Origin of the sequence: Streptomyces sp. NPDC002795, assembly GCF_042888725.1 — a bacterium.
Taxonomy (GTDB): Bacteria; Actinomycetota; Actinomycetes; order Streptomycetales; family Streptomycetaceae; genus Streptomyces.
On record NZ_JBIAQB010000002.1, the window covers coordinates 565683 to 620396 of the forward strand.

Annotated in this window: 61 protein-coding genes and 4 tRNA genes (2 of these 65 running past the window's edge); 24 read left to right on the forward strand and 41 right to left on the reverse strand. The window is 68.6% G+C overall.

Going from position 1 to position 54714, the window contains the following annotated elements; all coding sequences use genetic code 11:
• The 10 genes from rpoB to ACFYWS_RS07210 form a co-directional block, all read right to left on the reverse strand.
• On the reverse strand, positions 1–1740 hold the 5' portion of the coding sequence (rpoB, locus tag ACFYWS_RS07165) for a DNA-directed RNA polymerase subunit beta (RefSeq protein WP_389270567.1). It extends 1746 nt beyond the left edge of the window; 1740 of the gene's 3486 nt are visible here — the first part of the coding sequence; it begins with the start codon at positions 1738–1740; the stop codon falls past the left edge of the window.
• A gap of 582 nt (positions 1741–2322) precedes the next feature.
• On the reverse strand, positions 2323–2709 hold the full coding sequence (gene rplL / locus ACFYWS_RS07170; RefSeq protein ID WP_389270570.1) for a 50S ribosomal protein L7/L12: 387 nt from the start codon (positions 2707–2709) through the stop codon (positions 2323–2325).
• Between the two features lie 145 nt (positions 2710–2854).
• Positions 2855–3385, reverse strand: a complete 531-nt coding sequence (gene rplJ, locus ACFYWS_RS07175; protein ID WP_389270573.1) for a 50S ribosomal protein L10 — start codon at positions 3383–3385, stop codon at positions 2855–2857.
• Between the two features lie 266 nt (positions 3386–3651).
• Positions 3652–4602 carry a hypothetical protein gene (locus ACFYWS_RS07180; RefSeq protein WP_389270576.1) on the reverse strand — a complete coding sequence of 317 codons (951 nt, stop codon included), beginning with the start codon at positions 4600–4602 and terminating at the stop codon, positions 3652–3654.
• 74 nt (positions 4603–4676) lie between these two features.
• A complete protein-coding gene (locus ACFYWS_RS07185; RefSeq protein WP_389270579.1) occupies positions 4677–5366 on the reverse strand; it encodes a hypothetical protein in 690 nt (229 codons plus the stop codon).
• A gap of 138 nt (positions 5367–5504) precedes the next feature.
• Complete coding sequence (rplA, locus tag ACFYWS_RS07190) at positions 5505–6236, reverse strand: 50S ribosomal protein L1 (protein WP_389270582.1); 732 nt, start codon at positions 6234–6236, stop codon at positions 5505–5507.
• Positions 6237–6313: 77 nt separating this feature from the next.
• The gene (rplK, locus tag ACFYWS_RS07195) at positions 6314–6748 is read right to left on the reverse strand and encodes a 50S ribosomal protein L11 (protein WP_040252631.1); all 435 of its coding nucleotides are present in this window, start codon (positions 6746–6748) and stop codon (positions 6314–6316) included.
• 193 nt (positions 6749–6941) lie between these two features.
• Complete coding sequence (gene nusG / locus ACFYWS_RS07200) at positions 6942–7832, reverse strand: transcription termination/antitermination protein NusG (RefSeq protein WP_389270585.1); 891 nt, start codon at positions 7830–7832, stop codon at positions 6942–6944.
• A gap of 77 nt (positions 7833–7909) precedes the next feature.
• The gene (secE, locus tag ACFYWS_RS07205; protein ID WP_389270587.1) at positions 7910–8194 is read right to left on the reverse strand and encodes a preprotein translocase subunit SecE; all 285 of its coding nucleotides are present in this window, start codon (positions 8192–8194) and stop codon (positions 7910–7912) included.
• 107 nt (positions 8195–8301) lie between these two features.
• Positions 8302–8374: transfer RNA gene (locus ACFYWS_RS07210), tRNA-Trp, on the reverse strand.
• A 202-nt stretch (positions 8375–8576) separates the two neighbouring features.
• Between ACFYWS_RS07210 and ACFYWS_RS07215 the strand changes: the two genes are divergently transcribed.
• Together ACFYWS_RS07215 and ACFYWS_RS07220 are read left to right on the forward strand one after the other, a co-directional pair.
• A complete protein-coding gene (locus tag ACFYWS_RS07215; protein WP_389270590.1) occupies positions 8577–9824 on the forward strand; it encodes a pyridoxal phosphate-dependent aminotransferase in 1248 nt (415 codons plus the stop codon).
• 126 nt (positions 9825–9950) lie between these two features.
• Positions 9951–10973 carry an adenosine deaminase gene (locus tag ACFYWS_RS07220; RefSeq protein ID WP_389270593.1) on the forward strand — a complete coding sequence of 341 codons (1023 nt, stop codon included), beginning with the start codon at positions 9951–9953 and terminating at the stop codon, positions 10971–10973.
• Between the two features lie 19 nt (positions 10974–10992).
• On the opposite strand, the gene ACFYWS_RS07225 is transcribed toward ACFYWS_RS07220, so the two are convergent.
• Positions 10993–11598 (reverse strand): TetR/AcrR family transcriptional regulator, encoded by a 606-nt coding sequence (locus ACFYWS_RS07225; RefSeq protein ID WP_389270596.1) that lies wholly within the window; start codon positions 11596–11598, stop codon positions 10993–10995.
• Between the two features lie 107 nt (positions 11599–11705).
• Between ACFYWS_RS07225 and ACFYWS_RS07230 the strand changes: the two genes are divergently transcribed.
• Positions 11706–12338, forward strand: coding sequence for an NAD(P)-dependent oxidoreductase (locus tag ACFYWS_RS07230; protein ID WP_389270599.1), 633 nt, complete (start codon positions 11706–11708; stop codon positions 12336–12338).
• A gap of 14 nt (positions 12339–12352) precedes the next feature.
• Here ACFYWS_RS07230 and ACFYWS_RS07235 read toward each other — a convergent pair whose 3' ends face one another.
• The 9 genes from ACFYWS_RS07235 to ACFYWS_RS07275 all read right to left on the reverse strand — a co-directional run bounded on the left by ACFYWS_RS07235 (position 12353) and on the right by ACFYWS_RS07275 (position 17577).
• Positions 12353–13408 carry a UDP-N-acetylmuramate dehydrogenase gene (locus ACFYWS_RS07235; protein WP_389270602.1) on the reverse strand — a complete coding sequence of 352 codons (1056 nt, stop codon included), beginning with the start codon at positions 13406–13408 and terminating at the stop codon, positions 12353–12355.
• A gap of 62 nt (positions 13409–13470) precedes the next feature.
• On the reverse strand, positions 13471–13851 hold the full coding sequence (locus tag ACFYWS_RS07240; protein ID WP_389270605.1) for a DUF3291 domain-containing protein: 381 nt from the start codon (positions 13849–13851) through the stop codon (positions 13471–13473).
• 29 nt (positions 13852–13880) lie between these two features.
• Positions 13881–15323 (reverse strand): DHA2 family efflux MFS transporter permease subunit, encoded by a 1443-nt coding sequence (locus ACFYWS_RS07245; RefSeq protein ID WP_389270608.1) that lies wholly within the window; start codon positions 15321–15323, stop codon positions 13881–13883.
• A gap of 92 nt (positions 15324–15415) precedes the next feature.
• Positions 15416–16009 (reverse strand): TetR/AcrR family transcriptional regulator, encoded by a 594-nt coding sequence (locus tag ACFYWS_RS07250; protein WP_389270611.1) that lies wholly within the window; start codon positions 16007–16009, stop codon positions 15416–15418.
• 144 nt (positions 16010–16153) lie between these two features.
• A complete protein-coding gene (locus ACFYWS_RS07255) occupies positions 16154–16582 on the reverse strand; it encodes a MaoC family dehydratase (protein ID WP_389270614.1) in 429 nt (142 codons plus the stop codon).
• A 5-nt stretch (positions 16583–16587) separates the two neighbouring features.
• The gene (locus ACFYWS_RS07260) at positions 16588–17040 is read right to left on the reverse strand and encodes a MaoC family dehydratase N-terminal domain-containing protein (RefSeq protein ID WP_389270617.1); all 453 of its coding nucleotides are present in this window, start codon (positions 17038–17040) and stop codon (positions 16588–16590) included.
• Positions 17041–17138: 98 nt separating this feature from the next.
• Complete coding sequence (gene rpmG, locus ACFYWS_RS07265) at positions 17139–17303, reverse strand: 50S ribosomal protein L33 (protein ID WP_003948671.1); 165 nt, start codon at positions 17301–17303, stop codon at positions 17139–17141.
• Positions 17304–17397: 94 nt separating this feature from the next.
• Positions 17398–17470: transfer RNA gene (locus tag ACFYWS_RS07270), tRNA-Met, on the reverse strand.
• Between the two features lie 34 nt (positions 17471–17504).
• Positions 17505–17577, reverse strand: a tRNA-Thr gene (locus ACFYWS_RS07275).
• A 231-nt stretch (positions 17578–17808) separates the two neighbouring features.
• Between ACFYWS_RS07275 and ACFYWS_RS07280 the strand changes: the two genes are divergently transcribed.
• Together ACFYWS_RS07280 and ACFYWS_RS07285 are read left to right on the forward strand one after the other, a co-directional pair.
• Positions 17809–19059, forward strand: coding sequence for an amidohydrolase family protein (locus ACFYWS_RS07280; protein WP_389270620.1), 1251 nt, complete (start codon positions 17809–17811; stop codon positions 19057–19059).
• 70 nt (positions 19060–19129) lie between these two features.
• Positions 19130–19786 (forward strand): SDR family oxidoreductase, encoded by a 657-nt coding sequence (locus ACFYWS_RS07285; RefSeq protein WP_389270623.1) that lies wholly within the window; start codon positions 19130–19132, stop codon positions 19784–19786.
• 94 nt (positions 19787–19880) lie between these two features.
• Here the strand turns inward: ACFYWS_RS07285 and ACFYWS_RS07290 are convergent, their stop codons facing one another.
• The 3 genes from ACFYWS_RS07290 to ACFYWS_RS07300 form a co-directional block, all read right to left on the reverse strand.
• Positions 19881–20099, reverse strand: coding sequence for a hypothetical protein (locus ACFYWS_RS07290; protein ID WP_389270626.1), 219 nt, complete (start codon positions 20097–20099; stop codon positions 19881–19883).
• 90 nt (positions 20100–20189) lie between these two features.
• Positions 20190–20735 carry a DUF5825 family protein gene (locus tag ACFYWS_RS07295; protein ID WP_389270629.1) on the reverse strand — a complete coding sequence of 182 codons (546 nt, stop codon included), beginning with the start codon at positions 20733–20735 and terminating at the stop codon, positions 20190–20192.
• Positions 20732–22624, reverse strand: coding sequence for a RiPP maturation radical SAM C-methyltransferase (locus tag ACFYWS_RS07300; protein WP_389270631.1), 1893 nt, complete (start codon positions 22622–22624; stop codon positions 20732–20734). The genes ACFYWS_RS07295 and ACFYWS_RS07300 overlap by 4 nt, the downstream gene beginning before the upstream one ends.
• Positions 22625–22882: 258 nt before the next feature.
• Here ACFYWS_RS07300 and ACFYWS_RS07305 point away from each other — a divergent pair, with 258 nt between their 5' ends.
• From ACFYWS_RS07305 to ACFYWS_RS07315, 3 genes are all read left to right on the forward strand, one after another.
• Positions 22883–23323, forward strand: a complete 441-nt coding sequence (locus ACFYWS_RS07305) for a hypothetical protein (protein WP_389270633.1) — start codon at positions 22883–22885, stop codon at positions 23321–23323.
• 743 nt (positions 23324–24066) lie between these two features.
• Complete coding sequence (locus tag ACFYWS_RS07310) at positions 24067–25194, forward strand: hypothetical protein (RefSeq protein WP_389270636.1); 1128 nt, start codon at positions 24067–24069, stop codon at positions 25192–25194.
• A gap of 224 nt (positions 25195–25418) precedes the next feature.
• Entirely contained in the window at positions 25419–26801 is a 1383-nt protein-coding gene (locus tag ACFYWS_RS07315; protein ID WP_389270639.1) for a pentapeptide repeat-containing protein, read from the forward strand.
• Positions 26802–26826: 25 nt separating this feature from the next.
• Here the strand turns inward: ACFYWS_RS07315 and ACFYWS_RS07320 are convergent, their stop codons facing one another.
• From ACFYWS_RS07320 to ACFYWS_RS07330, 3 genes are all read right to left on the reverse strand, one after another.
• Positions 26827–27537: a creatininase family protein gene (locus ACFYWS_RS07320; protein WP_389270641.1), complete on the reverse strand. Its 711-nt coding sequence runs from the start codon at positions 27535–27537 to the stop codon at positions 26827–26829.
• Positions 27538–27555: 18 nt separating this feature from the next.
• On the reverse strand, positions 27556–28740 hold the full coding sequence (locus tag ACFYWS_RS07325) for a hypothetical protein (protein ID WP_389270645.1): 1185 nt from the start codon (positions 28738–28740) through the stop codon (positions 27556–27558).
• A 128-nt stretch (positions 28741–28868) separates the two neighbouring features.
• Positions 28869–29252 (reverse strand): GntR family transcriptional regulator, encoded by a 384-nt coding sequence (locus ACFYWS_RS07330; protein WP_389270648.1) that lies wholly within the window; start codon positions 29250–29252, stop codon positions 28869–28871.
• A gap of 472 nt (positions 29253–29724) precedes the next feature.
• Between ACFYWS_RS07330 and ACFYWS_RS07335 the strand changes: the two genes are divergently transcribed.
• The 13 genes from ACFYWS_RS07335 to ACFYWS_RS07395 all read left to right on the forward strand — a co-directional run bounded on the left by ACFYWS_RS07335 (position 29725) and on the right by ACFYWS_RS07395 (position 40098).
• Positions 29725–30075 carry a hypothetical protein gene (locus tag ACFYWS_RS07335; protein ID WP_389270651.1) on the forward strand — a complete coding sequence of 117 codons (351 nt, stop codon included), beginning with the start codon at positions 29725–29727 and terminating at the stop codon, positions 30073–30075.
• Positions 30072–30677: a hypothetical protein gene (locus ACFYWS_RS07340; RefSeq protein WP_389270654.1), complete on the forward strand. Its 606-nt coding sequence runs from the start codon at positions 30072–30074 to the stop codon at positions 30675–30677. Before ACFYWS_RS07335 ends, ACFYWS_RS07340 begins: the two co-directional genes overlap by 4 nt.
• An 11-nt stretch (positions 30678–30688) precedes the next feature.
• Positions 30689–31696, forward strand: coding sequence for a DUF2637 domain-containing protein (locus ACFYWS_RS07345; protein ID WP_389270657.1), 1008 nt, complete (start codon positions 30689–30691; stop codon positions 31694–31696).
• Positions 31696–32079: an RRQRL motif-containing zinc-binding protein gene (locus tag ACFYWS_RS07350; RefSeq protein ID WP_389271750.1), complete on the forward strand. Its 384-nt coding sequence runs from the start codon at positions 31696–31698 to the stop codon at positions 32077–32079. Before ACFYWS_RS07345 ends, ACFYWS_RS07350 begins: the two co-directional genes overlap by 1 nt.
• Before the next feature lie 83 nt (positions 32080–32162).
• Complete coding sequence (locus ACFYWS_RS07355; RefSeq protein WP_389270660.1) at positions 32163–34343, forward strand: cell division protein FtsK; 2181 nt, start codon at positions 32163–32165, stop codon at positions 34341–34343.
• 141 nt (positions 34344–34484) lie between these two features.
• Entirely contained in the window at positions 34485–34736 is a 252-nt protein-coding gene (locus ACFYWS_RS07360; RefSeq protein WP_389270663.1) for a hypothetical protein, read from the forward strand.
• A gap of 56 nt (positions 34737–34792) precedes the next feature.
• Positions 34793–34981: a hypothetical protein gene (locus ACFYWS_RS07365; protein WP_389270666.1), complete on the forward strand. Its 189-nt coding sequence runs from the start codon at positions 34793–34795 to the stop codon at positions 34979–34981.
• A 10-nt stretch (positions 34982–34991) separates the two neighbouring features.
• Positions 34992–35192, forward strand: a complete 201-nt coding sequence (locus ACFYWS_RS07370) for a hypothetical protein (RefSeq protein ID WP_389270670.1) — start codon at positions 34992–34994, stop codon at positions 35190–35192.
• The gene (locus ACFYWS_RS07375; RefSeq protein WP_389270673.1) at positions 35189–35458 is read left to right on the forward strand and encodes a hypothetical protein; all 270 of its coding nucleotides are present in this window, start codon (positions 35189–35191) and stop codon (positions 35456–35458) included. Before ACFYWS_RS07370 ends, ACFYWS_RS07375 begins: the two co-directional genes overlap by 4 nt.
• On the forward strand, positions 35455–35823 hold the full coding sequence (locus ACFYWS_RS07380) for a hypothetical protein (protein WP_389270676.1): 369 nt from the start codon (positions 35455–35457) through the stop codon (positions 35821–35823). Before ACFYWS_RS07375 ends, ACFYWS_RS07380 begins: the two co-directional genes overlap by 4 nt.
• A gap of 381 nt (positions 35824–36204) precedes the next feature.
• The gene (locus ACFYWS_RS07385; protein ID WP_389270679.1) at positions 36205–38193 is read left to right on the forward strand and encodes a DUF3987 domain-containing protein; all 1989 of its coding nucleotides are present in this window, start codon (positions 36205–36207) and stop codon (positions 38191–38193) included.
• A gap of 340 nt (positions 38194–38533) precedes the next feature.
• Positions 38534–38737, forward strand: a complete 204-nt coding sequence (locus ACFYWS_RS07390) for a helix-turn-helix transcriptional regulator (protein WP_389270682.1) — start codon at positions 38534–38536, stop codon at positions 38735–38737.
• Positions 38737–40098 (forward strand): tyrosine-type recombinase/integrase, encoded by a 1362-nt coding sequence (locus ACFYWS_RS07395; protein ID WP_389270684.1) that lies wholly within the window; start codon positions 38737–38739, stop codon positions 40096–40098. Before ACFYWS_RS07390 ends, ACFYWS_RS07395 begins: the two co-directional genes overlap by 1 nt.
• A 156-nt stretch (positions 40099–40254) precedes the next feature.
• Here the strand turns inward: ACFYWS_RS07395 and ACFYWS_RS07400 are convergent.
• A tRNA-Tyr gene (locus ACFYWS_RS07400) sits at positions 40255–40336 on the reverse strand.
• 224 nt (positions 40337–40560) lie between these two features.
• On the opposite strand from ACFYWS_RS07400, the gene ACFYWS_RS07405 reads away from it, so the two are divergent.
• A complete protein-coding gene (locus ACFYWS_RS07405; RefSeq protein ID WP_389270687.1) occupies positions 40561–41049 on the forward strand; it encodes a YajQ family cyclic di-GMP-binding protein in 489 nt (162 codons plus the stop codon).
• A gap of 100 nt (positions 41050–41149) precedes the next feature.
• On the opposite strand, the gene ACFYWS_RS07410 is transcribed toward ACFYWS_RS07405, so the two are convergent.
• On the reverse strand, positions 41150–41422 hold the full coding sequence (locus ACFYWS_RS07410; protein WP_389270690.1) for a GlsB/YeaQ/YmgE family stress response membrane protein: 273 nt from the start codon (positions 41420–41422) through the stop codon (positions 41150–41152).
• A 168-nt stretch (positions 41423–41590) separates the two neighbouring features.
• Here ACFYWS_RS07410 and ACFYWS_RS07415 point away from each other — a divergent pair, with 168 nt between their 5' ends.
• On the forward strand, positions 41591–42859 hold the full coding sequence (locus ACFYWS_RS07415; protein ID WP_389270693.1) for an APC family permease: 1269 nt from the start codon (positions 41591–41593) through the stop codon (positions 42857–42859).
• Here the strand turns inward: ACFYWS_RS07415 and ACFYWS_RS07420 are convergent.
• The 13 genes from ACFYWS_RS07420 to ACFYWS_RS07480 all read right to left on the reverse strand — a co-directional run bounded on the left by ACFYWS_RS07420 (position 42856) and on the right by ACFYWS_RS07480 (position 54470).
• Positions 42856–43248 carry a YccF domain-containing protein gene (locus ACFYWS_RS07420; protein WP_389270695.1) on the reverse strand — a complete coding sequence of 131 codons (393 nt, stop codon included), beginning with the start codon at positions 43246–43248 and terminating at the stop codon, positions 42856–42858. The two genes, ACFYWS_RS07415 and ACFYWS_RS07420, sit on opposite strands and share 4 nt — an antisense overlap.
• Positions 43245–44108 carry a zinc metalloprotease HtpX gene (gene htpX, locus ACFYWS_RS07425; protein ID WP_389270698.1) on the reverse strand — a complete coding sequence of 288 codons (864 nt, stop codon included), beginning with the start codon at positions 44106–44108 and terminating at the stop codon, positions 43245–43247. Before htpX ends, ACFYWS_RS07420 begins: the two co-directional genes overlap by 4 nt.
• Before the next feature lie 184 nt (positions 44109–44292).
• The gene (locus ACFYWS_RS07430) at positions 44293–44748 is read right to left on the reverse strand and encodes an MscL family protein (protein WP_389270701.1); all 456 of its coding nucleotides are present in this window, start codon (positions 44746–44748) and stop codon (positions 44293–44295) included.
• A gap of 84 nt (positions 44749–44832) precedes the next feature.
• Positions 44833–46368, reverse strand: a complete 1536-nt coding sequence (locus tag ACFYWS_RS07435; RefSeq protein WP_389270703.1) for an NADH-quinone oxidoreductase subunit N — start codon at positions 46366–46368, stop codon at positions 44833–44835.
• The gene (locus tag ACFYWS_RS07440) at positions 46365–47948 is read right to left on the reverse strand and encodes a NuoM family protein (RefSeq protein ID WP_389270706.1); all 1584 of its coding nucleotides are present in this window, start codon (positions 47946–47948) and stop codon (positions 46365–46367) included. The genes ACFYWS_RS07435 and ACFYWS_RS07440 overlap by 4 nt, the downstream gene beginning before the upstream one ends.
• A gap of 6 nt (positions 47949–47954) precedes the next feature.
• On the reverse strand, positions 47955–49991 hold the full coding sequence (locus ACFYWS_RS07445) for an NADH-quinone oxidoreductase subunit L (RefSeq protein ID WP_389270708.1): 2037 nt from the start codon (positions 49989–49991) through the stop codon (positions 47955–47957).
• A complete protein-coding gene (nuoK, locus tag ACFYWS_RS07450) occupies positions 49988–50395 on the reverse strand; it encodes an NADH-quinone oxidoreductase subunit NuoK (RefSeq protein ID WP_389270711.1) in 408 nt (135 codons plus the stop codon). Before nuoK ends, ACFYWS_RS07445 begins: the two co-directional genes overlap by 4 nt.
• Positions 50395–51021 carry an NADH-quinone oxidoreductase subunit J gene (locus tag ACFYWS_RS07455; protein ID WP_389270714.1) on the reverse strand — a complete coding sequence of 209 codons (627 nt, stop codon included), beginning with the start codon at positions 51019–51021 and terminating at the stop codon, positions 50395–50397. The genes nuoK and ACFYWS_RS07455 overlap by 1 nt, the downstream gene beginning before the upstream one ends.
• Positions 51018–51644, reverse strand: a complete 627-nt coding sequence (locus tag ACFYWS_RS07460) for a NuoI/complex I 23 kDa subunit family protein (RefSeq protein ID WP_389270717.1) — start codon at positions 51642–51644, stop codon at positions 51018–51020. The genes ACFYWS_RS07455 and ACFYWS_RS07460 overlap by 4 nt, the downstream gene beginning before the upstream one ends.
• A complete protein-coding gene (locus ACFYWS_RS07465) occupies positions 51645–52613 on the reverse strand; it encodes an NADH-quinone oxidoreductase subunit H (protein ID WP_389270720.1) in 969 nt (322 codons plus the stop codon).
• Entirely contained in the window at positions 52610–53455 is an 846-nt protein-coding gene (locus tag ACFYWS_RS07470) for an NADH-quinone oxidoreductase subunit C (protein ID WP_389270723.1), read from the reverse strand. Before ACFYWS_RS07470 ends, ACFYWS_RS07465 begins: the two co-directional genes overlap by 4 nt.
• Positions 53452–54081 carry an NADH-quinone oxidoreductase subunit B gene (locus ACFYWS_RS07475; protein WP_389270726.1) on the reverse strand — a complete coding sequence of 210 codons (630 nt, stop codon included), beginning with the start codon at positions 54079–54081 and terminating at the stop codon, positions 53452–53454. The genes ACFYWS_RS07470 and ACFYWS_RS07475 overlap by 4 nt, the downstream gene beginning before the upstream one ends.
• Entirely contained in the window at positions 54072–54470 is a 399-nt protein-coding gene (locus ACFYWS_RS07480) for an NADH-quinone oxidoreductase subunit A (RefSeq protein WP_389270729.1), read from the reverse strand. The genes ACFYWS_RS07475 and ACFYWS_RS07480 overlap by 10 nt, the downstream gene beginning before the upstream one ends.
• A 194-nt stretch (positions 54471–54664) precedes the next feature.
• On the opposite strand from ACFYWS_RS07480, the gene ACFYWS_RS07485 reads away from it, so the two are divergent.
• Positions 54665–54714: the beginning of a sensor histidine kinase gene (locus tag ACFYWS_RS07485; RefSeq protein ID WP_389270732.1), read on the forward strand. It continues 1144 nt past the right edge of the window; the window shows 50 of its 1194 coding nt (coding positions 1–50); its start codon is at positions 54665–54667; the stop codon falls past the right edge of the window.

Below are 54714 nucleotides of genomic sequence, written 5' to 3' on the forward strand. Positions count from 1 at the left end.
GATCATCGCGGTCGCGACCGACACCATCTGGCGCGGCGAGACGTCCATGTAGTCGACGTCGTCACCGGGGACGTAGTCGACCTCACCGCCACGACGGCGGACCAGGACGCGGGCCTCGGCGAAACGCATGTCCTCGGACAGCGGCGCGTTCGCCTGGGCGATCACGAAGCGGTCTTCCTCGTCGGCCGTCAGGTAGTCGACGTCATCGCCGACGACACCCTCGATGACCTTGCGGTACGGCGTCTCGATGAAACCGAACGGGTTGATCCGGCCGTACGAGGCGAGCGAGCCGATGAGACCGATGTTGGGACCTTCAGGGGTCTCGATCGGGCACATGCGGCCGTAGTGCGAGGGGTGCACGTCTCGGACCTCGAAGCCCGCCCGCTCACGGGACAGACCACCCGGGCCGAGGGCGTTCAGACGACGCTTGTGCGTCAGCCCCGACAGCGGGTTGTTCTGGTCCATGAACTGGGACAGCTGCGAGGTACCGAAGAACTCCTTGATCGACGCCACGACCGGGCGAATGTTGATCAGGGTCTGCGGCGTGATCGCCTCGACGTCCTGGGTCGTCATGCGCTCACGCACGACGCGCTCCATACGGGCGAGACCCGTACGGACCTGGTTCTGGATCAGCTCGCCGACGTTACGGATACGACGGTTGCCGAAGTGGTCGATGTCGTCGGTCTCGACGACGATCTCCCGGCCCGACTCGCCCACCGTCTCCGTCTCGCCCGCGTGAAGCTTCACGAGGTACTTGATGGAGGCGATGATGTCGTCGGTCGTGAGCACGCCGGCGTTCAGCGGCTCCTCGGCACCGAGCTTCTTGTTCACCTTGTAGCGGCCGACCTTCGCGAGGTCGTAGCGCTTCGGGTTGAAGTAGAGGTTCTCGAGCAGCGTCTGCGCGGCCTCACGCGTGGGCGGCTCGCCCGGACGCAGCTTGCGGTAGATGTCGAGCAGTGCGTCGTCCTGGCCCTGGGTGTGGTCCTTCTCCAGGGTGGCGCGCATCGACTCGTACTGGCCGAACTCCTCGAGGATCTGCTCGGTCGTCCAACCGAGAGCCTTCAGGAGAACGGTGACGGACTGCTTGCGCTTGCGGTCGATGCGCACACCGACCATGTCGCGCTTGTCGATCTCCATCTCCAGCCAGGCACCCCGGGACGGGATGATCTTGGCGGAGAAGATGTCCTTGTCGGACGTCTTGTCGATGGAGGAGTCGAAGTAGACACCCGGCGAGCGGACCAGCTGGGAGACAACGACACGCTCGGTGCCGTTGATGACGAAGGTGCCCTTGTTGGTCATGAGCGGGAAGTCGCCCATGAAGACCGTCTGGGACTTGATCTCGCCGGTCTCGTTATTGGTGAACTCGGCGGTGACGAAGAGCGGGGCCGCGTACGTGAAGTCGCGCTCCTTGCACTCGTCGATCGAGTTCTTCGGCGGCTCGAAGCGGTGGTCGCGGAAAGTCAGGGACATCGACCCGGAGAAGTCCTCGATCGGGGAGATCTCCTCGAAGATCTCCTCCAGACCGGACTTCGTGGGGACGTCGTGACCCGACTCCAGAGCCTCCTCGACCCGACTCTGCCAAGCGGTGTTGCCGAGAAGCCAGTCGAAGCTCTCGGTCTGAAGTGCGAGCAGGTTCGGAACCTCGAGAGGCTCCTTGATCTTTGCAAAGGAGATGCGCAGCGGGGCGGTGCTGGCGCCGTTGTTCGTATTCGCGATCGAGGCGTTGCGCGAGGCGGCCAAGAGGGGGTCCTTCCGAGGGCTCGGACTCACTACGCGCGTACCGGTCCCAAGCCATACAACGGGACAGAGCCCCTGATCTGGCATTTAGCCAGGTCAGAGCCGGTTCAATCCACAGTGCTGAGGCGAGGGCATGCCCCTGGTGACGGGCAGGGAGCAGCTAACAGGCAGCGCAAAGGGACAGTGTAGCCAGAAGGCCCACTGATGTCCAGTGCGGGTTTTTTGAGACCCTCGTTGTTCTCATCCGTTCACCGTCTGCGGCGTTCCCTGTGCGCTGAGCGCACATCCTTACTGCCCTCTTCGCCGTCGATCCATGCCTCGGATCCGGATCGTTGTGACGACGCGTCCTGAGAATTGCGCGCTGCGTGCTGTTCGTCAAGGCCCCCTCTTGGTCGAACAGGGGTGGCGCCAGGCACAACGAAGATCACCATACTCTGCACGCCCGACAGTGCAAGGCACCCTGGACCTGCGATCCGGACAACGCCGAAGGGCGACCACCCAGTTGGGTGATCGCCCTTCGGTACCTCGGCGTTACAGCTCCCGGGGGAGCAGTTTCACCGAAGAAGAGTCAGTCGACTCGCAAAGTCACTTGACCTCGACGGAAGCGCCGGCAGCCTCGAGCTGCTCCTTGGCCTTCGCGGCGGCGTCCTTGGCGACCTTCTCGAGGACCGGCTTCGGGGTGCCGTCGACGAGGTCCTTGGCCTCCTTGAGGCCCAGGGAGGTCAGCTCGCGCACGACCTTGATGACCTGGATCTTCTTCTCGCCGGCGCCGGTGAGGACGACGTCGAACTCGTCCTGCTCCTCGACGGCCTCGGCAGCGGCGCCACCAGCGGCACCGGCGACGACGACCGGGGCGGCAGCGGCAGCCTCGACGTCGAACTTGTCCTCGAAGGCCTTCACGAACTCAGAGAGCTCGATGAGGGTCATCTCCTCGAACTGCGCAAGCAGCTCGTCCTGGGTGAGCTTCGCCATGATGGCGGTCCTTCCACTAAATCGGCAGGTGCCGGGTGTACTGGGTGAGGCGGGCGTATGCCTAGCGGCATTACTCCGTAGACGTTCAGGCCCGCTGCGATCCCTGCCGCCGTCTCAGGCGGCGAGGATCAGAAAGCGAGCCGAGTTACTCGGCACCGCCCTGCTCGTCCTGCTTGGCACGGAGCGCGTCCACGGTGCGGACGAGCTTCGTCGGCAGCGCGTTGAAGACGGAGGCAGCCTGCGACTGCTTCGCCTTGAAGGCACCGGCCAGCTTGGACAGCAGAACCTCGCGGGACTCGAGGTCCGCAAGCTTCTTGATCTCGTCGGCGGACAGCACCTTGCCGTCAAGGACACCGCCCTTGATGACGAGATTCGGGTTCTCCTTGGCGAAGTCACGAAGACCCTTCGCCGACTCCACCGGGTCACCGGTGACGAAGGCAACTGCCGTCGGACCGTTGAACAGGTCGTCCAGCGCGTTGATCCCGGCCTCGTTGGCCGCGATCTTGGTCAGCGTGTTCTTCACCACGGCGTACTCGGAGTTCTCACCGAGCGAACGGCGCAGCTGCTTGAGCTGGGCCACGGTGAGACCCCGGTACTCGGTCAGCACGGCGGCGTTCGAGCTGCGGAACTTGTCCGTGAGCTCGGCTACCGCGGCAGCCTTGTCGGGCGTCGGCATAAAGCGTCAGCCTCCTTCCGGGTGATGAGGACCGCTCGCAAGGAGACTGAGGAATACGAAACGCCCCGGCGCAGGCGCACGGGGCGTGAACTCGACCATCACAGACGGATCCATGAGGGAGTACTTCCACGGTCACCTGCGCGGGTCGTCCGCAATTTCAGCGGATCCTTCGGCCACCGAACTCTCTTGCGAGCGGACGGCAACGACCAGCGGTCTTTGGCTTCTGTGGAAGGTTACGTGAAAGAGAGCGTGCCGAGCAAATCCGCTCAGACGCCGCTGTCAAGACCGGAGGAACCGGTGCCGCTCCCGGCGCCGGAGGCCCCGCCGAGCTCCTTGAGCATCTGCATCATGTCGAAGGTCTGGCTCGCGGGCGGCACGGAGGTCTTCACCGCGGCACCGTAGTCGGAGAACTTCTCCGACATCTGGATGGCGCCCTGCGAGCTGTCCATCGTGACGTCGAGCCGGACCGGCAGGTCGTCCTTGTTGATCCACAGCTCGGTGTCGTAGTTCTTGATACCGGCCTTCTTGACGTTCTTGAGCAGCTGGTCGCGCTCGGACTTGCTGAGGACCTTCAGCGAGTCGTTCTTCGCCAGCATCTCGTCGACCGTCAGCTTGCCCTTGTAGTGCTCGGTCTCGGTGCCGTCCACCGTGGCCGAGCCGAGGTGCTTCAGGTTCGGCGAGTCCAGCAGAACGGCGATCTGCTGGGCCGGGTCCTGGTTCATGCTGTCCAGGCTGCCGGTCATCTGGCTCGCCATTTTCTCATCGCCGGACTTCTTCGCCATCGCGGCGAGGTCCATCTTCATCCAGCGCTTGCCGTCCATGGACTTGGCGGCGTTGGCGCCCATATCCATGTACATCACGTTGTCCTGCATGAGCATGCGGATGTTCTTGGGCGCGTCCGGGCCGCCGGCCGAGAACGCGGAGCCCGACATCGTCATATCCATGACGGTCGGGTCCCAGCCCATGGTGCCGGACATCTTCATGTCGCCGCCGCCCTGGGCCGCCGCCGGCATCTTCATGGTCATGTCGACCTTGGCGGACTTGGCCTCGGAGGTCTTCTTGTACGCGGCCGTGACGGCCTGCGCGACCGACTGGGACCCCGTCCCGGAGGCATTCTTCTCCCCCTTGTCGTCCCCGCCTCCACAGGCGGCGACGGCCGAACACAGCAGCGCGGTGGCAGCGGCGGCGCCGACCACACGTCGTACGGAAACAGTCATCTTGAATCCCACCCCTTGGTGCGTCTTGATCTGTCCGCACGATAGCGGACAGCTCTGACAGTCCGCCCACAGCTTCATCCTGCGCCCGCGACGTCCGCGAAGTCGACGGTGTCGCGGGCGGCGGGGCGTTCGGCCGCGGCCGGGGCTCCGTAGTCGCGGTAGTGGACGGTCACCTTGAAATCGCCCACGTGCTGGGTGCCCCGCACCAGAAGATGCCGGGCGTCGAGCCATACGTCGATGTGCCGGCGGCCGGAGGTCCCCCGGTAGTGGGTGGCCGGTGCGCCGCGTACGGTCTCCCGCCCCACCCTGTGGACGTCCTCGGCCCCGATGAGGGCCTTGAGGGGCTCCGCCGGGGTGAGGTCGCTGCGGGTGTCGTACGGGCGACGGATCCAGTGCCGGCCGCCCTGGAGCTCGGCGAACCGGTCGCTCATGCGCGTGTACTGGGCGTCCGGAAGGAAGCGCGTCCGGGACGGGTCGCCACCCAACGCGCGCGTGGAGGCGGCCAGTTCGCCGCCTGTGACCTGTACGGTCAGGGTGCCCTCGATGCCGTCCGCCCAGCCGAGCGCGCCGGTGCTGCGCGAGGTGAGCCGCTTGCCGGTGGCCATCGTCGCGTCGACGCGCGCCGAGCCCGCCGCGGCGACCTGTTCCCGAGCCGTGCGCAGCGCCTCGCGCGCTTCGCCGCCCTTGTGCTCCTGTGCCCCGCCGCAGGCGGTCAGCAGGATGCCCACGGCGGCCAGAGCCACCACGCGCGCGTACCGCAGCATCCACTCCCCCAGTCGGTCACCGCTCGGTCACCGCGAAGCTAGCGCAGCCACGGCACCGTACGGACCGGAAAAGCGGAACGGGCCCCGCACCTCGAAAGGTGCGGGGCCCGTAGCCGACTTCAGCGAGCCTTAGAGGGCTCAGACCGCGGCCGGGTCCTCCTCGACGAGGAGGTTGCGGGTGCGGTTGGAGTCGAGCTGGATGCCGGGGCCCATCGTGGTGCTGACGGCGGCACGCTTGATGTAGCGACCCTTGGCGGCGGAGGGCTTCAGACGAAGGATCTCGTCCAGGGCCGCGCCGTAGTTCTCCACCAGCTTGGCGTCGTCGAAGGACACCTTGCCGATGATGAAGTGCAGGTTCGCGTGCTTGTCGACGCGGAACTCGATCTTGCCGCCCTTGATCTCGTTCACGGCCTTGACCACGTCCGGGGTCACGGTGCCGGTCTTCGGGTTCGGCATGAGGCCACGCGGACCGAGCACGCGGCCGAGGCGGCCGACCTTGCCCATGAGGTCCGGGGTGGCGACAACGGCGTCGAACTCGTTCAGGCGGTCGCCCTTGGCGATCTCGGCGATGAGCTCGTCGGAGCCGACGATGTCGGCGCCCGCGGCTTCCGCGGCCGCAGCACGGTCACCGGTCGCGAAGACCAGGACCCGGGCGGTCTTACCGGTGCCGTGCGGCAGGTTCACGGTGCCACGGACCATCTGGTCGGCCTTGCGAGGGTCAACGCCCAGGCGGAAGGCGACCTCGACGGTGCCGTCGAACTTCGACGTGGAGGTCTCCTTGGCGAGACGGACGGCCTCGAGCGGGGCGTAGAGCTTGGCCCCGTCGATCTTGGCGTCCGCAGCGCGGAGAGACTTGCTGCGCTTGCTCACTTGCTTCTCCTGAGTTCTAGAGGAGTCGTGGTGCGGGCCGAGCAGGCCCTGCCACGGATGGATCTACGAGGTGGAGGTCAGCCCTCGACCGTGACGCCCATGGAGCGGGCGGTGCCGGCGATGATCTTGGACGCGGCGTCCAGGTCATTGGCGTTGAGGTCGGGCATCTTGGTGGTGGCGATCTCGCGGACCTGCGCCTCGGTGATCTTGGCGACCTTGGTCTTGTGCGGCTCGCCAGAGCCCTTCTCGACACCAGCGGCCTTGAGGATCATCTTCGCGGCCGGCGGGGTCTTGGTGATGAAGGTGAAGGAACGGTCTTCGTAGACCGTGATCTCCACCGGGATGACCCAACCGCGCTGCGACTCGGTCGCGGCGTTGTAGGCCTTGCAGAACTCCATGATGTTCACGCCGTGCTGGCCCAGCGCGGGGCCGACAGGCGGGGCCGGGTTGGCGGCGCCGGCCTGGATCTGGAGCTTGATAAGCCCCGTGACCTTCTTCTTCTTGGGAGGCATGTGCTCTCTCTCCGGGTCTTAGTGAGAGTGTTCAGCCACCATCCTGATCGATGATCGTCCAGATCATCCGGATGGAGGCATACCGCACAACGATAACGGGTATCTGTGTGCGGCTAAAAACCGAGCAGGTCAGACAGGCTTTTCAGCCCGCCTGACCTGTTCGGAAGCGTGTGCCCAGAAGGCGCCGGAAGGGCTAGTTCTTCTGGATCTGGTCGAAGCTCAGCTCGACCGGGGTCTCGCGGCCGAAGATCTCGACGAGGCCCTTGACCTTCTTCGAGTCGGCGTTGATCTCGTTGATCGTCGCCTGCAGCGTCGCGAACGGGCCGTCGGTGACGGTGACCGAGTCGCCGACCTCGAAGTCCAGGACCTGGACCTCGACCTTGCGCTGCGGCGCGGGCTTGCCCTCGGACTCGGCCGCCTCACGGGCGGCCTTCTCCTCGGCCTCCGGGGCGAGCATCTTGACGATCTCGTCCAGGGTCAGCGGGTACGGGTCGTAGGCGTTGCCCACGAAGCCGGTGACGCCGGGCGTGTTGCGGACGACGCCCCAGGACTCGTTCGTCAGGTCCATGCGGACGAGAACGTAACCGGGCAGCTTGTTCTGCCGGACGTTCTTGCGCTCGCCGTTCTTGATCTGGACGATCTCTTCCTCGGGGACCTCGGCCTGGTAGATGAAGTCCTCGACGTTGAGCGAGACGGCGCGCTGCTCCAGGTTCGCCTTCACGCGCTTCTCGTAGCCCGCGTAGGTGTGGATCACGTACCACTCGCCGGGCAGGCCGCGCAGCTCGTCGCGGAGCGCGGTGACCGGGTCGACCGGCTCCTCCTCGACAGCCTCGACGGCCTCCTCGGCCGCAGCCTCGACGTCGGCGTCGGCCGGGACTTCCTCCGCCTGGGCTTCCTCGGCCTCGGCGTCGGCGTCGGCGTCCACCACGGTCTCGACCGCGGCTTCCTCGGCGGGCTCGCCGGCAGCGATGTCGGCAGCCTCGGCCTGGTCCGGGTCCTCGGCGTCCGCCGCCTCGACGATGTCGAGCTCGTCCTCAGCGGACTCGACCGGCTCGATCGCCTCGTTCAGGTTCGGGTCAGACACTGTGGCTGCTTCTTCCTGGATACATAGGGGTGGAACGCGCGAAAGGGGCGCCGGACACGGCGCCCTCCGCTTTCGGCTCAGCCGAATACGTACTTGACAAGGTGGTTGAAGCCATAGTCAATCACGGTGACAAGACCGATCATGATGACGACGAACACAATCACCACTGTGGTGTACGTCGTGAGCTGACTGCGAGTCGGCCAGACGACCTTGCGGAGTTCCGCAACGATCTGACGGTAGAAGAGCGCGAGACGGCCGAAGGGGCCCTTCTTGCCGCGCTTGCCGCCCTTGCGGGCCTTCTTGGACTCCAGCGCTTCGTCCTGGGCATCAGGCTTGTCGATGGAGCCCACGGCGTCCGTCACTCGTCCTCACCTGATTCCGGGTCGTGGCCGTGCCGCGCCCGGTGGAGCCGCACGGCGGTGCAATGCAGTACGTACATGCGCACACATCCTGGCGAAGGAGTGTGTAGCAGGGCCGGAGGGACTTGAACCCCCAACCGCTGGTTTTGGAGACCAGTGCTCTACCAATTGAGCTACGACCCTTTGTCTCCCCCAACGTACCGCATCTGCCAGGACGCACGGAGTGCGGTTGGAAGGCGCGGCCGTTGAAGGCCAACGAGCAGTGAGTGTACGTGTTCCAGAGCCCTCCGTCGAACGAGCAACATCCGCAAGTGGATCAAGAGTGGATCGCGTGGTCTTCGAAACCCGTGTGCCGGGCGGGTTTCCGGTCTGGAACGATGGGGCCATGAGCGCTGCAACTCCTTCTCCGTCCGCAGGTTCCTCTCCCACCGAGCGTCGGGTGTCGGCCCGGGTCGGCTCGATCTCCGAGTCCGCGACCCTCGCCGTCGACGCCAAGGCCAAGGCCCTCAAGGCCGCCGGGCGCCCGGTGATCGGCTTCGGCGCCGGTGAACCCGACTTCCCGACGCCCGACTACGTGGTCGAGGCGGCCATCGAGGCCTGCAAGAACCCGAAGTTCCACCGCTACACCCCGGCCGGCGGTCTGCCCGAGCTGAAGGCCGCGATCGCCGCGAAGACGCTGCGCGACTCCGGCTACGAGGTCGACGCCTCGCAGATCCTGGTGACGAACGGCGGCAAGCAGGCCATCTACGAGGCGTTCGCCGCGATCCTCGACCCGGGCGACGAGGTCATCGTCCCGGCCCCGTACTGGACCACGTACCCGGAGTCGATCCGCCTCGCGGGCGGTGTGCCGGTGGAGGTCGTCGCCGACGAGACGACCGGCTACCGCGTCTCCGTGGAGCAGCTGGAGGCCGCGCGCACCGAGCGCACGAAGGTCGTGCTGTTCGTGTCGCCGTCGAACCCGACGGGCGCCGTGTACAGCGAGGCCGACGCGGAGGCCATCGGCCGCTGGGCCGTGGAGCACGGCCTGTGGGTGATGACGGACGAGATCTACGAGCACCTCGTCTACGGAGACGCGAAGTTCACGTCGCTGCCCGCGCTGCTTCCGGAGCTGCGCGACAAGTGCATCGTCGTCAACGGCGTGGCGAAGACGTACGCGATGACCGGCTGGCGCGTCGGGTGGATCGTCGGCCCGAAGGACGTGGTGAAGGCCGCGACGAACCTGCAGTCGCACGCCACCTCGAACGTCTCCAACGTGGCACAGGCGGCCGCGCTCGCCGCCGTGTCCGGCGACCTGACGGCCGTGGAGAAGATGCGCGAGGCCTTCGACCGGCGTCGTAAGACGATCGTGCGGATGCTCAACGAGATCGACGGCTTCGTCTGCCCGGAGCCCGAGGGTGCCTTCTACGCGTACCCGTCGGTGAAGGGGCTGCTCGGCAAGGAGATCCGCGGCAAGCGTCCGCAGACCTCCGTCGAGCTCGCCGCGCTCATCCTGGAGGAGGCCGAGGTCGCGGTGGTGCCGGGCGAGGCCTTCGGTACGCCGGGTTACCTGCGGCTCTCGTACGCGCTGGGTGACGAGGACCTCGTCGAGGGCGTCTCGCGCGTCCAGAAGCTGCTTGCCGAGGCGCGCGACTGAGCTTCTACGTAAGCGTGTGCAAGCGGGCCGTCTCCCTACGGAGGCGGCCCGCTTGTTCGTTCGGACGGGTCCCCGAAGGGGGAAAGGCGCTACCGGTACGACAGGTCCGTACGGCAGGATCTTGGGATGGAGCGTGTAGGACGTGATGTACGTCAGTTGCCCAAGGCCCACCTGCATCTGCACTTCACCGGGTCGATGCGGCCCACGACCCTGCTGGAACTCGCCGACAAGTACGGAGTGCGGCTCCCCGAGGCGCTGACCGGGGCCGAGCCGCCGAAGCTGCGGGCCACGGACGAGCGCGGCTGGTTCCGCTTCCAGCGGCTCTACGATGCGGCGCGTTCCTGCCTGCGGGCCCCCGAGGACATTCAGCGTCTGGTGCGGGAGGCCGCGGAGGAGGACATCGCGGACGGGTCCGGGTGGCTGGAGATCCAGGTCGATCCGACGTCGTACGCGCCGCGTCTCGGCGGCCTGATCCCGGCACTGGAGATCATCCTCGACGCCGTGGACAGCGCCGCGCGGGAGACCGGGCTCGGGATGCGTGTCCTGGTCGCCGCGAACCGTATGAAGCACCCGCTGGACGCCCGTACGCTGGCGCGGCTCGCGGTGCGGTACGCGGACCGGGGCATCGTCGGTTTCGGGCTCTCCAACGACGAACGGCGCGGCATGGCGCGGGACTTCGACCGTGCCTTCCACATCGCGCGCGAGGGCGGGCTGCTTTCCGCGCCGCACGGGGGCGAGCTGACCGGGCCCTCGTCCGTGCGCGACTGCCTCGACGACCTGGATGCCACGCGGATCGGCCATGGCGTGCGGGCAGCCGAGGACCCGCGGCTGCTGCGGCGCCTCGCGGACAGGGGCGTGACCTGCGAGGTGTGCCCGGCCTCGAACGTCGCCCTCGGCGTCTACGAGAAGCCCGAGGACGTGCCGCTGCGCACGCTGTACGAGGCCGGGGTGCCGATGGCGCTGGGCGCCGACGACCCCCTGCTGTTCGGCTCGCGCCTCGCCGCCCAGTACGACATCGCACGCCGCCACCACGGCTTCTCCGACGCCGAACTGGCCGAACTGGCACGGCAGTCGGTGCGCGGCTCCGCGGCCCCCGAGGACATCAGGGAGAAGCTTCTCAGCGGTGTGGACGAGTGGCTCGCGGTCTGAACCGGGCCGACCGGTCGGCTCAGGCGATCCCGGCCAGCAGGGTGCGCGCGATACGGACCGCGAACTCGTCCACCGGCTGGGGCGGTCTGCCGTCCGGGGACATCTCGTAGGCGAAGGCACGCTGTGAGCAAGCGCCGAGAAGGAGCGAGGCGGCCGCATACGTATCGGATTCGGCGCTGATGCGCCCGGACTCCTGTTCGGCCCGCAAGTAGGCGTCCAGTCCCTGGATCGGCTTGTGCGGTCCTGTGCCCAGTTCCCGCATCACCTCTTCGTGGCGGCGCTTGAGCTTGGGCTCCGCGTACAGGGACGCGGCCATCGGGAACGTCTGCTCGTAGAAGAGCGCCGCTTCGTGGGCGATCTCCGTGAGGTTCTGCTCGACCGTGCGCCCGGGGTCTCCCGCGCCCTCCGCAAGGAGTCGGCCGAGCAGGGAACCCAGCTTCGGGAGGCGCTCGCCCAGCACCGTCACGAAGAGCTCCTCCTTGTTGGCGAAGTACTTGTAGAGCGCCGCTTCGGAGCAGCCGGCCGCCTTGGCGATCTCCTTGGTGGTCGTACGGGCGAGCCCGATGCTCAGCATGAGTTCGTGGGCCGCCTCGACGATGCGGACACGGGCCGGCTTCTGGTCCATGCAGGCTCCAACCAAGCTTGACGCGGGGTGAGTACTCACTCACTCTAAAGGTGAAGCGGGGTGAGTGAGTACTCACCCACCATGCGACGCACACCTGGAGGTACGCCATGAAGCTCACGGTTTTCGGTGCGACGGGCGGGGTCGGCCAGGAGCTCGTCAGGCAGGCCCTGGCGGGCGGACACGAGGTCACGGCGGTGGTCCGCGACCCCGCGAGGCTCACGGTGGCCGGTGAGCGCCTGGAGGTGGTCCGCGGCGACCTGAAGGACCCCGAGTCGCTGCGTCCGGCGGTCGCGGGCCGGGACGCCGTCCTGTCCGGCCTGGGTGCCCGCAGGCGCGCGGACGCGGGCATCGCCACCGAGCTCACACGGTCGGTCCTGAAGGCAATGGAGGCGGAGGGCGTGCGCAGGCTGGTGGTGGTCAGCGCGGCGCCGGTGGGCCGGCAGCCCGCGGACTCCTCGCTCGCCGACCGGCTGATGCTCAAGGTCGTCGGCGCGGTCCTCAAGGGCATCTACGTCGATCTGGCCGCCATGGAGGCCGAGTTGGCGAGCAGCGCCACCGACTGGACCTCGGTGCGGCCGCCCCGCCTCCAGGACAAGCCGGTCACCGGCTCGTACCGCACGGTCGTCGGCGGCTTCCCGCGCGCGGGTCGCTTCGCCGGCCGCGCGGACGTGGCGCACGCGATGCTGGCGATGGTGGACGACCCGGCGACGGTGAAGCAGGGGGTCGGGGTCGCCTACTGAGACCTACCGGCCCCTCAGAGCTGAACGCCGACCGTCACCGGCTCGTTGACGAGCGTCACGCCGAAGACGTCCCTGACCCCGGCGACGACCTCGCGGGCGAGCGCGAGCAGGTCCTCCGTGGTGGCCTCGCCGCGGTTGGTCAGGGCGAGCGTGTGCTTGGTGGAGATGCGGGCGGGGCCGGTCCCGTAGCCCTTCGTGAAGCCCGCCTTGTCGATGAGCCAGGCCGCCGAGGTCTTGGTGAGGCCCTCCCCCGCGGGGAACGCGGGGGCCTTCCCGTCCGCCCCCAGACGCTCGACCACGCGCGTGTGGAATGCCGCGAACTCCGCGTCCGTGAGGATCGGGTTGGTGAAGAACGAGCCCGCCGACCAAGTGTCGTGGTCCTCCGGGTCGAGCACCATGCCCTTGCCGCCGCGCAGCTTCAGGACGGTCTCGCGCGCCAGGGCGGCGGACACGCGCTCGCCCGCCTCGACACCGAGGGTGCGCGCGGTCTCCGGGTACTTCAGGGGCGCGCTGAGGCCGCCCGCGTCCTCCAGCTCGAACCGCACGCGCAGCACTACGTAGCGGTCGGGTTCGGCCTTGAAGCGGCTGTGCCGGTACGAGAAGGCGCAGTCGGCGTTCGGGATGGTGACGGTCTCGCCGGTCGTGCGGTCGTACGCGACCACCTCGGTGATCGTGGAGGAGACCTCCTGGCCGTACGCCCCCACGTTCTGGATCGGCGTCGCGCCCGCGGAGCCGGGGATCCCGGCGAGGCACTCGACGCCCGCGAGGCCGGCTTCGACGGTGCGCTCTACCGCGTCGGTCCAGACCTCACCGGCCGCCAGTTCCAGCCTCGTACCGTCGAGTTCGAAGCCCTTGGTGGCGATGCGCAGGGCGGTACCCGCGAAGCCCTTGTCGCCGATGACGAGGTTGCTGCCGCCGCCGATGATCAGCAGCGGTGTGCCGGCGGCGTCGGCCTCGCGCACCGCGTCGACCACCTCGGCGTCGGTGGTCGCGGTGAGCAGCCGGGTGGCGGGCCCGCCGAGCCGGAAGGTGGTCAGGGGGGCGAGGGGGGCGTCGTGGAGTTCCTGCACGCGCTCAAGAGTACGAGAACGGCCCCGCCGCTCGGACGGGGCCGCCACTGCCGTGGCCGGGCTCACTGGAAGCGCGACAGGACGTCCTTCCAGTGGAGCGGCAACTCGTCGGTCGACGCCTTCCAGGTGAGGAAGGTCGAGTCCTTCATCTGTCCCCGCAGGCTCGCGGAGATCCCCGCGTGCGGCGCGGTGACCGAGAAGTCCCGCAGGGCCTTGGGCGACTCCCACACGGACAGGGTCCAGAAGGTGCGCCGCAGGGGCGCCGCCTTCAGCGTCGCTCCGTAGGCGCCCGGTGCCCGTCCCACCTGTCGCCAGATGACGGGCGTACGGGCAAAGAACTTCAGGGCGCCCCACAGCGTGCGGGTCTCGAAGCGGGAGGCGAAGACATGGGCCTCCACGCGCGCGGGTGGGGTGTTCGGGGTGGTCCAGGGCAGGGTCGGCATGGCGTTCCTCCCGGATGGGTCCGCGGTGATCAGGCGTTTTCCAGGGCGGGGGCGGGCTCGGCGTCCCGCGCGACGGGAGTGGCGCGCCCCACGCGTGGGATGAACAGGGCGGCGACACCGGCCACGGCCACCATCCCGGCGCCCACCCACAGCGCGGGCTCGATCCCGTTCACGAAGTGCTGTGCGGAGTCGTAGCCGCCCTGTGCCGAGAAGACCGACGACATGACCGCGATGCCGAGCGCACCACCGACCTCGCGCAGCGCGTTGTTGGCGCCGGAGGCGATGCCCTGCTCCTGCGGCAGGACGCTGGACATGACCAGGTTGGCGGCCGGGGCGAAGTAGAGGGCCATGCCGACGCCGCTGACGATCAGGGCCGGCAGCTGAGCGGCGTACGAGACGTCGGCGGAGACCACGGTGGCGAACCAGCCGAGCCCGACGGCCTGGAGGAACAGCCCCGCCGCGACGACGGGCCGGCCGCCGATGCGGTCCGAGAGGATCCCGGCGATCGGCGCGACGAGCATCGGCATGCCGGTCCAGGGCAGCATCCTGAGGCCCGCCTCGGTCGGCGAGTAGCCGAGCACGCCCTGGAGGAACTGACTGAGCAGGAAGATCGAGCCGAACATCCCGAGGAACATCAGCAGGCTCGCCGCGTTGATCCCGGCGAAGGCGCGGGAGCGGAAGAGCCGCATGGGCAGCATGGAGTGCTCGTTGCGGATCCCGTGGTGCACAAACCCGGCCAGCAGCGCCGTCCCCGCGAACAGGCCGGTCAGCACGAGGGTGTCGGCCCACCCCACGACGGGCGCGCGCACCAGGCCGTACACGATGCCGAACAGGCCGCCGCTGGCGAGCAGGGTGCCCGTGATGTCGAGCCGGGCGCCGGAGCCGTACGACTCCTTCAGGCGCAGCCGTGCGAGCGGCAGCAGGGCGAGGCCCAGCGGAACGTTCAGCCAGAAGATCCAGTGCCAGGAGATGTGCTCGGTGAGGCTCCCGCCGATGAGCGGGCCCGAGGCGACCGCGAGCCCGTTGACCGCGCCCCAGATCCCGTACGCCAAGCCGCGCTTGGCCACCGGGACGGCCGCGGTGAGCAGGGTCAGGGTGAGCGGCATCATGATCGCGGCGCCGGCGCCCTGCACGGCACGGGCCGCGATGAGCGAGTCGATACCGGGTGCCATGGCCGCGGCGGCGGAGGCCACGGTGAAGACCGTGAGCCCGACCAGGAAGAGCCGCCTGCGCCCGAAGCGGTCCCCCAGCGCCGCGCCGAACATCAGTAGGACGGCGAAGGTGAGCGTGTAGGCGCTGACCGTCCACTCCAGGTCGTCGAGCGCGCCGCCGAGATCCTGCCGGATGGACGGCAGGGCGGTGGTGACGACGAGGTTGTCGAGGGCCGCCATGAATCCGGCGACGCTGGTGATGACGAGGGCCCAGAGGGCTCCTCCGCGCTGTGCTGGTGCTGGTGCTGCTGTCCGTGCCATTGCTCCCCCAGTGATCGCTCGACGGTGATCGCTCGATTAGTTATTGATAACTAACTTTCATGGGTACAAAAAAACCTCCGTGCCACGCGGGCTCACCCCTTCTCGACGCCCTTCTCGACGCCCTTCTCGACGACCGGGGACTGCGTCGCCTCGTGGAAGCCGGTCCAGACCCGATGGTCCGGCTCGAAGCCCATGGACACCAGAACGTTGATCAGCATCCCGTAGGCGAGGAAGCGCGTCGTCTCACCGGCGTCCGCCCCCGTCGCCAGGTTGGCCACGTCGTACATCTCCATCCAGGAGGCCCGCAGCGACTCCCCGAACTCCCGGTCCCCCGCCGCTTCGGCCGCGGCCACCGCGACGTAGATCTGCATCTGCATGAGCAGCTTCTCGGGATCCTCGGCGATCAGCGCCTGGTACGCATCCCCCATGCACTTCACCGCACCCTCCCCCACGACGCCCTCGGACGCCCGCTGGAAGACCTTGGTGGTGTCCTGGCAGCAGCGCTGGGCGGCCGCGAGGAACATGGCCTGCTTGCTCGGGAAGAGCCTGAAGAGATACGGCTGCGAGACACCCACGCGCTTGGCGATCGCCTCGGTGGACGTGCCGTTGTATCCACCGCGGGCGAACTCGGTGATCGCCGCACGGATGACGCTCTCGCGCCGCTCCTCCGCACTCATCCTGACCATGCGGCCAAGTTAGTGGCCAATCACTATCTACGTCAATCCTTCCGCAGCTACGTCGTTCCTTCCGCGAGCCTCCCGCGAGCGCGCATGCGTAAGGGGCGCCTCCCCATGGAGAACGCCCCTTACACGCAGCTACGTAAGCAGCGATCAGACCAGCTGAACGACCGCCCGCGACATCCCGAGCACCTTCTGCCCCGCGCTCATGGCGATCAGGTCGACCCGTACGCGGTCGTCGTCGAGCTTGGCCGCGACCTTGGCGCTGACCTCGATCTCGGCGCCCTTGTCGTCGTTCGGCACAAGGACCGGCTTGGTGAAGCGGACGCCGTACTCGACGACGGCGGCCGGATCGCCGGCCCAGTCGGTGACGACACGGATCGCCTCGGCCATCGTGAACATGCCGTGCGCGATCACGTCCGGCAGGCCGACCTCGACCGCGAACTTCTCGTTCCAGTGGATCGGATTGAAGTCGCCGGAGGCACCCGCGTACTGGACGAGCGTGGCACGCGTCACAGGAAACGACTGTGCGGGCAGCTCGGTGCCGACCTCGACATCGGCGTACTTGATGGTCGTCGCCATGGCGATCAGGCCTCCTCAGCGGCGCGCGAGACGAGCTTGGTCCAGGCGGTCACGACGTGCTCGCCCGCCTCGTCGTGCACCTCGCCCCGCACGTCGATGATGTCGTTGCCCGCGAGCGACTTGATGCCCTCGATGGTCGAGGTCACGGTCAGCTTGTCGCCAGCGCACACCGGGCGCGTGTAGGCGAACTTCTGGTCCCCGTGCACGACGCGGCTGTAGTCGAGCCCCAGCTCCGGGTCGTGGATGACCTCACCCGCGGCCTTGAAAGTGATCGCGAACACAAAGGTCGGCGGGGCGATCACATCGGGGTGACCGAGCTCCTCGGCGGCGGCACGGTCGACATACGCGGGGTTCGGGTCCCCCACCGCCTCCGCGAACTCGCGGATCTTCTCCCGGCCGACCTCGTACGAGGTGGTGGGCGGATAGGTCCGCCCCACGAAGGACTGGTCGAGCGCCATGGGCTCGGCACCTCCTGGATGTGTTCTCGATCTGCCTGATCTACGAAACGACACGAGGCCGCCCCCGCAGTGGGGACGGCCTCGTGTACGAGCCTGATTTATCGCGTCTCGCGGTGCGCGGTGTGCGCGTTGCAACGCGGGCAGTGCTTCTTCATCTCAAGACGGTCCGGGTTGTTACGCCGGTTCTTCTTGGTGATGTAGTTCCGCTCCTTGCACTCCACGCAGGCCAGCGTGATCTTCGGGCGGACGTCGGTGGCAGCCACGTGAGTGCACTCCTTGACGAACGGATGGGACAAAGGTTTAACACATAGGAGAGTAACCGATCGAAGGACCGACCCCACAATCGGCTACTGTCAGTAGCGGTGACCGGACTTGAACCGGTGACACAGCGATTATGAGCCGCTTGCTCTACCGACTGAGCTACACCGCTGCGATGCAATCGACGCGAACGCCGTCTGCACCAGAGCCCCAATGCGGAATCGAACCGCAGACCTTCTCCTTACCATGGAGACGCTCTACCGACTGAGCTATTGGGGCGAGCGATGAAGACATTACACGGTCGCGCGCCGATCGCCCAAATCCGTTTCACGCCCCCACCCGCCGGGAACGATGCCGCCTTCCCGCGACTGACACATGAGCCCCTCGGACCCCACCAGTACGACTATTTCGGCGGTCCTCGAAGCGCTCCTGTCGCCGTCCTAGGCTCGACCCACCCTGCGTGATCTTGTTACGCGCGATACGCGTCCCCGCCGAGCCCTCAGGAGCGCGATGCCCCACAGCCCCTCACAGCAGCCACCGTCACCCGACGTGCCCGAGGGCTCCGGACTGCTGCTGAGCGGCGCCCGGCTCACCGACGGCAGGACCGTGGACGTGCGACTCGCCGGCGGGCGCATCGAGGCGGTCGGCACGGCCGGGAGCCTCACCGCGCACGGCTCGCGCCTGGACCTCACCGGCTGCCTGCTGCTCCCTGCCCCCGTCGAGCCGCACGCGCACGCGGACACGGCCCTTTCGGCCGACTGCGAGGGCCCCGTCCCGTACGACCCCGATGACGTCCAGCGCCGGGCCACCGAGAGCACCCTGCTGCAGCTCGGCCACGGGGCCACCGCCCTGCGCTCCCATGTACGGATCGGCGACATGGAGGGGCTCGGTTCGATGGAGGCGGTGCTCCAGGCGCGGCGTTCGCTGATGGGGCTCGCGGATCTGCGAACGGTGGCGATGCCCCGGCTGCTGACCGGGCTCGCGGGAGCCGACGGGCTCGCCATGCTGCGGGACGCCGTCAAAATGGGCGCCTCCGTAGTAGGCGGTTGCCCCGACGTCGACCCCGATCCAACGGGCTACGTAGAAGCGGTGCTTGAAGTCGCCGCCGAACACGGGTGCCCGGTCGACCTCCACACGGACGGCGCCGACCCGGCGCGGCTCGGACGGCTCGCGGCGGCGGTCGGCGGGCTGCGCACGGGCGTCACCATCGGACCGCTGGGCGGGCTCTCCCGGCTGCCCGAGCAAGCGGCACGGCCCGCCGCGGACCGGCTCGCGGCCGCCGGGGTGACGGTGACGTGCCTGCCGCAGGGAGGGTGCGCGGGGGTGGACGACCGGGCCGTCGCGCCGGTGCGGCTGCTGCGGGCGGCCGGGGTGCCGATCGCGGCGGGCAGCGGGGCGCTGCGCGACGTGTCCAACCCTGTGGGGCGCGGTGACCCGCTGGAGGCCGCCTACTTGTTGGCATCGCGCTACGGGATGCGCCCGGAGGACGCCTACGAAGCGGTGAGTTCGACGGCCAGGGCCGCGCTCGGCCTGCCGGAGGTGCGCGTAGAGGCGGGGTTTCCCGCGGAGCTGCTCGCGGTGCGGGGCGACCGGCTCGCGGGGGCGCTCTCCCTCGCGTACAGCCGGGTCGTCGTGCACCGGGGGCGCGTCGTTGCGCGGACCAGCGCGGTACGGGAGTACTGCGACTCGGCCGCCGCGGTCGCCCTCGATCTGCCGAGGCAGGGACGGGCGGCCAAGTACGGCGGTGGGGGCCCCGCTTGAACACTCGTACGGGGGCCGGGCACGCATGGTTGCACGGTGAACCGTCCGTCTCGGGCGTACCGTCGAAGACATGCGCATTGTCATCGCTGGGGGTCATGGTCAGATCGCGCTGCGGCTCGAGCGGTTGCTCGCTGCGCGCGGGAACGAAGTGGCGGGCATCATCCGCAGGCACGAGCAGGGTGACGCCCTGCGGGACGCCGGCGCGGAACCGGTCCTGTGCGACCTGGAGTCGGCGTCCGTGGAGGAGGTCGCGGCGCATCTGCAGGGTGCGGACGCGGCCGTTTTCGCGGCGGGCGCGGGTCCGGGCAGCAGCGCCGGCCGCAAGGACACCGTGGACCGGGACGCCGCCGTGCTGTTCGCGGATGCCGCTGAGCGGGCCAAGGTGCGCCGCTACGTCGTGGTGTCGGCGATGGCTGCGGACGCCGCGCACCAGGGCGACGACATCTTCGATGTGTACCTGCGGGCCAAGGGCGCGGCCGACGACGACGTACGGCGCCGTACCGGCCTCGACTGGACGATCCTGCGGCCCGGTCAGCTGACGAACGACGCGGGGTCCGGGCTCGTCCGCCTGGAGGCCTCGACCGGGCGCGGGCCGGTGCCGCGCGACGACGTGGCGGCCGTCCTCGCGGAGCTGGTGGACACGCCCGCCACGGCGGGGCTGACGCTGGAGCTGATCTCCGGCTCCACGCCGGTCACGGTGGCGGTGAAGTCGGTCGCGGGCAACTGAGGCGCGTACGTACGCGGGTGAGTCGCGTACGCGTGCGGGCGTGCGGCCGGGCCGCGCACACGCCCCAGAACGGCAGCTTTCAGAACAGCCGCTTTCAGAACAGCGGCATCTGGCCCGGCACGTGCGGGACCACGTACCCGTCGAGCGCGTCCTGGAGGGCGCCGAGCTGGGCGGGACGGCGTGAACCGGGGCAGGAGACCAGCTCTCCCGCGGCGCGGGTGCCGGGAGGGTCGTGGCGGGCGAAGCGGCCCGCCACGACCGCGATCTCGCGGCGGCATTCGGGGCAGTGTCGGCGACGGGATGTGGTCGGCATGGGTTCAGTCTGCGTCGTGATCGCCGCGGACACACGGTGAAACCCCCTCAGGAAGGTCCGTGAGGGGGTTCCTTGTAGTGCGACGCGGCGTCAGATCCCCATGCACGGCACAGGCCACCGGCGCATGCGTGGCGGCAGCGCCACCGCCCACCCGTCCACGATCAACGTGAGCCCTTCCTCCGCCAGGTGAACGGCCGCCTCTTGGTGGGCGGGGGCGAGCGTGTCGAGCCGTGTCGCGTCGCTCAGCGTATGGAAAGCGGTGAGCAGGTCGGGGTGGTCGAGCGTGAACCGCGCCGAAGCGGGGCGCTCCCGTCGGTCCATGACCGTGACAAACCCCGGGCCTCGACGGTGGTAGAGCATCCCGTAGGCGTGCTCGGCGCGCCAGGTCGTCAACTCGCTTGTTTCATCGGCCTGTTGGGCCGGAGGTGGGAGGTGGTGCAGGGTGCGAAGGTCATACGTATAACCCGGGACGGCGGCCGTCTCCCAGTGGGTGCTCAGCCCCGTGGCCTGGCACTCGCGCAGGAACTGGACCGCCCGAGTGGTGGCGCGGCCGTCACCGTGCAGGGGCAGCGGCTCGGTCACGCGGACGCGGGTGCCGATGACGCGGTGCGGGACGAGGGCGGGGAGCGCGGTCATCCGGAGGCCGTCGGGGCGGTGGGGCCGGAGGGTTCGTTCTCGATGCGGATCGGCGCGGCGCGGGTGGGCAGCGACACGTAGGTGCCGGTATCGCGGAAGAGGAGGCCGAACGTGACGGCCTGCGCGACCCACTCCCCCAGCTCTTCGGCCGGTACGTCGTGGCCTGAGGCGGCGAGTTTGCGCTGCAGGGCGGATTCACCGGCGCCCTCCTCCAGGAGGCGCAGAGCGGCCGCCTCCCAGCCGTTGAACCAGTAGGTGCGGCGCGGCCAGCCCTCGCGGCGGTCACGCACGAGGAGCGTGTTCTCGTCCTCGCCCGCCTGCTCCATGACGAGGGTCGACGTGGCGTGCCGCGCACGCCATTGCGCCACGGCTCGCAGCAGCCGATCCTCCGTGTCGCCGCCGATTCCTGCGTCCTCGGTATCGAACAGGTAGACCAGGTCGGCGAGTTCGGACTCCGGGAGCTCGTACACATGCTGGTACATGTCGGCGGGGCGCCGCTTGCCGAAGCCCAGGGAGGGGTCGGTGAAGTGCGGGCTGAAGCGCTCCAGTTGGATGCGGAAGGCGCCGCTCGGCGGCTGGAGGTGCACGAGGGCGGGCATCTGGTCGAGCACGCGCGCGTAGTCCCGCACGGTCTCGCCGGGGAACCCGTAGAGGTAGTTCCAGGTGCAGGTGATCTCGTGGTTGTCGAACTCGCGCAGCGTGCGGATGTTGCGGGCGCCGGTGACGCCCTTGTCCATCAGGTCGAGGACACGGTTGCTGAGACTTTCGATGCCCGGCTGGATCAGCACGACTCCCGCGGCGCCGAGTTGGCCGATCTGCTCCCGGTTGAGGTTGGACTTCACTTCGTAGTGGATCCGCAGGTCCCAGCCGCTGTCAGCGGCGAGCGGCAGGAAGTCCTTGAAGTACGCCATGTCGATGATGTTGTCGACGGTGACGATGTCGAGGATGCGGTGGCGACGCACGAGGCGTTCGATCTCGCTCCACAGCCGCTCGCCGGGCTTGGCGCGAAACGCCATGGTGCTGCCGTTGAGGCCACAGAAGGTGCAGTGGTGTTTCTCGCCCCACCAGCAGCCGCGGGCGCCCTCGACGACCAGCTTGGGGTACACGTATTCGAGGACCGTCGACGCCTCGATGTCCGCCTGCCACTGGTCGTAATCGGGCGACGGTATGTGGGCCGGAGCCACGGTGCGGTGGGGTTCGGTGTTGGCCCGGGATACGCCGCCGTCCCACCAGCAGAGGCCCGGAACGTCGTCGGGCGGCGTGCCCGCGTCCAGGTGGGCGAGGAGGGCCGGGAAGGCGTACTCCCCTTCGCCGCGCACGACATGGTCGACGTAGGGGTGATTGCGGTGCAGGGCGTGGCCCATGGGGCCTTCGCAGTTGCTGCCACCGAAGACGACGGTCACCTTCGGGCGACGGCGCTTGAGCTCCCTGGCGAGGGCGAGGGACGCCACGTTCTGCATGAACGTGCTCGTGAAACCGACGACGTCGGGCTCGTGCACCAGCACCTCGGTCGCGCAGCGCTCGATGTACGCGGCGGCGTGGCGGCGCATCTCGAAGGCGGTGTCCAGGATGTCGGCGGGAACACCGCGCTCGCGCGCGTAGGACCGCAGCTGTGCGGCGCCCCAGTCCTCGTCGTCGTAGAGGACTCCGGAGAACACCCAGTCGCCGATCCCGTGGAAGATCGAGTCGCTGCCGATCGCCTCGTAGTCGCTGGGGCTCAGGCGACCACCTGTGCGCTCGAGAAGCAGCTCCGCCCAGCGCAGCGAGCCGTGGAACTCGCGCACCTCGTCGTCCGGGCGGACCTCCCGCAGCAGCTGGTGCAGCAGGCCCACCTGGAGGGAGGGCAGGTCGATCGCGTGCCAGGGCATGGTCACCAGCCCAACGCGCATGCCGCCCCGCCTCTTCTTGCCGCCACAAGCCGGCTCACCTTATGGGCGTCCCACCCGTCACACAAGGGCGTGCGGGCGGGCTGTAGGGATCCCTACATCTCGGGGCAATGTGACACGGATCACCGAATTTTGACCCCATCCAAAAGATCACCCCCCAGACACGACGAAGCCACCTGCCTTGACTCCCCTGGCCTCGGCCATCCGGTCCGTGAGACCGGACTGCCCGAGGACCGTATGTGGGAAGCGGATCCCGTCGAAGTGACACTGTCCGTCCTGGCCGCCTGGAAGGTAATGGATGCCGAGGTCAGGAGGCTGACTGGGCAGGCGGCAGCAACTGCCGGCTCCTACGGCGCAAGTTACGAGCAGTTGGGAGCCGTCTGGGGCATCACCCGGCAGGGCGCCCGCAAGAAGTGGCCCGACGCCGTCAGTCGCCCGGCGCCCACGGCACCGGGCGAACGCAGGCTGGCACTCTTCGGAGGGACTGCCGAGCTGACGCAGGCGCCTGCCGGCGACTGGAGTTGGACAGGCAGGGGGGCCGACGGGCCATCCGGCACGGTCGCCGATGGGGCGCGCCACGGGACCGCGGAAGAAGCGGCGGCCCATGCGGGCGCGTTCCTCAAGGAGCACTCCCTCGACATCGACATCGACATCGACATCGACATCGACATCGACATCGACGTCTACGGAGGCACGCTCTAGACCCAGTCCCCCGGGGGACGCCTGGGGGGCACGCGCTGATCAGACCTGGGATTCACCTGAGACGAGGTGAGACAAGTAACGCATTTCGACCACTCGTCGAAGATCAGCGTTCGAATAAAAAGAAGACCCCTCCGCCCTGCGTTTCCGCAGTTCGGAGGGGTCTTTCCCAAGTGTGGCGGCGCCAGGATTCGAACCTGGGAAGGCTGAGCCGGCAGATTTACAGTCTCTCAGCGGCCACCTGGGGAAGGGCCTCCTAACCAGGGGCTTTGCGCTCTGCACCGACCGCTGGAAGTCTCGCCGTCCACATCTCGTCCACGCGCCCCTCGCCGCCACTCGTCGATGGGTGCTCGATTCAACCGCGCACTGCCGTCACGAGAGCCGCAAGCGCTCCGATCAATCCGGCCACCGCAGTGATGGCTTGCACCCATCGCGTATGCCGCTGCCCGTCGCCGTCCCGGCCCTCAATCGCAGAGTCTTGGCCGAACCCCATCTAGATCTCTCCTCTGACTCACGACGTCCCCAACTCCGCGGACGCACCTTGATCCACCGCCGCCCATTACCGAGCAGCTGGGTGAGCAGGGAACCTGTCCGCCGCGAAGCCAGCAGTAGATCCGGCGAAAAGCATTGAAGCCCGGACAGTTAATGCGCAGATGACCTAAGGTGCGACACCGTCTGTCGGACGCTGCCAGACAGACTCGGACGCTGCCGGATGGCACCGGACGATCGCAGACAGGAGCGACTAGATGAGCGTGGCCGCACGCTTGCAGGAACTTCGGGTGCGGGCCGGGAGCCCTTCCTTCCGCGAGATCGAACGCCTACTAGCCAAGCAAGGCCGGACAGTAATGGCGAGATCCACCGTCCAGGAAAAACTCTCCGGGAAGCGGCCAGCGAACCTCACCCAAGTCCTGGCAATCGTGGAAGCCCTCGCCGAGATCGCCCGATTGAACGGAACCCCGCTACCACACCAGGAAGTAGATGCGGGCGTCTGGCGCGAAAGAGTAACCGCAGCATTCAAAAGACATGACCCTCAGCAGGTTTCATCCGCGCCATCCATAGAAGGAAGTCGCACCCTTGAGCGTTGGCCTGTCGGGGCACTACTGCACGCACAAATGTACGACCTCGTCGAATTAGTCGAAGGGAACAGGGACTCGCCCACCGACACGTGGATTACGAGCGTCATCCGGCCAATGCTAACGGCCAAGATGTCGATCTCAGAATTCATGGATCGAGCCGCCCAGGACGACACCCAGACGACCATTCGCACAATCAGGGTTCTAAATGCAGACTTCCCACCCCCAGAAGGGAATCCATGGGAGCCGACGGAGCCCCCATGGGGCACAACCGACAATGACCTCACAGTCGGAAAACTTTTGAAGAGTGTCGCTACACATCACGACACTCAATCCGCACCCGCCATTGTGGTGGGATTGAGGCTCGCCGAGGTACCCAACCTAGCGACCGTCTACCTCAAGGTCTTGGCGTGCACCCAAGAGGCTCCGGGAATCAAGAAGGCCGCTACGCTGCTCAGGGCCGCGTCCCTGAACAATGACGCTGACTCTCTCCTCGGATTCGTAGGTTCAGAGCGATTCCCCACAACCGAGTCAATCAAAATCGCTGAACAATTCCACACGAATCGAGACTTTCCCGACAGCGATAAAATCTTGGGCGGGATCGCCAAAGGCGGCCCCCATAGCTTGAGAGATGGCCTTGAGGCTTTGAATGCACATCCTTTGGAGGCATCTTTTAAGCCGAAGATACTTCACGGTATCCCATGGGGGAATCATGAGAAAATGGCCGATGCGCTCGTTAAAAATGGAGACGCCGACGCCGCCCAAGCTGTGCTCGAAGTTAAAGATGAGCCGCCGTTCTAACCCAACCCCTAAGGCCCGATTCCTCCCGCACGTATATCGGCGTGCGAGTCAGAAGCGAGGCCGGCCACCTTGCGGCGCGGTTCCACGCGCGGCCCTGCGGGAAGAGCGTCGCAACTGCCGCCGTGGGCGTTGACGAGAGAGAGCTCGCTGCCAGCACCGGGATCCTTGGTTACGGAGTTATCAACTCTCCCTCACGTGCTGCTCAGCCGAACCATTATCGAGGTGTGCCCACCCTCTTCAAGCGTCGACAGAAGCCGCAGGGACGCCACACCCCGAACCTGTGGCCGGTGTGGCTTGTCGCGCCCGCCACCCTGATCGTGGTCGGCGCACTCGCCTACGGCCTGTACCAGGGAGCAGACTCGCTCCTCACGGCCGAGAACACGGGCAAGAAGCCGGTCGACGTCCAGGACGTCATCAAGACCACCGTCACCGTACTCACGCTCGTCGGAGCCGTTCTTGCAGGCCTGTACGCCTACCGCAAGCAACTCCTTGCTGAAGGCGAATCTCATCGCGCGGACGCCGGCCAGCTCGCCGAGCGGTACACCACCGCGGCCGAGCAGCTCGGCCACGAACAGGCTGCAGTGCGACTTGCTGGGGTGTACGCGATGGCGCGTCTCGCCGATGACTGGGTGGAACAGCGGCAGGTGTGCATCGACGTGTTGTGCGCCTACCTGCGCATGCCCTACGAGACCGATACTGCTGAAGATGGGTTCAAACAGGGGGAGCGGGAGGTACGCCTCACTATTATCCGGACCATTCGAGACCACCTCCTTGACCCCACGTCGCCCACAACCTGGTGCGGTCTTGACCTGGATTTCACCGGTGCCACTTTCGATGGCGGCGACTTCTACGGAGCAAAGTTTTCCGGCGGCACGGTCAACTTCTACAGAGCGAGTTTCACCGGCGACACGGTCAATTTCAGCACAGCTGATTTCACCGGCTCCCTAGTCAACTTCGGCAGAGCCGAATTCTCAGGCGGCGCCGTGAACTTCAGCGCGACGAAATTCTCCGGCCCCGTGGCCCATTTCACCAAGGCAAAATTCTCCGGAGCAATCGTCAACTTCGGCGGGGCTGATTTCTCCGGCGGAAGCGTTTACTTCACCAGGGCCCGCGTCTCCGGTGGTCGCGTTACCTTCGACGCGGCAAACTTCTCGGGCGCCACGGTTAATTTCAACAGCACACGGTTCCTCGACGGCGCGGTCAGCTTCGACGGCGCGCAGTTCTCCGACGCCACGGTCAGCTTCGGCACAGCCGCCTTCGCCGGATCCAGAGTCACATTCGACAGGGCGGTCTTCTCAGGGGCCATCGTCAACTTCGGCGCGGCATATTTCTCTGACGGTAACGTCTACTTCAATTGGTCAGATTTCGCCTGCGGCGAGATAAACTTCAGCATGGCACAGTTCCTCGACGGCATGGTCAGCTTCGAAGCGGTGAAGTTTTCTGGCTCCACAGTCAATTTCAGCAGAGCAGTTTTCTTGGGTGCCACGGTCACTTATGACGGGGCTGAGGTCACCGGCGGTACAGTCATCTTTGATGGCGCACAGAACAATTCCCCAGCAACTATCAGATGGGGCCCGTTTCCTCCGCTGCCTGCAAGCCAGCCTTGAATCCGTCGAACAGAACAAGCGGCTCTTAACGCTCGTGGAGCGCGCCCAAGTGCGCTGAGAAATCTTCTACGAGGCTCGCCAATACGGCCTTGCCCTTAGCGGCTGTAGCGTAAGACGGGAAACCGATGACGCCGGTTTCCGTGTACGCCTTCATTCCATGCGTCAGAAGGAACGCCCGCTCGCCGCCGTCATGGTCGGCAGTCTCGTACCCCTCGCGCACGAGGGACGGTTCTGCGTGGAGCAGGATGGACGTCTCGATCTCACCCGCGTGCATGTCGCCGTGAGCGTCGGACACCAGGCCGGCGCGCTCGCGGGACCTGTTCCACTCTCGGCCCTGCGGGAAGAGCGTCATCCGCGGTTCGGTGAGGTTGGCTTCCTGGACGATGTTCGAGAGCACGTAATTGCCACCGTGGGCGTTGACGAGCGCGAGCTTGCGGACGCCCTGCGCTTCGAGGGACGCGGCGATGTCATTGACCACGGCGTGCAGCGTCCGCGCGCTGATACTCACCGTGCCCGGCCACGTGCCGTGCTCGTGGCTGCACGCGATCGAGACGGGCGGGAGCTGGAGCACCGGGTACGCGGCAGCGATCTCGCGGGCGATGATGCACGCGATGGCCGTGTCCGTGACGAGCGGCAGGTACGCGCCGTGCTGCTCGTACGAGCCGATCGGCAAGATGGCGACTCGCGGTTCCTGTTCCTGGACGTCAGTGGTTGTGATCGTGGGAAGCAGGCTCACAGCTCTCCTCTGGTCTCGTCAGGTCCCCTTCATACTGCCCACGGCCCGGTTGAGTTCAGCAATCTCCACGAGCTTCTTGAACGGCACCAGGTGCGTTTGCAGTCGGGTCAACTCTGCCAAGATCCTCGCTGATCCGGTGGCCTGCGCGATAGACACCGCCTGCATGCCCGCGTTGGCCGCGCCTTCCAGGTCCTCGTTCTGCGCGTACGCCGTGGCGAGCCGAGCGAGACAGAGGCCCCGGTCGCGCTGCTGTTGGGCGGGCCACCGCGTGAGGCTCTCCTCCAGCGTCTTCACCGCATCCTCGGACCGATTGAGCGCGATGGCGCAATTGGCCGCTTCCATGTCGATGTACTCGACCGACACGTACGGCGCGAGGCCGTCATCGTCGCCAGGGGGCTTGTCCGCCAGAACGCGCGCCTCGTCGAGTGCTCGCGCGGCCTCGCTGGCGTTGCCCAGCTCGGCGTGCGCGTTGGCTCGGGCTCGTAAGGCGACGGCCTCGATCTGCGTCGGGATCCGGCCCGAGTAGTTCAGCGCGGCATTGACCAGGCCTTGGGCGTAGCCCGCGCGGCCGGCCTCCGTAGCGATGTTCGCTCGTCGCTGGAAGACGTACGCGCTCAGGGTCGGGTTATCGAGTTCGTAGGCGTAGTCGAGAGCTCGGTTCGTCCACAGCATCGCCTCTTCCGAGTCGCCCGAGTCCTGGTAGAGCCATCCCAGGAACTCCGTGTACCTCAGCCCTACGCGGAGGACATCGCCCCGTGTGGGGCCCGTGGCGTCCCTGCACAGCTGCTCAATGAGGGGCACCTGACTGAGCACCGGAGGGACGAGAAACCTGGGTCCGACCAGCGGCTCCGCCTGGGCGTGCTGCACGAATACGGACTTGAGGTAGCCGAGGACTTCCGGGGTCGCCGCAGGGGCTGGGCCGCGCGGACTCGGCAGCTTGGGCAAGGCATCGAGCTGCGACGGGGCAGTTTCCAGCGCGAACCCGAGATCCTTGCGCGTCGCTTCGTAGACCTCACAGAAGAGACTTTGGTAATCGGGACCGGGCGTGCGACGCCCGTTCTCGAACATGGAGAGCTGCGTCTTCAAGCTGGTACGTGACGGAAGTTCGATGCCGAGGCGGACCGCGGCATCCTCCAACGAGCCCATCAGCTCAGCTTGCGTCCACCCACGATCACGGCGGGCGGCCTTCAGCTTCGTTTCCATCGCTTCCCCAACGTCAGACGGTGCTGCGGACTCCATGTTGCCCAATAACACCGCTGACGTGGGGAGTTAACAGGTAACACAGAGGGGGTGTTAACCCCTGTCCACTGTCAACCGGCGCGGAATCGGGCCTACTTGTTCTCAACAGCGCGGCCGGGGCGACTCGCTTCCAGCTTCTCGACTCGGCCGCGAAGTTCCGAGAGCTGGGAGGTGACATGTTCGAGTTGGCGCAGGACTTCGGAGAGGTCCGGGCTGACGCCGGCCGCACTGGCCTCGGCGACCTGCTTCGGGTCTCGGGCATAGCTGCCGCGCCCGGTCGTGGTCACGAGTCCCTCCTCGCGAAGGACACCGAGGGCCTTTTGCACGGTAGTCGGCGAGATGCGAAAGCGGTCCGCCAAATCCCGCACGGAGCCCACCTTGTGGCCGGGCTTGATGACTCCATCCCTGATCTCACGACTCAGGGTCTCGGCTGCCTGCTCGTAGGGCTGTCTGGGGTCGTCCTCAGCGATCGTCACGCCTTCGAGCGTACCCACTAGCACGACCTAGCACGTTCATTGCGCGGCACTCTTGCGCGATGTCACGTGCTAGTACATGCTGTGACGTGCCAGCAGGGAGTTCGGAAGGCCTCCCAACTGGCGTGCGCAATCTGCTTGACCTGCATGAACGCCCGGAGGGCTCCGTGAAACGGGCTCGAAGGAAGCGACAGATCTTTGACAACTCAACAGGGAGTTCTGAGGGAATCCCGCCCCACCTCACAAACCCGAGGGGCGGGCGCGCACGGGTTCTGCCCCATGCGCGGTACAGCGCATCCCTTCGCAGCGCTACGGCGCTGCGGGCCCCGGACCAGCCGCGACGGTGGCGGATCGAATCCGCTCCGGGGAACCGCCTCGCCGCGCCGCGGCTGAGGTCGACGGGCCGCTCGCCTCTCACCAAGGCACCGCGAGCGGCCCGGTCCTTTCTCCGTCCCTCCAACATCAGGAGCACGCCATGCGTACGTACATCGGCGGCCACCAGGCCGTGAGCGACATCGACTTTGTGGAACTGGCCCTCGGCACTCCCATTGAGCTGTGGCTCGGAGTCGACGGCGAGCCCACCGAGGAGTGCACGCCCTGCAAGAACCGTGCTCAGGGCGACAGGCTCTGCGTGACCTGCGGGGAACGCGCGGCGCGGCTGGACGCGGCCCGCGACATCCTCGCCGAGAACCCCGGCTTCCCGGACGACGCGATCCGCGTCGCCGCCCAGGCCATCGAGGAGCACGCCCCGGACCTGTTCAACGTCGTGCCGCTGAAGCGGCCGGCCGTCCGCCGGAACCGCATCCGGAAGGGAGCGGCGGCATGATGGCCAACGCTCCGGCCCCCGAGGTTCTGGCCGATCACAGGGGCAATCCGCGCCCGTTCCTGGACATGCCGCTCACCTATGAGCAGGCCCGGATGGGGATGGCCTTCCACGAGGCCGGACATGCCGTGCTCGCCATGGCCTACGGCATGACCGTGCACACCAGTGAGGTGATCGCCTGGGAGCCCAGCGAGGGCAAGTGGGCGGTGACCGGCAACACCGCGTGGCAGGCGAACAACACCCCGCCGTGGCGCTTCGCCGCGATGGGCGCCGCCGGGCAGGTCGCCCACGTCAACTACCTGATGGCCTACGGGCTGTGGACGCCGGAGCGGGCCGCGGCCTGTGCCGCCGTGCACGACCGTGAGCAGGCCATCGACACCCTCACCGAGTACGGCTTCGCCATCAGCGCGGACCACGTTCCCGAGGGCGGCAAGTCCTGGTCGATGGTGCGCGGCATGGCCCGCCGCAAGGTCGGCTACCTGTGGCGCGAGATCCGCACCATGGCCCACGCCATGGATGAGCGCACGGTCCTGACCGGCGATGAGATCGCGGAGCTGACCGGCCTGGTCAACCCCGTATCGATCGTTGAGGCGGTGGCGGCATGAAGGTCGCTGCGATGACGCCCAAACAGATCGCGGGCGCGGAACGCACCCTGAGCCTGGGCACCTGGACCATCACCTTCGGCGCGATCCTCTTCAGCGTCCTGACCGTCACGCCGCTCGTCGAGCGCGTGACACCCGACGGGTGGGGCTGGACGGCGCCGATCCTGCCGCTCGTCGTCGACTCCGCCGTCGTCATCGTGATCCGCCTGGACTCCACGGTGGCACGACTCGGCGGAGACGCCGGGAAGTGGCCGGCCATCCTGCGCTGGCTCACCGGTTTGATGACCGTCGCACTCAACATCGGCGACTCCGCACTGAGCGGCAATCTGGTCGGCGTGGGTGTTCACCTCACCGCCCCGGTGCTGCTCATCGCGACCGGTGAAGCGGGTCTCGCCTACCGCCGCGCGATCACCCGACGCCTCGACGAGATCGCTCGTGAACAGGCAGAACAGACCGAGCGTGAACGCTCCGAACGGCAGGCCCGTGAACAGGCCGCCCGCGAGGAGCGTGAACGCGAACGCGAAGCCCGTGAACGCGCTGAGCGCGAGAAGCGCGAGCACACCGAACACCTCGAAAACCAGCGGGCCGAACGGGAAGCCGCAGAACGCCGTGAGCAGCGCGAACACGAGGAACGGACCCGCCGTGAGGAAGCCGAACGGCAGGAGCAGGAACGGCGCGAGCAACGCCAGTACGAGTTCCAGCGCGAGGAGCGCGAGCGGGCCGCCCGTGAGCGCCATGAACAGCAGGAGCGGGCCGAGCGTGAACAGCGTGAACGCGAGGCTCGTGAACGCGCTGAGGCCGCTGCTCGTGAACGCGCTGCACGGCCCAAGGCGTCCTCGTCACCGCGTCCGGTGAACACCCCGGCAGCGCACAAGATGAACGAGGCCGACGCACTCAGCGCAGTCCACGACGGACACGCCGCGGGTGACTCGGTGCGCGTCATCGCGGACCGGACGGGTTGGTCGGTGGGCTGGGTCAGTGCCCGTCTGCAGGACCTCCGCGACGAGCGGTTGGCCGCGTGATGGGCACCGCCTACAGCAAGTGCTACGACCCCACCGGGCGCCGCTACGGGATACCGACCTACCCGTGGCGCTACGCGCCGGATGGGTTGGCCACTCGTCGGCAGCTCCGTGCGAAGGGGCTGCGGCCGGGCGGTCAGCCGGTGTGCGCGCAGTTGATGCTGCGTCACCGGGGCCGGAAGTCGGGCGCCCTGGTCGCCTACCTCTACCGCATCGACCTGGCGAAGCCGGTACGGCCGATGACCTCGCGCAAGTGGGGTGCACTCGCGCTGGCGATGCTCGCCCGCCGCACCTGCCCGGTCTGCGGGCTCACCTACGGCTACTGCATTCCGACCTCGCTCGGCATGTGCGTGACCTGCGCATTTCCCCAATCTCAAGCCGCTTGAAGCGGCACGGGCCCGATCGCTCACCTCTCACAGCACGCGATCGGGCCCGCCATCCCTCACACCCGGAAGTGGAAGGAAGCCCAGTGAAGCACCCCGACGACGACCGTGAACTGTTTGCCCGGCTCGAAGCCGAAATGACCACCGAGGACGACCACACGAGCGGGAACGTGGTCGATCTCGACAAGGCCCGATCGGCCCGGACCGACACCACCACCGAGGCCCCGAGCGAGCCGGAGCCCGAGGCCGACCCGGACACGACCGTGATGGTCGACCAGCCCACCCGCGCCACAGGCCCCGGCTACCTGGGCCGCCTCATGAACGCCAAGCGGCGTGAGGTCATCCCCGTATGGCTGCGCTCGATCGCGGAGTTGAAGACCGCCACCACGTGGGTGGCCAGGCACTATCTGCATTCGGCCGGGTATCACGCGCTGCGCTCCCCGGTCTACGCCCTGCGCCTCACGCTCCAGGCGCCCACGGGGGCCGCGAAGTTCGTCGGCTCCACCATGCGGTGGGTCGCCGACCGCGAAGGCGAGCCCGTCCGCCTCTCCGCCGTGCGCCGCGAGGACGCGGCCGAGTACCTGAAGCTGTCCCGTCAGCGCGACGGCCGCGTACGGCTGCGCACGCTGGTCACCGTGCTCGCGATGTTCGTCGGGCTCGGCACGGCGCTCGCCATGTACGTGCTCGCCCCCGACTGGCTTCAGGCCGTGTCGGTGTCCGCGCTGGTCATGGCGCTCGGCTTCAACGGCCGGCGGGCCGATGACCCGGTGATTCAGCGGGCGGTGGAGATGCCGACCGCGGTCAAGCTGACCAGCGACATCGTGCTGAGGGCGCTCGGCTCGCTGGGCATCCCCTCGATCAACCAGGCACAGGCCAAGGGCCGGGACGGATTCGAGTTCACCGCCCCCATCACCCGCGACGGGCCCGGCTGGCGCGCGGAGGGCAACCTCCCCTACGGGGTCACGGTCACCGACATCATCGAGCGCCGCGACCGGCTCGCCTCCGGTCTGCGTCGCCCGCTGGGCTGCGTGTGGCCGGAGGCGGTGGCCGACGAGCACACCGGCCGCCTGGTCCTGTGGGTGGGCGACCAGGACATGAACAGGTCGCAGCAACCGGCCTGGCCGTTGCTGAAGGCGGGCACGGTCGACCTGTTCAAGCCGGTCGACTTCTCCACCGACCAGCGCGGGCGCTGGGTCGGCCTGACCTTCATGTACATCGCGGCGATCATCGGTGCGATCCCGCGCATGGGCAAGACGTTCCTACTGCGCCTGTTCGCCCTGATCGCCGCGCTCGATCCGCGTGCGGAGCTGCACACTTACGACCTCAAGGGCACCGGCGACCTCGACCCCGTCGGCGACCAGGTCTCCTACCGGCACCGGGCCGGTGAGGAAGCCGAGGACATCGAGTACGCGATTGCCGACATGCGCGAGGTCCGCGGCGAGCTGCGGCGCCGCGCGAAGGTGATCCGCTCGCTGCCCCGGGACATCTGCCCGGAGTCCAAGGTGACCAGCGACCTTGCCTCCAAGCCGTCGCTGGGGCTGCACCCGATCGTCGTGACCGTGGATGAGTGCCAGGTGTGGTTCGAGCACGACAAGTACGGCAAAGAGTTCGAGGAAATCTGCACCGACCTGGTCAAGCGCGGTCCCGCGACCGGGATCGTTCTGATGCTGGCCACCCAGCGCCCGGACGCGAAGTCGCTGCCCACCGGCATCTCCGCCAACGCGGGCGTGCGGCTGTGCATGAAGGTGATGGACCACACCGCCAACGACATGGTGCTGGGCACCTCCGCCCACAAGCGGGGCGTGCGCGCCACGATGTTCGCCTGGGCGGACAAGGGCATCGCCTACTTCGTCGGCGACGGCTCGGACGCCCGCATCATCCACAGCGTCTACGTCGACGCACCCACGGCCGAACGTCTCGCGCTGCGGGCCCGCGCGGCACGCGAGGCGGCCGGCACCCTCGCCGGATACGCGCTGGGCCAGGAACCAGAGCCCACCGCGAGCGCGTACGACCTGCTCGCCGTGGTCCCCGCCAAGGAAGCCAAGGCGTGGTCCGAGACGGTCGTCGCGCGGCTCGCGGAGCTGCGCCCGGAGGTCTACGACGGCTGGGAGCCCGACGCCCTCGCCGCCGCGCTCAAGCCGCACGGCATCACCACCATCCAGGTGGGCCGCCGCGTGGACGGCAAGGTCGTCAACCGGCGCGGCATCGACCGCTCCCACATCACCACCGTGATTGCGGAGCGTGACGGAAAGCGGGACGCGGGCTGACCGTTTGGGGCCGCTAGCGCTAGCGGCACACCCCGCTAACGTTAGCGGCCCCGCTAGCGCCCCAAACCAGCTCTGATCAGGCTGCTAGCGGATAGCGGCCCACCTGCGAAAACCCCTGGAAACCGCCTGGGAGGGCCCGTCATGAGCTCCACCCTGCTCGCTATCACCTTCATAGCCGCTGTCACGTTGTGTTACATCGCGGCGTGTGTGGCGGTCCCGTTCCGTGACTGCCCGCGCTGCGACGGCATGGGCCACGACATCAAGACCGACCGCAAAGGCCGCATGAAGCGCGGCAAGGACTGCCGCCACTGCAAGGCCACCGGCAAGCGCATCCGGCTCGGTCGGCATCTCTACAACCTCTGGCTCGGCATCCACCGCGACGGCACCCGCTGACACCCGTCCCGCGTCGCGCTCGGCTCCACCCTCAACGTCTCGAAAGGAGAGCCGACATGGCTCTGACCGTCTCCCTGGTCGCCCTGTTCGGCCTGGTCCTGTTCTTCCTGCTGCGCAGTCACACGCTCGGCTACGGCAGCGCGTTCATCGCCTGCGGCTTCGGCTTCTTCCTCGCCTCCACCGGCGCGGCCGGGCCCATCACCCAACTCGCCACCGCAGTCATCAAGGCCGTCCAACAGTTGTGAGGAGTCTGCCGTGTCCCAGCACCCGACCCTGATGGCCGCGGGCGAACTGCGCGCCGCCCTCGAAGCGCACGCCCGTGGCGACGTGTCCGCCACCGTGGCCGCGCTCATGAGCATCGACACCGCGTCCTGGAATGCGATCCGCGACCGACTCGCCGCCCTGGGCGGCACGCTGCCGGAGCTTCTGGACATCGTGGGGCGGGAGACCGCGTGAACGCCGACCTCATCGCCGCGGCCGCGCTCGCCACACCGGGCGCCCTGTTCGCCGCGATCGCCTTCACCGGCCACGCCCGCGCCCGCCGCGCCGACGACGCGCTCGCCGCGGCCCTGAACCAGTGCGCCCCGGCGCCGATCGGGCCGGGCGGACCCGGCGAGCCCCAGCCGCTCCCCGAGCCCACCGCGCCGCTGGCACCGGTCATCGACCTGTTCCCACACCGCCAACACCCCACCCTGCACGCTTCCGAGGAGGACGTTGCATGACCACGCACCTGACCCCCGCCGCCCTGGCAGACCGGGCCGCTGAAGCGGTCCGCAGCCTCAACCACGCCACCCAGCTCCTCAAGGGCGAACTGACCTACCCGAGCGACGCGTACGACGTGGTCGCCTCGCTCAAGACACTCACCCAGCGCCTCCCGCAGGCCTTCGACCAGCTCTCCACCTTCGTGGACCGGCTCGGCAAGACCGGCAACGTCACGGCCGACCACGGAGACCCCGACGAGCACATCGGCGAGGCCCGGTCCGCGCTCGCCTCCGCAGCGCTCATCGCCCAGACGCTCACCGAGCATCTCGACCGTGCACACAGCGCGTTCGGACCGCTCGGATACCGCGTCCCCGACGACGAGTAGCTCCGGCCGGGCGGGCGCCTCTCACCACACGGCCACGACCGCCCGGATTCTGCCGTCCCTCCACGAGGGCAAGGACCCGCCGGCACCTCGCCACCCCTGGGGCGAGTGCCGGGCCGCTTCGAAACTCTTGGGCCGCTGCTGGCGGCCCAAGAGTTTCGGAAGCTACAGCTTGCTGCGCTTCGCGCTCGCCTTTCGAAGGGCCGCTCCGGCCTGCGAGCCGCGCTATCTACACCCGAACTCCCGGCCTCCGGAAACCCGCCGCTGCGTGGATTCTCGAAGTCCCCCGGGCCCCTGAAATAAGGCCGGGCGAGCGCCTCTCACCACAAGCCGCGCCCGCCCGGATTCTCCCGTCCCTCCAACAGAACAAGGAGAGATCCCAGCATGACACCTGAGCCCGCGCACGGACAGCACGCCCGCGTGCTGCCGATGCGCGACCGCACCGCCTCTGACGACGACTTCACCCGCGTCCCGCCCAACGACGTGGAGGCCGAACAGGCCGTCGTCGGCGCCCTCATGCTCGCCCCCGACGTCATCGCCGAAGTGTCCGCGCTCATGGAGCCCGCCGACCACTACCGGCCCGCCCACGAGACCATCCACCGCGCGATCCTCGACCTGAACGGCCAAGGACACGCGGTCGACCCGATCACGCTCGGGCACCACCTCGAACAGACCGGAGACCTGCCCCGCGTCGGTGGCCGCGCCTACCTCCACACCCTCGTGGGCGCCGTGCCCTCCGCCGCGAACGCCGCCTACTACGCGGAGATCGTGCACGGCCACGCGCAGCGCCGTCACAGCATCGAAGCGGGCACCCGCCTCGTCCAGGCCGGGATGACTCCGGACGCCACTCCCGAGGACCTGCGCGAGGCCCTCGCGGCGAGCGCCGAGGCTTTGCCGGGCACGTGGGGCGAGCCGATCCCGCTCACCACACAGCCGCAGCTTCCGCCCTTCCCCAGCCACGTATTTCCCACGTGGCTGCGCGAGTTCGTGGACGCCGTCGCCGAGGAGACGCAGACCCCGGCCGACCTCGCCGGGACACTCGCTCTCGCGGTGCTCGCCACGGCGGCTGGCGGGCGCGTCATCGTGCAGCTGCGCGGCAGGTGGCGCGAGCCCACCAACCTGTTCACCGTCGTCGCGCTGCCGCCCGGCAACCGCAAGTCCGCGGTCTTCTCCGCCCTCACGGCCCCGCTGCGGTCCGCGGAGAAGCTGCTCGTGTCCTCTGCCTCCGGGCGCATCGCCGAGGCCGAGGTGACCGCCAAGATGGCCCGTGAGGCCGCCGACAAGGCCGCCACTCAGGCCGCCAAGGCCGAGGGCATGGAGCGCGACGGGCTCACTGCCGAGGCCATCGCGCTCGCGCAGGCAGCCGACAGCCTCGAAGTCCCCAACGAGCCCCGGCTGCTGGCCGACGACTCCACCCCGGAGACCGTCACCACGCTCATGAGCGAGCAGGGCGGACGGCTCTCGGTCATGTCCGCCGAGGGCGGCATCTTCGACATCATCGCGGGCCGCTACTCCGGCACCCCCAACATGGAGGTCTTCCTCAAGGGCCACGCCGGGGACTGGCTGCGCGTGGACCGGCGCACCCGCGCCGAGAGCATCGAATCCCCCGCCCTGACCATGGGATTGGCGGTGCAGCCCTCCGTACTCAAGGACATCGGGCAAAACCGCGTCATGGACGGCCGCGGGCTGCTCGCTCGCTTCCTGTACGCGCTGCCGGAGTCCCTGGTCGGCTACCGCAAGTCCAACCCCGACCAGGTCCCCGAGCACGTCGCCGAGCGCTACGAGCGCACCGTCACCGCCCTCACGCTCTCGCTCGCCGAGTGGACCGACCCCGCCGTCCTGCGCCTCACCCCCGAGGCTGACGCGGTGCTGGGCGAGTACAACGAGCGCGTGGAGCCGCAGCTCCGGGCCAGGGTCGGCCGGTTGGGCCACGTCACGGAGTGGGCGAGCAAGCTCGTGGGCGCCACCGCCCGCATCGCGGGCCTGCTGCACCTTGGCGAGCACCTGGAGACCGGCTACACCAAGCCGATCGCCGCCGACACCATGAGCGCTGCGGTCGAGGTGGGCGACTACTTCGCCGCCCACGCCCTGACCGTCTTCGACCTCATGGGCGCCGACGCCACCCTCGCCCACGCCCGCAGCCTCCTGACCGTCATCGAGGACAACGGATGGGCGAGCGTGACCCGTCGCGACCTGTTCGCCAAGGTCTCCCGCTCAGAGTTCCCCACCGTCGCCGACCTGGAGCCCACCGTGGCGCTCCTGGAGGAGCACGGCTACCTGCGCAGCGAGACCCCGCCCCGCACGGGCAAACGCGGACGCCCACCGGCCCCGCGCTACCTCATCCACCCCGCCGTGCGGGAGGCCAAGGCATGAGCCCACGCACCCGCTCCCGCGCAGGGGCCCTTACGCAGAAACCGCAAAATCCGCAGAAACCCGAACCCACCCCCACCCACCTGCGGCGACGCCCCACGCGCCCCGCCGCCGCAAAAACCCGAGAAACCGCCGCACAAATCAGCACCCCCGCCGGGCCCCAGCACGGGCCCGGCCCCACCGCCCATTTCTGCGGCGATTCCCGCGATTTTTGCGGCACCCACCCCCACACCCCCAACGCCGCAGCTCAGACCGCCCGCACCCACCTTTTTGCGGATTCTGCGGTTTCTGCGGCACAGGCCCTCTCTCCGTACGGTCCCGAGTTCGCAGAGGAGACCCGCGTATGACCACGCCTCGCAAGCGCAAGTCCGCCGACGAACTACTTCCCCTGGGCGTCGTCTTGGACGAGATCGGGATCAGTCGCGCCGCCTGGTACCGCTGGCGCAATCGCGGCTTGGGCCCCGAAGCCCACCGCCTTCCGAACGGGCATCTGCGCGTCTGGCGCAGCGACTTGGACAACTTTCTCAACGCGATGGAGGCTGCGTAGTGGAGTGGAGCTACACCGTGCGGGTCTGGGCGATCCGAAAGCGCGACTATCGGAAGCCGTTCCAGCTCCGTTGGAAGGTCGGCTCCAAGCCGCACTCCGAGTCGTTCCTGACTCTGGGCCTCGCAGAGAGCCGACGTGCCCAGCTCATCACGGCGGCCCGCGAGGGCGAGCCTTTCGAGGTGTCCAGCGGGCTCCCCAAATCGCTGGTTGCCAAGGACCGGGACATCAGTTGGTACGAGCACGCCCGCCGGTACATCGAGATGAAGTGGACCCACGCCCCCGGCTCCACGCGGCGGACGCTCGCCGAAGCCATGGCGAGCGTCACGCCCGCGCTGGTCAAGGACACGAGGGGGATGCCCGACGTTCACGCCGTCCGCACGGCTCTCTATAGCTGGGCGTTCAACAAGAACCGATGGGACGAGGAACCGCCGGCGGAAGTCGCCAAGACGCTCGCCTGGTTCGAGCGGAAGTCTCTCCCCACTTCGGCTCTCGCCGACCGAATGCAGGTGCGGACCGCCTTGGACGCCCTCACGAAGAAGCTGGACGGTACGACCGCCGCTGCGTCTTCCATCCGCCGTAAGCGCGCGATCTTCCACAACGCGCTCGTCTATGCGGTCGACGCGGGGCTTTTGAACGACAACCCGCTCCCCCAGGTCCGCTGGAAGCTGCCGGAGCAGGTTGAGGAGGAGGTGGACCCGGACTGTGTGCCGGACCCCGAGCAGGGCGCAGCGCTCCTGACCGCTGTACGCGAGCAGAGCCCGCGAGGGCGCCGACTCGTGGCGTTCTTCGGGTGCATCTACTACGGGGCGGCGCGGCCGGCCGAAGTCATCGGACTGCGGGGACAGGACTGCGACCTTCCGCGCCGAGGGTGGGGAACCCTGCGGCTACGCGAGACGCGTCCGCGCTCGGGGTCCGCGTGGACGGACAGCGGCGAGGCTCACGACAAGCGAGGCCTGAAGCACCGCCCGCGGAAGGCGATGCGGGCCGTCCCCATCCCACCGGAGCTCGTCGCGCTACTGCGCTGGCACGTCACGGCGTACGGCACCGCGCCCGATGGTCGCCTGTTCCGTACGAGCCGGGGCGGGCTGATCCAGGACACCGGATACGGGGAGGTCTGGGCGGAGGCCCGTAGGCGGGCTCTCACGCCCGCTCAGCGAGCCTCGACACTCGCGAAGCGCCCGTATGACCTTCGTCACGCTGCGGTCTCCACGTGGCTCAGCTCCGGCGTGGAGCCTCAGCTCGTGGCCAAGCGGGCGGGACACAGCGTCGCGGTGCTGTTCCGGGTGTACGCGAAGTTCCTCAGCGACGGAGACGAGGCGGCGAACGCCAAGATCTCCGCCCGGCTGAACGGGCGAGGCTGAAGGCCCGAGAATCCCGTCCACGCCCCGTCCACACACTCTGAGACGGAGCGTTCGAAACCGAGAGAGAGTGAGACAGTCCCGCCCTGCCGGGAGGGCAAAAAAAGAGACCCTGTGACCAGCTGTTTTAGCTGGTCACAGGGTCTCTTATCAACCTTGTGGCGGCGCCAGGATTCGAACCTGGGAAGGCTGAGCCGGCAGATTTACAGTCTGCTCCCTTTGGCCGCTCGGGCACACCGCCTTGGGTTCGCTGCCCCGGGCCCCGCTTTGCGGCGGTGCTCGTTGGCAACGACGTAAACAATACCTGATGCACAGGGGTGCTTCGCCACCCGATTGATCGGCGGCCGGGCGCGGCACGGTGGCTAGGCTGCTCTCGGCGCGACTTCCGCGGCGCGCAGCCCGAGCAGAACCCGGTCGGAACCCGACCAGTACCCGATCCACCCCCGATACAAGGAGCCACAGGACATGGCCGACTCCAGTTTCGACATCGTCTCGAAGGTCGAGCAGCAGGAGGTCGACAACGCACTCAACCAGGCCGCCAAGGAGATCTCGCAGCGCTACGACTTCAAGAACGTGGGCGCATCCATCTCCTGGTCAGGCGAGAAGATCCTGATGGAGGCCAACGGTGAGGAGCGGGTCAAGGCCATCCTCGACATCTTCCAGACCAAGCTGGTCAAGCGCGGGATCTCGCTGAAGTCGCTGGACGCGGGCGAGCCGCAGCTCTCCGGCAAGGAGTACAAGATCTTCGCCTCCATCGAGGAGGGCATCTCCCAGGACAACGCCAAGAAGGTCGCGAAGACGATCCGCGACGAGGGCCCGAAGGGCGTCAAGGCGCAGGTGCAGGGCGATGAGCTGCGCGTCAGCTCGAAGAGCCGTGACGACCTTCAGGCCGTCCAGCAGTTGCTCAAGGGCAAGGACTTCGACTTCGCGCTGCAGTTCGTGAACTACCGGTAGGACCGGACACCGGACTGCCTACAGGGACGCTTCACAGCGGCCTACGTAGCGAAGGGGCGGCACCCGACGGGTGCCGCCCCTCCTTGCTGCCGGCTGCGGCTCAGCGGCGACTGCGCGAGTCGCCGAAGAAGATGCGGTAGGCGATCAGGAGGACGAGGGCGCCACCGATCGCGGCGATCCAGGTCGCGCCGTCGTAGAATTCCGTCGATATGGGGCGGTCCAGCCAGCGGGACGATATCCAGCCGCCGATGAAGGAACCCGCGACGCCGATCAGAGTGGTGCCGATCAAGCCGCCCGGGTCCCGGCCGGGCAACAGGAACTTGGCGATGGCACCGGCCAGCAGTCCAAGGATGATCCAGCCGATGATGCCCATGCCGCGTTCTGCCCCTCTGTAGTGCTGTGGCGCGTACTGCCTTGCTGCAGCGCCTTGTTGCGTCGTTCTTGCCGGGTCGCCGAGTGCGTCGTCGCCCTGGCTCCCTGCTGCCCAGGAGGACGACAGGTAGGCACGGTGTGGTTGCACGAGCCCTTTAGTGTGCGGCGCATGACACAGTCGGGAACTCCCCTTCGCAGGGCGCTGGGTGTGCGGGACGCCGTGGTCGTCGGTCTCGGTTCGATGATCGGGGCGGGCGTCTTCGCGGCGCTCGGGCCCGCGGCGCGGGCGGCCGGTACAGGGGTGTTGTACGCACTCGCGGTGGCGGCTGTGGTGGCCTACTGCAACGCGATGTCGTCGGCGCGGCTCGCGGCCGTGTACCCCTTGTCCGGAGGCACGTACGTGTACGGGCGGGAGCGGCTCGGGCCGTTCTGGGGGTATCTGGCGGGCTGGGCGTTCGTCGTCGGCAAGTCGGCCTCGTGCGCGGCGATGGCACTGACCGTGGGGACGTACGTGTGGCCGGGACAGGCGCACGCGGTGGCGGTCGCGGCGGTCGTGGCACTGACTGCCGTGAACTGCTTCGGGGTGCAGAAGTCCGCCTGGCTGACCCGGATCGTCGTCGCGGTCGTGCTCGCCGTGCTGACAGCTGTCGTGGTGGCGTGTGCGGGCTCAGGGAGCGCGGAGGGCGGGCGGCTCGCTCCCGGGCTCTCCGAAGGCGTGAGCGGCGTGCTGAGCGGCGCCGGGCTGCTGTTCTTCGCGTTCGCCGGGTACGCGCGCGTGGCGACGCTCGGCGAGGAGGTGCGGGACCCGGCGCGCACCATTCCGCGGGCCATCCCCATGGCGCTCGGCATCACCTTGGTCGTGTACGCCGCCGTGGGCGCCGCCGCCGTCGCCGTGCTCGGCGTGGACGGGCTCGCGAGGGCCCCGGCCCCGCTGGCCGACGCCATGCGGGCTGCGGGCGGCGACGGCCTCGTGCCGGTGGTGCGCGCGGGGGCGGCGGTGGCGGCGCTCGGGTCGCTGCTGGCGCTGATCCTGGGGGTGTCCCGGACGACGCTCGCGATGGCGCGGGACCGGCACCTGCCGGGCGCCCTGGCGGCCGTGCACCCGCGCTTCCAGGTGCCGCGGCGGGCCGAGTTCACAGTGGGGACCGTGGTGGCCGTCGTGGCGGCCTTCAGCGACGTACGCGGGGCGATCGGGTTCTCGTCGTTCGGCGTGCTGGTGTACTACGCGATCGCCAATGCCTCTGCGTGGACGCTGAGTTCCGCGGTACGCGCGCGGGCACTGCCGGCGCTCGGGGCCGCGGGGTGCCTGGCACTGGCGTGCGCGCTGCCCGTGTCGTCCGTTACGGCGGGGGCGGGTGTGATCGCCCTGGGGGTGCTCGCCTACGTGGTCCGGCTACGCGCGCGTGGTGCGCACGGCAGCACAGGCGGCTCGGTCTAGCGCCTCGCGAACGGCTGGTCCGTAGGCACGATTTCGCGGCCGAGCGGCAGCAGCGAGATCGGGATCATCTTGAAGTTGGCGATACCGAACGGGATGCCGATGATCGTCACACACAGGGCGAGGCCCGTGACGATGTGCGCCAGGGCCAGCCACCAGCCCGCGAGGATCAGCCACAGGACGTTGCCGACGCAGGAGGGCGCGCCCGCGTCCCTGCGCTCGACCGTCGTCTTCCCGAAGGGCCACAGGGCGTAGACGCCGATCCTGAAGGAGGCGATGCCGAAGGGGATCCCGATGATGGTGATGCACAGCAGGACACCGGCCAGAACGTAGCCGAGGAACAGCCAGAAGCCGCTCAGGATCAGCCAGATGACGTTGAGGATTGTCTTCACTGTTGGCGACCTGCCATCTGCTCGAGCCGGGAAATGCGCTCCGCCATCGGCGGGTGCGTGGAGAACATCTTCGACATTCCCTGGCCGGGACGGAAGGGGTTGGCGATCATCATGTGGCTCGCCGTCTCGATGCGCGGCTCGGGCGGCAGGGGCAGCTGCTTCGTGCCCGCCTCGAGCTTGCGCAGGGCGCTCGCCAGGGCCAGCGGGTCACCGGTCAGCTGGGCGCCCGAGGCATCGGCCTCGTACTCGCGGGAGCGGCTGATGGCGAGCTGGATCAGGGACGCGGCGAGCGGCCCCAGGATCATGACCAGGAGCATTCCGAAGATGCCGGGTCCGTCGTCGTCGTTCGAGCGGCCGACCGGGATCAGCCACGCGAAGTTGACCAGGAACATGATCACGGAGGCGAGGGCTCCGGCGACCGAGGAGATCAGGATGTCGCGGTTGTAGACGTGGCTCAGCTCGTGCCCGATGACACCGCGCAGCTCGCGCTCGTCCAGGAGGCGCAGGATTCCTTCGGTGCAGCACACTGCGGCGTTGCGCGGATTGCGGCCCGTCGCGAACGCGTTCGGCGCCTCCGTAGGAGAGATGTACAGGCGCGGCATGGGCTGACGCGCCTGCGTGGAGAGCTCGCGCACCATCCGGTACAGCGCGGGCGCCTCGAATTCGCTCACCGGGCGGGCGCGCATCGCGCGCAGGGCCAGCTTGTCGCTGTTCCAGTACGCGTACGCGTTGGTCCCCAGGGCGATGACGAGCCCGACGATGAGCCCCGTACGGCCGAAGAAGCTGCCGATGACGAGGATGAGGGCGGACAGGCCTCCGAGGAGTACGGCGGTCTTCAACCCGTTGTGCCGGCGGTGCACGGTACGTCCTCCTGATGGTGCGGCAGGGGAACCCACTGCTTGCTTGACTGCTGCTTCCACTGGGTCTGGAGCCTGTGCGTGTTTCCACGTCCAGTGGACCCTCCCTGACTGGTCAACGCCAGACGAGGAGGACGAGTTCCCTTGTCCGCCCGGGACGGGCCGTGCGGGCGGTAGGCCGACCGGGTCAGCGCTGCTGCGGCATGCCCGCCAGTTCCAGGGCCTCCGAGTCCGCCTCGATCTCGCTCGTGCAGTGCGCGCAGCGGGTGGCGATGCCGGGGATCTGGGTGTAGCAGCGCGGGCAGTCGCGCAGGGCCGCCTTGATGTCGACGGGCTTGCCGCGGTCCAGGCGCGCCTGGAGCTTCATCATCGGGACGACGATGCAGAAGTAGAGCACCGCGGCGGTGATCAGGAAGGCGATGATCGCGCTGACGAACTTGCCGTACGGGAAGTCGGTGCCCTCGACCGTGAAGTGCGCCTCACCGAAGTCACCGGTGGACTGCGTGGCGATGCCGATGAGCGGCGCGATGAACGCCGTGCTGAGCGCGGTGACCACAGCCGTGAACGCGGTTCCGACCGCGAGGCCGATGGCCATCGTGATGATGTTCCCGCGAAGGATGAAGTCCTTGAACCCGCTCAGCACGACGCCTGTCTCCTTGATGTGGGGCTGTAGTCATTCGTGTGGGGCCGGTGAGCGGCCCGTACGTGTGGTGCCGTACGAGGGTGCCTAAAAGAGACCCGTCGAGGCAAAACGCAGGACCAATTGGGGTGCGCCGGAGAGAGCCACTCCGATGACGGCCGTGGCGGCGATCGCCGCTGTGAGCGGCCTGGATGCCCGGTGGACGGCAGGTTCGCCTTCAGGGGCGCGGAAGAGGGTCGCGGTCCACTGGAGGTAGTAGAAGAGCGCGATCACGACGTTCACGGCCATGACGACGGCGAGCCAGCCGAGCCCCGCGTCGACGGCCGCCGAGAAGACCGTGACCTTCGCGAACAGGCCGATGATGCCCGGCGGCAGACCCGCGAGGCACAGCAGGAAGAAGCCCAGGACGAGCGCGGCGAGCGGGTGCGAGGCGTACAGGCCGCGGTAGTCGCTGATGCGGTTCAGCGGCTTCGTACGGGCGACCAGAGCGGCCACCGCGAAGGCGCCGAGGTTCACCGCGGCGTACATGAGGGCGTACGCGAGGGTGGAGCCGATCGACTTCTGAGGGTCGTCGGAGTAGGCGGCCGCGGCGATCGGCACCAGGAGGTAGCCGGCCTGGCCGACGGAGGACCAGGCGAGCAGGCGGACGGCGCTGTACGCGCGCGTGGCTTGCTGGCGGATGGCGGCCACGTTCCCGACGGTCATGGTCAGCGCGGCAAGGGCGGCGAGGGCCGGGCCCCACACGTCGGCGTACGAGGGGAACGCGACGACCGTGACGAGGATGAGGCCGGAGAAGCCGACGGCCTTGCCGATGACCGACAAGTAGGCGGCGATCGGCAAGGGCGCGCCTACGTAGGTGTCGGGTACCCAGAAGTGGAACGGTACGGCGGCCGTCTTGAAGGCGAAGCCCACGAGGGTGAGCGCGACGCCGGTCTGGGCCAGGGTCTGGAACTGCCCGTCCACGTGGGTGAGTTCGGTGGCGACCCGCGTCAGGTGCAGGGTGCCCGTGGAGGCGTACACGAAGCTGACGCCGAGCAGGGTGACGGCGGTCGCGGTGACCGAGGAGAGAAAGAACTTCAGGGCCGCGTCGGAGGAGCGCCTGTCGCCCTGCTTGAGGCCCACGAGGGCGAAGGCGGGCAGCGAGGCGACTTCCAGGGCGACGACGAGCGTGGCCAGGTCTCGGGACGCGGGCAGCAGGGCCGCGCCCGCGGCCGAGGACAGGAGAAGGAACCAGAACTCCCCTTCGGGGAGAGGCCTGCCCGCGTTCTTGGCGTCCTTCAGGGAGCTGACCGAGAGCAGCGCGGTGAGCAGTGCGCCGGCCAGGACCAGGAACTGGATGACGAGCGTGAAGCGGTCCGCGGTGTAACTGCAGGCGTCGTACGACACGCCCTTGAGGCAGAACGTGGAGCGCTCGTCCCCGATCAGCGGCAGCAGCGCGAGCGCCGCGGCCGCCAGGCCCGCGACGGAGATCCAGCCCAGGACCGGCTTGCGGCGCTCGGACACGAACAGGTCGGCGACCAGCACGACGAGGGCCACGACCGCCGCGATCGTGGGCGGCGCGATGGCGACCCAGTCGACGGACTGGACGAGGGACGCCACGGAGGGCGCGGCGACGGCGATCACTGGATGCCTCCTGCGAGGAGCTTCTGCACGGCGGGGTTCGTGAGGCCGAGCAGGGCTGCGGGCCACAGGCCCGCGAGGACGGTGAGGACGACGAGCGGGGTCCAGGCGGCGAACTCGTAGCCCCGCACATCGGCGAGCACGGAGCCCGCCGGGATCTCCTTCGGGCGGGGGCCCATGCAGACGCGGCGGACCACGATGAGCATGTACGCGGCGGTGAGCAGCGTGCCGAAGGCCGCGATCGTCATGAAGACGAGGAACGCCGGACGGCTGAGGCCGTCGGCGGGCTTGAACGCGCCGAACAGCGCGAGCATCTCGCCCCAGAAGCCGGCGAGCCCCGGCAGCCCGAGCGAGGCGACGGCAGCGAACGCGAGGAGGCCGCCGAGGCGCGGCGCCTTGCCGTACAGGGCCATGCCGCCCTGCTCGGCCAGGGCGTCGAGGTCGCTGGTGCCTGCCCGGTCCTTGAGCGCGCCGACGAGGAAGAAGAGCAGGCCGGTGATGAGGCCGTGGGCGATGTTGGCGAACAGCGCGCCGTTCACGCCGGTCGGGCTCATCGTCGCGATGCCGAGCAGCACGAAGCCCATGTGGCCGACGGAGGAGTACGCGATGAGGCGCTTGAGGTCGCCCTTCGCGCCCTGCTTGGCGAGGTTCAAGCAGGCCAGGGACCCGTAGATGATCCCGACGACGGCGAGCGCGGCGAGGTACGGCGCGAACGTCCGCATCCCGTCGGGCGCGATGGGGAGCAGGATCCGGACGAACCCGTACGTACCCATCTTCAGCATGACACCGGCGAGGAGGACGGAGCCGACGGTCGGGGCGGCGGTGTGCGCGTCGGGGAGCCAGCTGTGCAGCGGCCACATCGGGGTCTTCACCGCGAGCCCGACGCCGATCGCGAGAACGGCGATGACCTGCACTGATGCGGTCAGTCCCCGGCCGTTGTCAGTGGCGAGTGCCAACATGTCGAAGGTGCCGGAATTCAGGCCGATGAGGAGGAGTCCGAGCAGCATCACGACCGAGCCGAGCAGCGTGAAGAGGATGAACTTCCAGGCTGCCTGCGCCCGTTGCTCACCGCCCCAGCGGGCGATGAGGAAGTACATCGGGATGAGGACCATCTCGAACGCGAGGAAGAAGAGGAGGAGGTCAAGGACGGCGAAGGTCGCGAGCGTCCCCGCTTCCAGGACGAGGATCAGGGCGACGAACGCCTTGGGGGACGGCCCGGTCGGCATGTGGAAGTAGGAGTACAGCGCGCACAGGAACGTCAGCAGCGCCGTGAGCACGAGGAGGGGGAGGGAGATGCCGTCGATGCCGAGGTGGATACGCACGTCGAGCGCGGGGATCCAGCTGATGTCGGTCGTCGCCTGCATCTTCGACGGCTGGTCGTGGTCGAAGCCGAGCGCGAGGATGATCGCGGCGATGAGGATCACGCCGGTCACGGTCACGCCGTGGCGGAGCACGGCCTGGTCCGGGGAGTTCCCCTTCAGCCCTGGTGGGGCGGGGAGAAGGGCGAGGACGGCGCCGATGAGCGGGCCGACGACGATCAATGCGAGAAGGAACTGCATCACGGATTCGCTGATATCGATCACGGCTGCTCACGCTCCGGCGGTGGCGACGAGTACGACGGCGACCACCAGGACGACGGTGCCTGCGAGCAGTGCGCTGAGGTAGGTCTGCACGTTTCCGGTCTGGGCCCTGCGCACGGCCCAGCCCAGCGCCTTCGGCGCTTCGGCCGCCCCGCGTACGTAGGTGTCGACGACGGCGCGGTCGAGGAAGCGGACCAGTGCGGCGCAGGCCTGCACCGGGCGGACGAAGAGCGCCGCGTAGAGGGCGTCGAGATGGAAGCCGACGGCCGCGTGGCGGTGCAGCGGGCCGAGCAGGAGACGGCCGGGGTCGGCCGGGTCGGGGGCGCTCGCGATGTCTCCGTACGCGGGGGTGTGTGTCGCGATGGCCTCGGCCTCGACCAGGCCCGCGTCGCCTGACTCGGTATCGACGGCGACGGCGCCGATCGGGGTGCGGCGGGCCGCCATCGCGGTGGTGTGGCGCCAGGCCGCGTAGGTGACCAGGCCGCCGACGAGGGCGAAGCCGGTGCCGAGGACGGAGGTGGTCAGCGTCGGGGTGAGGGACGTGCCGTCGAACCAGTCGGGGAGCACGCCCGCGAGCAGTCCGAAGGCGAGGGAGGGGATCGCGAGGACCCACAGGACGACGTTCATCGTGACCGGCTGCTTGCCGTGGTCGGGGGCCTCGGCACCGCTGCCCTTGAATGCGAGGAGCCAGAACCGGGTCGCGTAGGCGGCGGTGAGCAGGGCCGTGATCAGGCCCGCGATGAGGACGATCCAGCCGGCGGCCGACGGAACAGCCGATGCGGCCAGGGCGCCGTTCTCATGGCCGGTGGCGGTGTGCTCGGCGGCGCCGAGGACGGCCTCCTTGGAGAAGAAGCCGCTGAAGGGCGGGATCGCGGCGAGCGCGAGCAGCGCCACGGTCATCGTCCAGAAGGCGTCCGGCACGCGGTCGCGCAGGCCCTTCATGCGGGACATCGCGGCCAGCGAGTTGGTGCCGGCGGCGTGGATGATCACGCCTGCCCCGAGGAACAGCAGCGCCTTGAAGGCGCCGTGCGAGAGGAGGTGGAAGACGGCGGCGTCGCGGCTGCCGACGGCGAGGGCGCCGGTCATATAGCCGAGTTGGCCGACGGTCGAGTACGCGAGGACCCGCTTGATGTCGTCCTGGGCGAGCGCGGCGAGGGCCGAGCCGGCCATGGTCACCGCGGCCATGACCGCGAGCACGATCAGCGCTGCCTGTGAGGCGGCGAAGACCGGGAGAAGGCGGGCGACGAAGTAGACACCGGCGGCGACCATCGTCGCGGCGTGGATCAGCGCGGAGACGGGCGTGGGGCCCGCCATCGCATCGGGCAGCCAGGTGTGCAGCGGGAACTGCGCGGACTTGCCCGCCACGCCGGCCAGGAGCAGGAGGGCGATCAGGGTCGGGTGGTCGAGTCCCGCGTCGCTCGTGACCTTGCTCAGGATCGTCGTGATGCGGAACGAGCCCGCGTCCACGGCGAGCGCGAACAGGCCGATGAGGAAGGGCACGTCGCCGAGCTTGGTGACCAGGAACGCCTTGAGGGAGGCGGCCCGTGCCTCGGGGGTCTCCCAGTAGTGGCCGACGAGGAAGTACGAGCAGATGCCCATGACTTCCCAGCCGACCAGCAGGACCATCAGGTCGCCCGAGTAGACGACCAGGAGCATCGCGGAGGTGAAGAGCGAGACGAGCGCGGCGTACGAGGGGTAGCGCGGGTCGTCGCGCAGATAGCCCGTCGAGTAGATCTGCACGCAGGTCGCGACCAGGCCGACGAGGACGGCGACGAGGGCGGCGAATCCGTCGATGTGCAGGGCGAGTTCGATCGGCACGGAGCCGGTCGGGGCGAGCTGGGTGTGCGCGTCGAGGGCGGCCGTGCCGTTGCCCGTGCCACCGCCCTGGTCGAGGGCGACCACGGCGGCGAGGGCCAGCGCGGCCAGCGTCGGCAGGACGGCCAGCGGGCGGGCGAAGCCGGGGGCCGTGCGGCCGAGGAGCAGGCCGGCGACGGCGCCGAGGAACGGCAGGAGGGGGACGAGGACGGCGAGGGTCGTCGTGGTCACGCGGTGGCCTCGGCCTTCTCGTCCGTGGAGCCGGTGGTGCCGGTGGTGGCGGCCGCCGGGGGCTCGGACGGGTCGTGCGGGTCGTCGTCCGGGTCGTGGGGCTCGGCGGAGTCGCGCAGCTTGTCGATGTCCGCCGTGCCGCGGCTGCTGTGGACGGCCAGGACGATGGCCAGGCCGATGCCGATCTCGGCGGCGGCGATGGCGATGGTGAACAGGGTCAGGGCCTGGCCCGCGTGGAGGGTGTCGCGCAGCCAGACGTCGAAGGCGACGAGGTTCAGGTTGACGGCGTTGAGCATCAGCTCGACCGACATCAGGACCAGGATCGCGTTGCGGCGGGCCAGTACGCCGTACAGGCCCGTGCAGAAGAGGAGGGAGGAGAGGACGGCGGGGTAGGCGAGATGCATCAGCGGTTGCCCTCGCCTTCGGTCGCTTCGGCTGCCGGTTGGACTGCCGGTTCGACTGCCTGGGAGTCGTTCTTCCTGCGGGACAGGACGATCGCGCCGACCAGGGCGGCGAGGAGGAGGACCGAGAGCGCTTCGAACGGCAGGACCCAGTGCTTGAAGAGGATCGAGCCGGTCACGTCCGTGCTGCCCTGCACGGGGCCGTCCAGGTCGATCCAGGTCGTGCGGAGCGCGTCGACGACGACCCAGATCAGGGCGGCGGCGGAGGCGATGGCCACGGTCAGCGCGGCCCAGCGGTTGGGGCTGTCCGCGTCCGGTGAGCGGCCGATGGGCGCGCGGGTCAGCATCAGGCCGAACAGGAGGAGGACCACGACGGAACCGACGTAGATGAGGACCTGCACCCAGGCGATGAACTCGGCTGTGAGCAGGAGGTACTCGACGGCGAGCCCGCCGAGGGCGACGACAAGCCACAGGGCGGCGTGCACCAGTTGCTTCGTGGTGACAGTGACGATCGCCGCGGCGAAGGTCACGAGGCCCACGAGCACGAAGGCGATCTCGACGCCCGACGGGGAGAGGAACCCGGGACTGCCGGCTGCCGTGGCGACGGCCGCCGATGCGGCGAGGGTCATGCGGTGGGCTCCTCTCCGGGGTCTTTTCCGGGGTCATTTCCGGGGGCATCGGGGGTGGCCTTCGAGCCGGCGGCAGGGGGCTCCTGGGCTGCCGCCTCCTGGGCCGCCGCCAGTTTGTCCGCGGTTTTGCGGGCCGCCGCGAGTTCCTTGGGGTCCTCGGCCGCGGGGTCGAGAGCGGGTGGGGACGGGACCGTCCACATCCACTCGCGGAGCTTGTCGCGTTCGTGGGTGAGCTCGCGGATGTCGGTCTCGGCGTACTCGAACTCCGGGGACCAGAACAGCGCGTCGAAGGGACACACCTCGATGCAGATACCGCAGTACATGCAGAGGGAGAAGTCGATGGCGAAACGGTCGAGGACGTTGTGGCTGCGCTCGCGGCCGCCCTCGACGGCCGGTGGCACCGTCTCCTTGTGGGAGTCGATGTAGATGCACCAGTCGGGGCACTCGCGGGCGCACAACATGCAGACCGTGCAGTTCTCCTCGAACAGACCGATCACGCCGCGGGTACGGGGCGGGAGTTCGGGCTGGGCCTCGGGGTACTGCTCGGTGACGGTCTTGCGCGTCATCGTGCGCAGGGTCACGGCGAGGCCCTTGGCCAGGCCGCTGCCAGGGATCGGGGGCATTTAGTTGATCGCCACCTTCACGATTCCGGTGAGCGCGATCTGCGCGAGGGCGAGGGGGACGAGAGTGGTCCAGGCGAGCTTCTGCAGCTGGTCCTCGCGCAGTCGGGGATACGTGACGCGGAGCCAGATGACGACGAAGGCGAGAACCGCGGTCTTGAGCAGGGTCCACACCCAGCCCAGGCCTTCGGCGCCCCACGGGCCGTGCCAGCCGCCCAGGAACAGCACCGTGGTCAGTCCGCAGAGCACCACGATGCCCGCGTACTCGGCGAGCAGGAACAGGGCGAAGCGCAGGCCCGTGTACTCGGTGTACGCGCCGAAGATGATCTCCGAGTCGGCGACCGGCATGTCGAACGGCGGGCGCTGGAGCTCCGCCAGACCCGCCACGAAGAAGACGAGGGCTCCGACGATCTGCCAGGGCAGCCACCACCACTCGAAGGCGTCGAGGATGCCGGGGAGGGAGACCGTTCCCGCGGCCATGGCCACGGAGGCCGCCGCGAGCAGCATCGGGAGTTCGTACGCCAGGAGTTGTGCGGCCGTGCGCAGGCCGCCCAGGAGGGAGAACTTGTTGGCGCTCGCCCAGCCCGCCATCAGCGAGCCGAGCACGCCGACGCCCATGACCGCGAGGACGAAGAAGATGCCCGCGTCGATGACCGCGCCGACCGCGCCGTCGCCGGGGCCGACCGGGATGGCGAGCAGCACGAGGAGGTACGGGAGGAGGGCCACCGCGGGGGCGAGTTGGAAGACGCGGCGGTCGGCCTCGGCCGGGACCACGTCCTCCTTCTGTGCGAACTTGACGCCGTCGGCGACCAGTTGGGCCCAGCCGTGGAAACCGCCCGCGTACATGGGACCGAGGCGGCCCTGCATGTGCGCCATGACCTTGTGTTCGGTCTGGCCGACGACCAGGGGCAGCACCAGGAAGGCGACGAAGACGACGACGAGGCGCAGGGCGACGTCGAGGGCGTCGTTCACTCGTTGCCTCCGTTGTTGTCCGTCGGGTTCTCGTCCGGAGCGGCTTCCGGAGTGGCTTCCGGAGTGGCTTCCGGCTTTGCCGACTCCTCGTCGAAGGCCGGCTTGGCGTGGTGCCAGGGCGCGTCGCTGGGGCGGGGTGCGGGCGCGGGCTCCGGGGGCTTCGCGGGACCGTCCGCCTGACTCGCTGAGCCCTGACTCGCGGACCGTGTACGCCGCACGGGGCGCTCGGCACCCGCGGCTCGCGCACCCCGCGCGGGCCGGGCCGGGGCAGGTGGCAACTGCCCCTTCTGCGGGCCCCATTCGTTCGGGTCGGGGACGCCGGGGGGCAGCATCTGGCGCCGCTTGGGGCCGCCGTGCCCGGACTCCCCCGGCTCCTTCGCGCCGGGCCACGCCTTCGCGACGCGGGCCGCGAGCACGAAGTCCTTGCGCAGCGGGTGGCCTTCGAAGCCGTCGGGGAGGAGGAGCGGGTCGAGGCCGGGATGGTCGGTGAAGTCGACGCCGAACATCTCGTGCGTCTCGCGCTCGTGCCAGGCGGCGCCCGCGTACACGTCGACCGCGGACGCGAGCACGGGTGCCGCGTGCGGAACGGTCGTACGCAGCAGCAGGCGACGTACGGATCCGGGCGCCACGGCGGCGACGTGCGCGCACACGCGGAACCCGGCCCCCGGTTCGTCGACGGCGCTCAGCCAGTCGAAATACGTGCACCCCAGCGTCGTACGGGCCGTCGTCAGAGCCGCGATCCACTCGGCCGCCGGTACGTCGACGGTCAGCAGGTCGTACGCCTCCTCGACCGTGGCATCGGCGCCGAACAGTTCCTCCACGGGAGCCGGGAGCCAGCTCATCGGTCACCCCCGGGCGCGTCCCCGGAAGGCGCGGGCGGCTGCACGAGACCGCTGCTCAGCGCCGCCGGGGAGGGCCGCCCCGCCGCCGCGTCGGCGGACGCGTACCGCTCGCCGAGCGACTCGCGGGCGATCTTCTCCTGGAGCTTGAGGATGCCCTGGAGCAGCGCCTCGGGACGGGGCGGGCAACCGGGCACGTACACGTCGACGGGGATGATCTGGTCGACGCCCTTGGTCACCGAGTACGAATCCCAGTACGGACCGCCGCAGTTGGAGCAGGCGCCGAACGAGATGACGTACTTCGGCTCGGGCATCTGCTCGTACAGCCGCTTCACGGCGGGCGCCATCTTGTCGGTCACCGTGCCCGAGACCACCATCAGGTCGGCCTGGCGCGGGCCCGGTGCGAAGGGGATCACGCCGAGCCGGATGAAGTCGTGGCGCGCCATGGACGCGGCGATGAACTCGATGGCGCAGCAGGCGAGGCCGAAGTTGAAGACCCACAAGCTGTAGCGGCGGCCCCAGTTGAGGACCACCTTCATCGGCTCGGGGGCGAGCCGCGAGAGCACGCCCAGCTTCTTCGGCTCCGGAAGCAGTACGGGTTCCTGGGGAGTCACGGCACTCACGTCCACGTAAGGACGCCCTTCTTGTATGCGTACAGCAGGCCCACGGTGAGGAAGCCCAGGAAGATGAACATCTCGACGAGGGTCGTCGCGCCGTATCCCGGCGCGGCGAAGACCGTGGCCCAAGGGAAGAGGAAGATCGAGTCGACCGCGAAGATCACGTAGAGGAAGGCGTACACGTAGTAGCGGACCTGGGTGTGGGCCCAGCCCTCGCCGACGGGGTCGACACCGCATTCGTACGTGAGGAACTTTTCCCTGGTGGGAACCACCGGGCGCAGCAGCTTCCCCGAGCCGAAGGCGACGGCCACGAAGAGCACGCCGACGACGGCGAGCAGTCCGACGACCGAGTACGACTGGAAGTAGTCCGCCGCGATGACGGTCACGTCCGATCCCGTCACGTCCCTGCGCCCCTCGCGAGTTCGTTGTGTTCGACGATCTGTACGCACGGGAGTCTAGGCCCTGTTAAAGGGACGGTAAGCAGCCCGGGGCCGAGGGACTTGGGCGAGAGGTGACGCGTGGTGGGGTTAACCCCCGCTCAAGTTGGCGGCCGTCCTCATGGTGCCCCGCCCCGGGCCAGGGCACTCTTGCCGTTATGACCGAGCCACTCGACACTCCCGAAGACCAACCGGTGCTGCCCCCGCC

What these genes read in the sequence shown, in the direction of transcription:
- ACFYWS_RS07255 (WP_389270614.1), bottom strand. Translation starts at nt 16,582, where the DNA reads ATGGCGACGACCATCAAGTACGCCGATGTCGAGGTCGGCACCGAGCTG.
- ACFYWS_RS07225 (WP_389270596.1), bottom strand. Translation starts at nt 11,598, where the DNA reads ATGGACCAGAAGCCGGCCCGTGTCCGCATCGTCGAGGCGGCCCACGAA.
- ACFYWS_RS07245 (WP_389270608.1), bottom strand. Translation starts at nt 15,323, where the DNA reads ATGGCACGGACAGCAGCACCAGCACCAGCACAGCGCGGAGGAGCCCTC.
- ACFYWS_RS07380 (WP_389270676.1), top strand. Translation starts at nt 35,455, where the DNA reads ATGACCACGCACCTGACCCCCGCCGCCCTGGCAGACCGGGCCGCTGAA.
- ACFYWS_RS07340 (WP_389270654.1), top strand. Translation starts at nt 30,072, where the DNA reads ATGATGGCCAACGCTCCGGCCCCCGAGGTTCTGGCCGATCACAGGGGC.
- ACFYWS_RS07185 (WP_389270579.1), bottom strand. Translation starts at nt 5,366, where the DNA reads ATGCTGCGGTACGCGCGCGTGGTGGCTCTGGCCGCCGTGGGCATCCTG.
- ACFYWS_RS07415 (WP_389270693.1), top strand. Translation starts at nt 41,591, where the DNA reads ATGACACAGTCGGGAACTCCCCTTCGCAGGGCGCTGGGTGTGCGGGAC.
- ACFYWS_RS07390 (WP_389270682.1), top strand. Translation starts at nt 38,534, where the DNA reads ATGACCACGCCTCGCAAGCGCAAGTCCGCCGACGAACTACTTCCCCTG.
- ACFYWS_RS07310 (WP_389270636.1), top strand. Translation starts at nt 24,067, where the DNA reads ATGAGCGTGGCCGCACGCTTGCAGGAACTTCGGGTGCGGGCCGGGAGC.
- rplK (WP_040252631.1), bottom strand. Translation starts at nt 6,748, where the DNA reads ATGCCTCCCAAGAAGAAGAAGGTCACGGGGCTTATCAAGCTCCAGATC.
- ACFYWS_RS07405 (WP_389270687.1), top strand. Translation starts at nt 40,561, where the DNA reads ATGGCCGACTCCAGTTTCGACATCGTCTCGAAGGTCGAGCAGCAGGAG.
- ACFYWS_RS07365 (WP_389270666.1), top strand. Translation starts at nt 34,793, where the DNA reads ATGGCTCTGACCGTCTCCCTGGTCGCCCTGTTCGGCCTGGTCCTGTTC.
- nuoK (WP_389270711.1), bottom strand. Translation starts at nt 50,395, where the DNA reads ATGCATCTCGCCTACCCCGCCGTCCTCTCCTCCCTCCTCTTCTGCACG.
- ACFYWS_RS07350 (WP_389271750.1), top strand. Translation starts at nt 31,696, where the DNA reads ATGGGCACCGCCTACAGCAAGTGCTACGACCCCACCGGGCGCCGCTAC.
- ACFYWS_RS07455 (WP_389270714.1), bottom strand. Translation starts at nt 51,021, where the DNA reads ATGACCCTCGCCGCATCGGCGGCCGTCGCCACGGCAGCCGGCAGTCCC.
- ACFYWS_RS07215 (WP_389270590.1), top strand. Translation starts at nt 8,577, where the DNA reads ATGAGCGCTGCAACTCCTTCTCCGTCCGCAGGTTCCTCTCCCACCGAG.
- ACFYWS_RS07250 (WP_389270611.1), bottom strand. Translation starts at nt 16,009, where the DNA reads ATGGTCAGGATGAGTGCGGAGGAGCGGCGCGAGAGCGTCATCCGTGCG.
- rplL (WP_389270570.1), bottom strand. Translation starts at nt 2,709, where the DNA reads ATGGCGAAGCTCACCCAGGACGAGCTGCTTGCGCAGTTCGAGGAGATG.
- ACFYWS_RS07220 (WP_389270593.1), top strand. Translation starts at nt 9,951, where the DNA reads ATGGAGCGTGTAGGACGTGATGTACGTCAGTTGCCCAAGGCCCACCTG.
- ACFYWS_RS07180 (WP_389270576.1), bottom strand. Translation starts at nt 4,602, where the DNA reads ATGACTGTTTCCGTACGACGTGTGGTCGGCGCCGCCGCTGCCACCGCG.
- rplJ (WP_389270573.1), bottom strand. Translation starts at nt 3,385, where the DNA reads ATGCCGACGCCCGACAAGGCTGCCGCGGTAGCCGAGCTCACGGACAAG.
- ACFYWS_RS07470 (WP_389270723.1), bottom strand. Translation starts at nt 53,455, where the DNA reads ATGAGCTGGCTCCCGGCTCCCGTGGAGGAACTGTTCGGCGCCGATGCC.
- ACFYWS_RS07410 (WP_389270690.1), bottom strand. Translation starts at nt 41,422, where the DNA reads ATGGGCATCATCGGCTGGATCATCCTTGGACTGCTGGCCGGTGCCATC.
- ACFYWS_RS07360 (WP_389270663.1), top strand. Translation starts at nt 34,485, where the DNA reads ATGAGCTCCACCCTGCTCGCTATCACCTTCATAGCCGCTGTCACGTTG.
- ACFYWS_RS07335 (WP_389270651.1), top strand. Translation starts at nt 29,725, where the DNA reads ATGCGTACGTACATCGGCGGCCACCAGGCCGTGAGCGACATCGACTTT.
- ACFYWS_RS07325 (WP_389270645.1), bottom strand. Translation starts at nt 28,740, where the DNA reads ATGGAAACGAAGCTGAAGGCCGCCCGCCGTGATCGTGGGTGGACGCAA.
- ACFYWS_RS07285 (WP_389270623.1), top strand. Translation starts at nt 19,130, where the DNA reads ATGCGCATTGTCATCGCTGGGGGTCATGGTCAGATCGCGCTGCGGCTC.
- ACFYWS_RS07460 (WP_389270717.1), bottom strand. Translation starts at nt 51,644, where the DNA reads ATGCCCCCGATCCCTGGCAGCGGCCTGGCCAAGGGCCTCGCCGTGACC.
- ACFYWS_RS07385 (WP_389270679.1), top strand. Translation starts at nt 36,205, where the DNA reads ATGACACCTGAGCCCGCGCACGGACAGCACGCCCGCGTGCTGCCGATG.
- ACFYWS_RS07230 (WP_389270599.1), top strand. Translation starts at nt 11,706, where the DNA reads ATGAAGCTCACGGTTTTCGGTGCGACGGGCGGGGTCGGCCAGGAGCTC.
- ACFYWS_RS07290 (WP_389270626.1), bottom strand. Translation starts at nt 20,099, where the DNA reads ATGCCGACCACATCCCGTCGCCGACACTGCCCCGAATGCCGCCGCGAG.
- ACFYWS_RS07300 (WP_389270631.1), bottom strand. Translation starts at nt 22,624, where the DNA reads ATGCGCGTTGGGCTGGTGACCATGCCCTGGCACGCGATCGACCTGCCC.
- ACFYWS_RS07280 (WP_389270620.1), top strand. Translation starts at nt 17,809, where the DNA reads ATGCCCCACAGCCCCTCACAGCAGCCACCGTCACCCGACGTGCCCGAG.
- ACFYWS_RS07240 (WP_389270605.1), bottom strand. Translation starts at nt 13,851, where the DNA reads ATGCCGACCCTGCCCTGGACCACCCCGAACACCCCACCCGCGCGCGTG.
- ACFYWS_RS07295 (WP_389270629.1), bottom strand. Translation starts at nt 20,735, where the DNA reads ATGACCGCGCTCCCCGCCCTCGTCCCGCACCGCGTCATCGGCACCCGC.
- ACFYWS_RS07260 (WP_389270617.1), bottom strand. Translation starts at nt 17,040, where the DNA reads ATGGCGCTCGACCAGTCCTTCGTGGGGCGGACCTATCCGCCCACCACC.
- ACFYWS_RS07345 (WP_389270657.1), top strand. Translation starts at nt 30,689, where the DNA reads ATGACGCCCAAACAGATCGCGGGCGCGGAACGCACCCTGAGCCTGGGC.